Here is a 41,633-nt window from a genome sequence, read left to right on the forward strand (position 1 = left end):
GGGGCCGACGCCGTTACGTTCTGATGCTCAGCTGTCCTGCTACTCAGCTGCCGTTCGAGCCCAGCACCAGCGGCGTGGTGTCCAGCACGCCGTTCCCGCAGACGGTGATCGGGCCGCCGTTGATCGTCTGGGTGATCTGCTGCTCGTTGTTCGGCGGTATCACCGCGAGCGAGTACGAGGCCATCCCGCAGCCCGTGCTCGAGGTAGCGCCGCCGGTCGCGGCCGTGAACGTGGCCGTGGTCGAGATCGAGTCGTTCGGGGGTACCGTCAGGTGCTTCACGGCGGACTTGTCTAGCCGGGTGACCGTCGTGCTCTGCAGCTGTCCGGACTGCGTCTCGAGCTGCAGGCCCGGGTAGCCGTACGTGGTGCAGTCGTGGCCCGAGGTGTTCGTCAGCACGATGATCAGCTGGTCGGCGGTGCTGCCCGAACTGCCGGGTGCAGTGCTCACCGACAGCGTGAACATGTCGCTGGCGCACTGCGGGACGCTCGAACTGGGCGACGCGGTGGCTGAGGTCGCCGAAACCGGCGTGTTCGTGCCGGTCGCCGTCGCCGACGGCGTGGGCGTCGCGATCGGCGTGGGCACGGCCGACGGGGACTGGGAGGTGACCGTGGCGCTCGGCGAGCTCGTGCCCGACTGCGCCTCGCCGATCGCGGTGCCGCCCGACGGGCTGCCGGTGTTGAGCGCGACGGTGGTCCCGGCCGTGCCCGCCATGACGACGAACGCGGCGGCCGCGGCTCCGGCCCAGACCTTGCGGGCCCGGCGACGACGCCCGGCCACCAGCACCCGCTCGAACGCGTACGGCGGAGTGGGCATGGCCGGCATCGGGCCGAGCCGCTCGCGGAGCATCGCGTCGAAGTCCGGATCGGCGGTGCCCCAGGTCATCGAGTTGGGGTCGTCGAACAGGTTGTGCTCGGTGTTCTCTTCATCATCCCGGTCTCGGGGGTCGAAGGGCGCAGTCATCGCGTCCCCTCCAATGCCTTGCGCAACACTGCCCTCGCCTGGAACAGGTCGCTCTTGACGGTTCCGGTCGGTCGGTTGGTCAACCGCGCGATATCTCCGATCGGGAAACCTGCGTAGTAGTAGAGCAGCACCGGGATGCGCAGCCGCTCGGGCAGCTGCTCCACCAGGCCGCGCAGCTCCGGGTCGCCGGACCCGTGCTCGGCGGGCCGCTCGTGCTGCAGCACGCGCATGCCGTCGCGCTCGCGCTTGGTCTTGCGCCAGTGGTCGCGCACCAGGTTCGCCGCGATGACGTACAGGTAGCCGACCGGGTCGTCCACCTTGCGCAGCCGGCCGAGCAGCCGGGTGAAGGCCTCCATGGCTATCTCGCTGGCCGTGTTGTCGTCGTCCAGCAGGCGACGGCACCAGCCCGCGAGCCGACCGTAGTGCGCCGCGAACAGCTCGGCGGCCACCGCGTCGTCGGACAGCCGCATCTTGCTGCCCGGCGTCAGTTCGTCGGCAAGCACGGGCCAGCTTCCGCTGGTCTCTTCCACACCCACCCCACACAAGACAGTGCTCACTTACCCCGCACCTCCCGTCCGAGATGCAGGAGTCAGTCTGCCCTGATCTCCCTGCGGGTGCCCACTCGCGCACTTCACGATGTCTAAGACGTCCGGTTCGCGTATCGGTTGTCACGAATTCGCAACGGCGCGGTGAGCCGTGCGTGACCTGTCCGGCGCTGTCGCGGCCCGGACCCGTCTGCGCGCCGACGGAGGCTCGAGGTGAGAATAGGCGCATGACCGACGCAGAGCAGCTCACCTTCCCCAGGCAGCACGCGCGCACCCAGCGCCTCACCCTGGGCACCCCGCGCGCCTTCACCCCGGCGCCGGACGGAAGCCGGATCGCACTGCTGCGCACCAGGACCGGCTCCGACTCGGCGACCTGCCTGTGGACGGCGGACCCGGTCACCGGCGCGCTGACCCTGATAGCCGATCCGGTGGAGCTGCTCGCGGGCAGCGGCGCGGAGGAGCTGACCGAGGCCGAGAAGGCGCGGCGCGAGCGCTCCCGGCAGGGCGCGGCCGGAATCGTGGACTATTCGGCCGACGACGCGGTGGCCGGGGCGGCCTTCGCGCTCTCCGGCCGGCTCTTCGCGGCGGACCTAGCCGAGGGCGGGGTGCGCGAGCTGCCCGCGCAGGGGCCCGTGGTCGATCCGCGGATCGATCCGAGCGGGCGGCGGGTGGCGTACCTGTCCGGCGGCTCGCTGCGGCTGATCGGCGTGGACGGCACCGGGGACCGCGCGCTGGCCGAGCCGGACGGGCCCGAGCCGGGGAACGTCGCGTACGGCGCCGCCGACTTCATCGCCGCCGAGGAGTTCCACCGCTACCGCGGCCACTGGTGGTCCCCGGACGGCGGCTCGCTGCTCGTCGCCCGGGTGGACGAATCTCCGGTGCCGGTCCTCTACATCTCCGACCCGGCCAACCCGGAAAGCGCCCCGCGCGCCGTGCGCTACCCGGCGGCGGGCGCGCCGAACGCGATCGTCGAGCTCTACCTGATCGGCCTCGACGGCTCGCGGCGCAAGGTCGAGTGGGACCGCGCCGGGTACGAGTACGTCGCCGGCGTGAGCTGGAACGGGCACGGCCCGGCGCTGGTCGCGGTGCTGAACCGGGATCAGCGGACCGGCCTGGTGCTCGCGGTCGCGGCGGACGGCTCGACCTCGGTCGCGGCCGAGGAGCACGACCCGGTGTGGGTGGAGTTCTTCCCGGGCGCCCCGGTCTGGGCGCCGCCGAGCGGGCAGGGCGGCCCGGCGCGGCTCGCCCGGATCGCCCCGCGCGGCGAGTCATACCGGCTGCTGCTGGACGAGCAGGCCGTCACGCCCGAGGGCGTGCAGGTGCGCACGCTGCTCGCGGCCGGGCCCGAGTACGGCTTCGTCACCGCGTCGATGGACGACCCGACCCGGGTGCACGTGCTGCGGGTGGCCTGGGCGGACGGCGCGATGAAGCGGCTCAACGCCTACTCCGGGGTCAGCTCGGCCGCGATCGGCGGGAACCTGGCCGTGGTCACCACCGCTCGGCTGGAGGAGCCGAACAGCAGGAGCGCGGTGGCCGAGGTCCTCGGCGAGCAGCCCAAGCGGCTGGCGATGATCGAGTCGGTGGCCGAGCGGCCGGTGCTGACGACGCGTCCGATCGAGCTGGCGCTCGGCGAGCGCGAGTTGCGTGCCGTGCTGCTGCTCCCGGCGAACCACAAGGCGGGCACGAAGCTGCCGGTGCTGCTCGACCCGTACGCAGGCCCGGGCGCGCAGCGCGTGCTCGGCTATCAGAACATTCACCTGACCTCGCAGTGGCTGGCCGACCAGGGCTTCGCGGTGCTGGTCGTGGACGGCCGCGGCACGCCGGGGCGCGGGCCGGTCTGGGAGCGCTCCATCCGCGACGACTTCGCCGGGGCCACCCTCGACGACCAGATCGACGCCCTCCACGCGGCCGCCGAGCAGTATCCCGACCTCGACCTCGGCCGGGTGGCCATCCGCGGCTGGTCCTACGGCGGCTATCTCGCCGCGCTCGCCGTGCTCAAGCGTCCTGACGTCTTCCACGCGGCCGTGGTCGGCGCGCCGGTGACCGACTGGCGGCTGTACGACACCGCGTACACCGAGCTCTACCTCGGCCACCCCGGCGAGCAACCGGAGGTCTACAACGCGAACTCGCTCTTCCCGGAGGCCGGCGAAGGCGCGTGGCAGTGGGCCGAGCCGCACCGTCCGATGCTGCTGATCCACGGCCTCGCGGACGACAACGTCGTGATGGCGCACACGCTGCGTCTCTCGTCGGCGCTCCTCGCCGCGGGTCGCGCGCACCAGGTGCTGCCGCTCTCCGGCGTCACCCATATGACCCCGCAGGAGGTCGTCGCCGAGAACATGCTGAACCTGCAGATGAAGTTCCTGAAGGACGCGCTCGGGCTCTGACTCCGAGACTCCGACCGTCCTCCAGCGTCTGCTCAGGCCGACTTCGCGTGCACCGTGCGCCACAGGCTCGGATAGGTCGAGCGGACCGCCCGGTCGAAGACCTCGATGACGGCGGCGATCGGCGGCAGCGTGTGGCCCTGCACCGGGGGCACGGCCCAGACCACTCCGGCCCGTCCGCTGAAGCCGGGCGTGGGCAGCGGCACGTAGCTGCGTCCCGTCGTGCTGCCGCCCAGCACCGTCAGGTCGAGGCCGGCCCGCTGCCAGCATTCGAAGTCCGCCTCGGCGTCCTCCGCGTCCTCCGGTCCGACGCCGAGGTCCACCAGGAAGCTGATCCGGCCGTGTCCGTCCACGGCCGGACCCGCCGCGGCCGAACGCTTGGAGAGCAGTTCCAGCGCGGCGACGCCGATCAGCGCGGGGGCCTGCACCGCGCCGAGACGCGATGCGCCGGGCACCGGACGGCCGAGTACGGCCAGCACCGGCGCGTCCGAGCACATCCGCCAGACCACCCGCACGAGCGTGGGCGTGGCGCAGGCCGCGAGCCGCCAGGCGCCGGGCACCGGGTGCGCGCCGTACTCCGCGCACTCCTGCTCGCCGCAGCCGCAGGCCTCGTCCTCCACCGCGAACCCGGGAGTGAGCGGCCAGCCGAGCCGCTCCGCGTAGCCGATCGCCGCCTGCGCCGCCGGCCCCGGGGTATCCGACGGGTGGTGAACCGCCGTCTCTCCCCATCCGTTCGCCGCCGCGCGCACGATGCGTCCGTTCGCACCTCGCTGGGTGTCCGTCATCACCGGTGTGTGTCCTCTCCCCGAACGTGGATTAGCGGGCCCTGTCCGCGCGGCCAAGCGTCGCGTGGGGTGGTGGAGCCGATCCCGCCACTACGCAGTGAAACGATCCGGACACGGTTCGGCGAGGGCCCGCGACCGGACTTCTAGCGGACAGGTCCGGTCACCCGGGTACGGGTTAACCTGACGGGGTGACCAGTGACCCGGCAGCCGCCCCGCTTCCCGCCGAGAGCGGAGGCATCCTGTTCGTCCACGCGCATCCGGACGACGAGTCCATCAACAATGGCGCGACGATGGCCGAATACGCCGCGCGCGGCACCCGCGTCACCCTCGTCACCTGCACGCGCGGCGAACTCGGCGAGATCATCCCGCCGCGCTACGCGCACCTCGCCGCCGACCGCCAGGACCGGCTCGGCGAGCACCGGGAGACCGAGCTCGCCGCCGCGATGCGGGAACTCGGCGTCGACGATCACCGCTTCCTCGGCGCGCCGGGCGAGTACCGCGACTCCGGGATGATGGGCACCGAGGGCAACGACGCGCCCGAATCCTTCTGGCAGGCCGACGTGGAGAAGGCGGCCGACCGGCTCGCATCGGTCATCCGCGAGGCGCGGCCGCGGATCCTGGTGACCTACAACGAGATCGGCGGCTACGGCCACCCGGACCACATCCAGGCGCACCGCGTCGCGCTGCGCGCCGTGGACCTGCTTGAGGGCTCCGAGCACGCCGTGGACCGCGTCTACTACAACCTGATGCCGCGTTCGGTGATGAGCGACGTACTCGAGTCACTGCGGACAGGCGGCGACGCGACCGGCTTCGTCGTCCCCGCCTCCGTGGACGACGTCGCCGTCATGCTGGAGGACGACGCGATGATCTCAGTCGCCGTGCATGCCGAGGAATTCGCGCAGGCCAAGGCCGCCGCGATGCGCGCGCACGTCACCCAGATCACCGTCGAAGAACCCTTCTACGCGCTGTCCGACAACGTCGGCATGGCGGTGCTCGGCACGGAGTACTACCGCCAGGCGCGCGGCGAGCTGCCGGAACCGGGCGCGCCGGTGCGCACGGACCTGTTCGCCGGGTTGGCGGGGTAGCAGCGAGAATGGCCGCCGTGACCACGCCGTCCGATACAACGCCGTCCGACGCGACCCCCGTCGCCGTCCCGTCCGCGCTGGACCACCTCGCCCGGATCCTGCTGGCGGTGCTGCTGTTCGCCGCCGGCCTCGCCGTCGGCACCGTCGGCGCCTTCCTGCACCGCGCGGAACTCGGCACCGGCTCGCTGCAGTGGCCGGACGGCCTCGCCCTCAGCCTCGGCGGCCTGGTGGGCCTGCTGCTCGGCGTCGGCGACCTGCTCCCCGTGCTCCCGACGCCGCGCCGCACCCTGCCCGCCCGGCTGCCCGGCATGGGCCTGGCCGCCGCCGGCTGGGTGATCGCCGTGATCTGGCTCAGCTACATCGGCCCGCCGTTCAGCTTCGCGGACAAGGGCGACGTGATCCTCGCCAACGACTGGATCTCGATGTCGTTCCTGATCGTCGGCATGGCGCTGGCCACGTTCTTCCTGTACCGCGCCTGGATCGCCGCCCTCGACGCCAAGCTCGCCAAGGTCCGCGGCTGAGGCGGATGAGGCGCTGCGCGGTCAACCCACCGTCTTGCCCACGATCCACGCGTGCTTGCCGACCTGCCGTACGCGCGCGAATCCGTGGTCCTCGAAAAGTTCCACCGACGCGCTGAACAGGAAGCGGCCGGGGGCGTCGCGGCCGGCGGTGACCTCGGAGACGGCTTCGACGAGACCGCCGCCGGCCTGGGCGATCTGAGCGAGGGCGCCTACCAGGGCGGCGCGGGCGATGCCTTGGCCGCGGTGCTTCTTGTCGACGTAGAAGCAGGTGATCCGCCAGTCCGGTCGGGGCGGCGCGTCCTTTTCGTACTCGCGGCGGTGCTTGATCGAGGGCAACTCCTCGGGGCTGCCGTACTGGCACCAGCCCTGGGCGGCGCCGGTTTCGTCGAAGACGAGCGCGGCGTGGGCACGGTCGGTGCGGACGCGGTCCTCCTTCGCGGCGCGGTGGCTGACGGCCGTCTGCTTGCGCTCCGGGTGGAAGCCGATGCACCAGCAGCCGCCGAAGACCCCGTTGTCGCGCTCGACGAGTTCGGCGAACGCGTCCCACGTCGTGGCATCGAGCGGAAGCACCGTATAGGGCGTATGGGACGTCTTGCTCATGGCCGCATGCTAGGACCGATTCCGGACGATCCGCATCCGCTTCCTCGGAGACTCTCCGCCCGGAGTTCTCGTCAGAGGCCTCACCCGACAGGGTGAATTCCCCGGGAAGCTTCCTGCGTACGCACGGGACTACCGGGTGTAGTGGGGGAAAGCGCCACGGGGCCTTCGCCGGTCACAGTATGGTGATCGGCGAAATACTGTCCGTCAGCGGAGCGGAAGGCCGGACCGGCGCAGTGACCGACGCATCCCCAGAACCCACCGAGCCCGCGCCCACCGACCTGCTCGAGTTTCCGCCGTTGCCGCAGCAGTCCGGGCGGCGCGGCGAGGCGGAGCCGGGTCACGGGCATCCAGGGCCGACGCATCAGGGCCCTGACGCCGGCGGCGCGCTGCCGCCGGCCGGCCCCGGCGCGCCGGAGCAGGGCCCGATCCGGGTGGTGCCGGAGGCCGAGGCGACCGCGCGGCTGCGCATCATGCTGCCGACGCACATGCCGACGCCGTCCACCGCGCTGCGCCCGCAGGCCGTGTGGGAGGACACGCACGCGGCGGAGGAACCGGCCGTCGCCTTCCTGCAGGTCGCCGCGTCCCCGGCCTCGCCGAGCACGCTGCCCTCGCAGCTGGCCGCGATGACCACGGCCACCATGGTCATCCCGCTGCCGCCCTCGGTGCGCCCCGGCTCCGGCCTGCTCACCACGACGCTGCCGCCGGACCAGGCCGCGCAGGCCAACGCCGCGGAGATCGGCGACGCGTTCCGGGACACGATCGAGGAGATCTTCGGCGTCGACCTGGAGACCGTGGACCCGACCGAGCTCGGCCTGCCGCCGCGCTCGGACGCGCTCGGACGGCCCCCCGTCGTCGAGCCCGGATACGGCGAGCCGGACTACGCGCAGGACGGCTTCGACGCGGAGGTCTCGGGCGGCTACCCGCTGCCGGCCGAGCCGGAATCCGGCTACCGCGCCGAGGAGCTGGCCGCGCAGGCCTTCCCGCCGATGCCGCTGCCGCTGCCGCGCCCGGTTCCCGCCGAGGTCTTCGGCGGCACGTACGGCGTGCCGACCGCGCGGGCCCCGTTCGGCGGCATGCTGGAACCGGCCGACCCCTTCGGCTACCAGCGCGTCGTCGCCGATCCGAGCCGGCACGCGCTCGCGCTGCGCTACCTCGGCGGCATCTTCCACGACTCCACCGGCGAATCCTCGTTCCTGGATCCGGAGGAGATCGACCAGGGCTGGATCCCCTCGGCATTCGGCACCGTCCCGCCGGACGCCCCGACCGAGCAGATCGCGCGCATCCCGGCGGAACCCGTACCCGGACACGGCTTCTCGGCCTCCGCGCCGACCATCGTGCAGCAGGCCGTCACGGCCACGACCGTGCTGCCCGTGCAGCAATCCGTCGAGCCCGCGCACGGTCGCGCGGGCTCCCGCCGCGGCACCCGGCCCGCCCGTCAGCCGAGCCCGCCCAGCCAGCACACTGACACCGCCGAGCAGCCCAAGGCCGGACACGGCAAGCGGGGCAAGACGCTGACGATCGCAGGGCTCATCGTCGCCGCGATCGCGCTGCTCTACGGCATCGCGCTGCTGGCCGCGGGCGGCGTGCTGGACGGGAAGATCCCGGCCGGCGTCAGCGTGGACGGCGTGAACATCGGCGGCCTGAGCCAGGACGACGCGCGCAGCGCGATCTCGACGCAGCTCGGACCGCTGTCCACCCGTCCGATCCAACTGCTGGTCGGTCAGACGCCGGTCATCCTCGATCCGACGAAGTCCGGGCTGTCCCTCGACGTCGTGCAGACGGTCGCCTCCGCCGAATCCGAGCGCACCGACCCGTTCTCCGTCATTCCGGCGCTGTTCGGCGTGCACCACCAGGTCGATCCGGTGACCGAGGTGGACCCGTCCGCGCTCACCGCGGCGCTCAACACGATCGCCACCGCCTATGACAGTCCGCTCGTCGAGGGGAAGATCACCTTCGTCAACGGGCAGCCGATGGTCACCGCGCCCAAGGAGGGCCGCGGATTCGACGTCGGGGCGGCCGCCAACGCGGTGAAGTCCGGCTACCTGCGGCTCAGCGGGCCGATCGCGCTCCCGGTCAACGCGCTGACCCCGAGGGCCACGCCGGACGCCCTGCAGAGCGCGCTCGAGCAGATCGCGCGTCCGGCCGTGAGCGCGCCGATCACCATCGTCACCGGCAAGGTCAGCACGACCCTGACGCCGACTCAGATCGGCGACGCGCTCACCATCGCGCCGAACCAGAACGGCCAGATGGTGCCGACCCTGGACGGAAACATGCTGCGCGGCGACTTGAATCCGGCCGCGCTCGCCGCCGAACAGCAGGGCACCAACGCTTCGTTCACCGTGATCAACGGCCAGCCGCAGCTGATCGCCGAGAAGGACGGCCTCGGCTACTCGCCGCAGTCCCTCGCCTCGGCCGTCGCGGGCGTGCTGACCAACGCGTCCCCGCGCACGGTGACCGTGTCGCAGGGCCCGCTGCCGCCGTCGTTCACCACCGCGGACGCGCAGGCTCTCGGCGTGCAGGCGGTGCTCGGCAGCGCGACGATCGCGATCCCGCAGGCGACCGACCGCGCCGCGGACACGCAGCGTGGCACGTCGTTGGTCATGGGCTCGGTCGTGCAGCCGGCCGCGGTCTGGTCCTTCAACAAGGTCGTCGGCGCGCCGACCACGGCCAACGGCTTCGCGGAGACCGGCAGCGAGTCGAGCAGCACGTCAGTCGAGGGCGTCGACGAGTCCGGTGCCGACGACCTGGTGGCCACCGCCGTGTTCGACGCCGCCTTCCGTGCCGGCATGGGCGACACGCTGCACCACCCGAACGCCGCCTACTTCAGCCGCTACCCGGTCGGCCTCGACGCCGCGGTCGTCTACCCGGGCACCGATCTGCAGTGGACGAACAGCGGCAGCCACCCGGTCTACGTCTACGCCACGTACGCCAACAACTCGCTGACCGTCGCGCTGCTCGGACAGGCGGCATACGACCAGGTCAGCGTGTCGGTCTCGAACCAGCAGAGCGTCGTGACGCCGAGTTCGAGCCCGCATTACGGCTGCCCGGCGGAGCCCGCGTCGAACGGCTTCCAGGTGACCGTCACCCGGGTCCTGACGCGCGGCGGCGCCCAGGTCGGCACCGAGCAGTTCCACGTCACCTACGAGCCCTTCGCCGGAACCGCCTGCGGTTCCTCGACGCAGAGCTCGAACTCCGGTTCCGGTACGCCGGCCCAGTCCGGTTCCACCGGAGCCACCGCGTCGCCGACCTCCGGCTCCTCGCACTCGGGCGGCGGAAGTTCCAGCGGCGGCGACACGCCGACCCCCTCGACCTCCTCGGCGTCCCCGACCAACACCGGCGTGCTCGGCGGGCTGCTGCACTAGGTCGCGGCCGCGACCGTCTCCCGACCGCCGTATGACAGCCGCCGTATGACACTTGTCATGCCGGCGTCACGACTACGCACACTGACGCCGAGCGGGTGGTTCCCGGTTACATTCTCTTAGCGTTCCCGGGCCCCGGGTAAGGGCTCAGCGGGGGGACGCACATCGAGTGACTGGGGATGAGTATGAGCAACGAGAGGCTCGTGGGGGGCCCGGGCGTACCGGCCGTCTCCTTCGAGCAGGTCTCCAAGCACTACGGCTCCGTCCAGGCAGTGCGTGAGTTGAGCCTGCAGCTGCCGCAGGGCCGGGCGATCGCCTTCCTGGGGCCGAACGGGGCGGGCAAGTCCACCTCCATGGAGATCCTGCTGGGGCTCAAGCACGCCTCGAGCGGGCGGGTGGAGGTGTTCGGCAAGACGCCGCGGCAGGCCATGATGGCCGGGCACGTGGGCGCGATGCTGCAGTCCGGGGGACTGCCCGCCGATGTGACGGTGCGTGAGCTGCTGCGGCTGATGACTAAGCTGCACCCGAAGCCGCTGCCGGTGGACGAGGTGCTCTCCCGCGCCAACGTCGCCGACCTGGCCGACCGGCGCGCCGGGAAGCTGTCCGGCGGGCAGACCCAGCGGGTCCGCTTCGCCGTCGCGATCGCCGGGGACAGCGACCTGATCGTGCTGGACGAGCCGACCACCGGCATGGACGTGGAGAACCGGCAGATCTTCTGGAACGCCATGAAGGGCGAGGCGGAGCGCGGCAAGACCGTGCTGTTCGCCACGCACTACCTGGAGGAGGCGGACCAGATCGCCGACCAGGTGGTCGTCATCAACAAGGGCCGGCTGCTGGCCAACGGCTCCGTCGCCGACATCAAGGCGATGGCCGGCTTCCAGCGGATCGCCTTCCGGCTGCCCGGGGTCACCCGCGAGCAGCTGCTCGACCTGCCGCACGTGGTCTCGCTCGAGGTGCTGCACGAGCACGTGCAGATCCAGACCTCGGACTCGGACAAGACCTTCTACGCCCTGCTCGACCAGGGCCTGCGCCCGATGGAGATCGAGATCAGCGCGCTGGGCCTGGAGCAGGCCTTCGTCGCGATCACCGAGCGGGACAACGGGGACGCTGGCGCAGTTGAGGGATCACAGTCGGAGGATGTGCGATGACCGGCATGTACCGCAGCGGACAGGACAGGGAGGACTCACGATGACCGGCGTGATCACACTCGGACGCCTGGAGATCCGCAGGGCTCTGCGGAACCGACGGGTGATGTTCTTCACCATCCTCTACCCGGCGATGCTCTTCCTGCTCAGCGCGAGCAGCGTCAAGGGCAAGAACGTGCCCGGCACGAACATCCCGTACGTGGACTACTTCCTGGTGGCCTACGCCTCCTTCGGCGTGATCGCGGCGTCGATGAACAACAACGCGATGCGCATCGCGCAGGAGCGCAAGGAGGGCTGGATCCGGCAGTTGCGGCTGACCGCCCTGCCCAGCTACGGCTACGTGGTCAGCAAGATCGCCGCCTCGCTGCTCGTGGTCATCCCGGCGATCGTGATCACCTTCGCGCTCGGCACCACGCAGGGCGTGAAGCTGAGCGCGGGCGAGTGGGTCTCCTCCTTCCTGGTGATCTGGCTCGGCTCGCTGGCCTTCACCGCGCTGGGCATCGCGATCGGCTACGGCATCCCGCAGGACGCGGTGCAGCCGGTCACGCTGATCATCTACGTCGGCGGCTCCTTCCTCGGCGGCCAGTTCTTCAACGTCTCCGGCGCGCTGGAGACCGTCGGCAAGGTGCTGCCCACGTACTGGGTGCGGGAGATCGCCACCGAGGTGATCTCGAAGCAGCCGGTGAGCTGGGGCGGCGTGGCGATCCTGGCCGGCTGGGTGGTCGCCTGCGGACTGCTGGCCGCGTTCATGTACCAGAAGCGCGCCGAGGACTGAGCAGGACGCGCGCGTGATTCCGCACGACACCGGCGACGACATCCCGCCCGACTCCGACCGGAGCCGGGCGGGATGGATGTTCTCCGTCATCTGGCTGGTCTACCTGGCCGATCCGATCTCCCGCCTCTTCGACCACTCGCGGCCGCACACCGCCACGACGGTCGCCGTCACGCTCCTGCTGGCCGTCGTCTTCGCCGCCGCGTACATCGGCGTGAACGTCCTGATGCGCCGGGAGGCGGGCCTGCTGGCGATGGACGCGGCCGGCGACCCGCGCAAGTTCGTCCTGGTCGGCGTGCTCGCGGTGATCGCGGCGGTGCTGCCGCCGACGGTCGACCCGGAGTGGGTGGTGCTGTGGATCTATGTGGCGAGCGCGTGCGGCGTGGCGCTGCCGCTGGGCAAGCCGCCGTCTCCGGCGCTCCGCGGCGGACTCGCCGCGACGATCGCGATGGGCGCCGAGGCCTCGTCGCTGGACGTGAACACCGGCGAGTGGCTGCTCCTGCTGCTGCCCTGCCTGTTCTCCTGCTTCGGCGTGATCGCGATCCGCGGTATGCGGGATCTGATCCGGCAGTTGCGGGAGGCCCGCGCGGAGGTGGCGCGGCTCGCGGCCACCGAGGAACGGCTGCGGATGGCGCGTGACCTGCACGACCTGGCCGGGCACTCGCTGGCCACGATCACGCTCAAGGCGGAGTTGGCGCGCAAGCTGCTGCGCGTGGACGTGGACCGCAGCGAGCAGCAGATCCTCGACCTCGAACACGTCTCCCGCGAGGCGCTCGCGGACATACGCGAGGCGGTCTCCGGCTATCGGCGCGCGACGCTCGCGGTGGAGGCGTCCTCGGCGCGCACGGCGTTGCACGCGGCCGGAATCAGGCCGGACCTCGATCCGTCGTTGCCCGCGCGTTCCGGCACGCTCGATCCCGACGCGGAATCGGTGCTGGCCTGGTGCCTGCGCGAAGCGGTGACGAACGTGGTGCGGCACTCCGGCGCGCACAGTTGCCGTATCCGGCTGATCGATGCCCGCGTCGACGGCGAGCCCTCGCTGACCCTGGAAGTCCTCGACGACGGCCCGATCACGCCGGATACGGCGACGACCGCGGGCAACGGCCTCAACGGACTGCGCGAACGGCTGCGCGCGATCGCCCCGGACGCCGCGCTGACCGCCGTGCCCGTGCACCCCCGCGGATATCGCCTCACCGCGACCGTGCCGATTAGGCTCGACGCGTGACCAGACTGCTGCTCGCCGAGGACCAGGCGATGATCCGCGAGGCCCTGGCGACCTTGCTGGATCTCGAGCCGGATCTCGAGGTCGTGGCGGCGGTCGGCCGCGGCGACGAGGTGCTCGACGCGCTGGCCGCGGCGAAGGCGGCGGGCAACGAGGTGGACGTGGCGCTGCTCGACATCGAGATGCCCGGCATGGACGGCATCTGCGCGGCCGAGCGGGCGCACGCGGCGTACCCCGGGCTGCGCATCGTCATCCTGACCACCTTCGGCCGGCCCGGCTTCCTGCGCCGCGCGATGGAGGCCGGGGCCAGCGCGTTCCTCGTCAAGGACGCCCCGGCGGCGCAGCTGGCCGACGCGATCCGCCGCGTGGTCGCGGGGGAGCGGGTGATCGACCCCGACCTGGCCGCCGCCGCCCTCGCCGATGGAGTCAACCCGCTGACGTCCCGCGAGCGCGACGTGCTGGCGGCCTCGGCGGGCGGCGCGAGCAACGCGGAGATCGCCGCCAAGCTCTTCCTGTCCGAGGGCACGGTGCGCAACTACCTCTCCGCGTGCATCCAGAAAACCGGCACCCGCAACCGCACCGAAGCGCTTACTCTGGCCCGTACGAAAGGTTGGCTCTGACGGCCTATCCGGGCCGCGCCGATAAGCCGATTGGGGGAACATCGGAACATGGCGGCGATTGAGGCCGAAGGCCTGGTCAAGACGTATGGCTCGGGCGAGAAGATGGTCCGCGCGCTGGACGGGGTGGACCTCGCGGTGCCCGAGGGCACGGTGCTCGGCCTGCTCGGGCCGAACGGGGCGGGCAAGACCACGACCGTCCGCGTGCTGACCACGCTGCTCACCCCGGACTCCGGCCGGGCCAGCGTGCTCGGCCTCGACGTGCTGCGCGAGCCGCAGAAGGTGCGCGAGCGGATCGGCCTGTCCGGCCAGTACGCGGCCGTGGACGAGAACCTGACCGGCCGGGAGAACCTGGTCATGGTCGGCAGGCTCTATCACGTGGGCAAGAAGGAGGCGCAGCGGCGGGCCGAGCAGCTGCTCGAGCAGTTCTCGCTCACCGACGCGGCCGACCGTCCCACGAAGACGTACTCGGGCGGCATGCGCCGCCGCCTCGACCTCGCGGCGGCACTGGTCGTGCGCCCGCCGGTGATGTTCCTGGACGAGCCGACCACGGGCCTCGACCCGCGCACCAGAATCGCCATGTGGGACGTGATCGCCGACCTCGTCGCGGGCGGCGCCACCCTGCTGCTCACGACGCAGTACCTGGAGGAGGCCGACCGGCTGGCCGACTCGATCGTCGTCGTCGACCACGGCCGGGTGATCGCCCGCGGCACCGCCGACGAGCTGAAGAGCCAGGTCGGCGGCGAGCGGCTGCAACTCGTCGTGCACGACCGCGAGCGGCTGGCCGACGCGGCGCGGATCCTCACCCGCCTGGCACTCGCCGCGCCGGCCGTCGACGAGCGCGCGCGGGAACTGATCGCACCGATCGAGGGCGGCGCGAAACTCCTGGTCGAGACGGTCCGCGAACTGGACAACGCGGGCATCGCCGTGGACGACCTCGCGCTGCGCCGCCCCACGCTCGACGACGTGTTCCTCAGCCTGACCGGCAAGGCGGCCGAGCCGACCGCGAACGAGGAGGCCGACCAGTGAGCAGCGAAGCCGCGGTCTCTCCCGCGCCCCCGTCGCCGGCGCCCGCTCCCGGCGCCGGCCACATGCCGGGCCTGGCCGGTGCGTTCTACGACGGCTGGGTCGTGACCGTGCGCAACCTGCGCAGGATGACCCGGATCCCGGAGATGGTGGTCTTCGCCACCATCCAGCCGATCATGTTCGTGCTGCTGTTCGCCTTCGTCTTCGGCGGCGCGATCCCGGTCGGGGGCGGCGGCACCCACGCCTACCGCGAGTATCTGTTGCCTGGGATCTTCACCCAGACGCTCGCCTTCACCACCGGCACCACCGCCGTCGGCCTCGCGGACGACCTGCACAAGGGCCTCGTCGACCGCTTCCGTTCGCTGCCGATGGCCAGATCCGCCGTGCTGCTCGGCCGCACCGTCGCCGACTGGATCCAGAACCTCTTCGTGCTGCTGATCATGGCCCTGTGCGGGGTGGCCGTCGGCTGGCGCATCCACGGCGGCTTCTGGAAGGCGGTCGCCGCGTTCCTGCTGGTGATGCTCTTCGCCTACGCGATGAGCTGGATCGGCGCCGTCATCGGCCTGTCCGTGAGCACCCCGGAGACGGCGAACACGGCCGGCTTCATCTGGCTTTTCCCGGTCACCTTCGTCTCGAACGCCTTCGTCCCCACCTCGTCGCTCCCGGGCTGGCTGCAGCCGATCGCCGAATGGAACCCGATCTCGTCGACCGTGCTCGGCCTGCGCGAGCTCTTCGGCAACCCCACCGGCTACGCCTCCGGCAAGATCCCGGACGTGCTCCCGATGCAGTACCCCGGCTGGGTCTCCCTCTGCTGGTCCGTGCTGATCCTGCTGCTGTTCGTGCCGCTCGCCGTACGCAAGTACCGCTCCGTCAGCACCTGACGGAGCGGTACGGGGCAGCGGGGCTTCAGCCGGCGTAGGGCTTGGCGGACAGGAGCTTGACCGAGATCGACTTGCCGTTCGGCAGCTCGTAGCTGGCGGTCTCGCCGACCTTGTGGCCGCTGATGGCCGCGCCGAGCGGGGACTGCGGCGAGTAGACCTCGAGGTCGGTCGCGGAGGCCTCACGCGAACCGAGCAGGAACTCGAGGGTGTCGCCCTCGTCGCCGTCGAAGGCGATCTTGACGACCATGCCGGGGCCGGCGGTGCCGGCGGCCGTCGGCGGGGTGCCGACCTGGGCCTTCTCCAGCATCTGGGCCAGCTGCAGGGCCCGGGCGTGCATCTTGCCCTGCTCCTCCTTGGCGGCGTGGTAGCCGCCGTTCTCGCGCAGGTCGCCCTCTTCGCGCGCGGCCTCGATCTTCCGGGCGATCTCGACCTTGAACGGACCCTGGAGATAGTCCAGCTCGGCCTTAAGCCGGTTATACGCTTCCTGGGTAAGCCAGGTGACGTTTTCACTGGTCTGGGTCACGATGCTCCTCGTAGGGTCGGGTGGTGCTTCCAGCGCGGCGGGCCCCGTACAGTCCGGTACCCGCCGAAACCACGAGGCTAGCAAGCTTCGCCGACATTTTCCTAGAAGAGGTGATCGGGCCGCCGGGCCACCGTCCGGCCATCGCGGGGCCAAGGTCGGGCCACGGCCGGCCGAACGGTCAGGAAACGACCGTGCAGCTCGACACCTCGGCGGTGTTCGGCGTTCCGGTCGTATTCACCGTGTAGACCATGTCCTCCTCGGCGCGGCCGGCCGGGACCGTCACGTTGGCCGAGCCGATGACCGCGCCGCGCACGTCCTGCGCCTCCAGGACACACGAGACGCGCTGGTCGGCGGACTTGTTGACCTGGAAGGTCACGTTGATCGACGTGCCGTTGACCGTGTACGAGATGACCTCGGCCTGGATCTGCGGGTTCGCCTCGTTCCACGCGATATAGCCCGCGACGCCGCAGAGCAGCGCGAAGCCGAACACGCCGAGCGTGATCTTGCGGGTCCTGGACATCCCGCGCTTGATCCCGTAGCGCTCGGCGAAGCCGGGGTCGCTGTAGCTCAGCGATCCGGGGGCGGTCTCCGCCGCGCCCGCGCTGGTGGAGTCCGGCTGTCCGTGCATTCCGGCGATGTCGTCGTTCACGTTCCGCCCCTTGGTTGTACCGGGAAGTTTCTGCGGCCTGTCCGTGCTCTTCTTGAGGGCAGCGGTGGGGAGGGTGGGTCGTTGTTTCGCGATTCACCCCGGCCGTCCGCCACTATAGAGACTCCGTCCGTGGGAGTAACGGCCAGGTACGAGGGAGCAGGGACCGGTGGAGGACAAGCTGCGGCTCATGGCGGTGCACGCCCACCCGGACGACGAGTCGTCCAAGGGGGCCGCGACCATGGCCAAATACGTCGCCGAGGGTGTCGAGGTGCTGGTGGTCACCTGTACGGGCGGTGAGCGGGGAGACGTGCTCAACCCGCGGTTGAAGGGCGACGCGGAGATCGAGCGCAACATCCACGAGGTGCGCAGGGCCGAGATGGAACGGGCCAGGCAGATCCTGGGCGTCCAGCAGGCCTGGCTCGGCTTCGTCGACTCCGGCCTGCCGGAGGGCGACCCGCTGCCGCCGCTGCCGGAGGGCTGCTTCGCGCTGGAGAAGGCCGAGACGGCCGCGGAGCCGCTGGTGCGGCTGATGCGCGAGTTCCGCCCGCACGTCGTCACCACGTATGACGAGAACGGCGGCTATCCGCACCCGGACCACATCCAGTGCCACCGCATCAGCGTCGAGGCGTTCGACGCGGCGGGCGACCCGGACCGCTACCCGGAGGCGGGCGAGCCCTGGCAGCCGCTGAAGCTGTACTACAACCAGACTTTCACCAAGGCCCGCATCCTGGCCCTGCACGAGGCGATGCTGGAGCGCACCGGCAGCTCGCCGTACGAGGGCTGGATCCAGCGCTTCAGCAGCGAGGAGGGCGAGCAGCGGCCGGAGCGCGAGACCACCACGCACGTGCCGTGCGGCGAGTACTTCGAGCTGCGCGACCAGGCCCTGCTCGCGCACGCGACGCAGGTGGACCCGGACGGGCCGTGGTTCTCCGTGCCGATGGACATCCAGCGCGAGGTCTGGCCCACCGAGGACTTCGAACTCGCCCGCAGCCTGGTCGACACGACGATTCCGGAGGACGATCTGTTCGCCGGCGTCCGCTGATGCCGAGCTGATGCGGACCTGAAACCGATGGTGGCGACTCGGTCAGATCGAGCGGCTACGATGTCCGGCATGAAGATCCTGGTCACCGGCGGAGCCGGATTCATCGGTTCCGAGTACGTCCGCGCGCTTCTGACCGAACGTCTGCCCGGCTCGGCCGGCGCGGGCGACGTCGTGACCGTGTACGACAAGCTCACGTACTCGGGGAACCCGGCCAACCTCGACCCGGTGCGCTCGCACCCCGGATTCTCCTTCGTGCAGGGCGACATCAACGACGCCGAACTGCTCGACGAGGTGCTGCCGGGCCATGACGCGATCGTGCACTTCGCCGCGGAATCGCATGTGGACCGCTCGATCCTGGGCGCCTCCGACTTCGTGACCACGAACGTGCTCGGCACCCAGACGCTGCTGGACGCGGCGCGCCGGCACAGGATCGGGCGCTTCGTGCACGTGTCGACGGACGAGGTCTACGGCTCGATCGACGAGGGCTCGTGGACCGAGGAATGGCCGATCAACCCGAACTCGCCGTACTCGGCGGCGAAGGCGGGCTCCGACCTGCTGGTGATCGCCGCGCACCGGACGCATCACATGGACACCGTGGTCACCCGCTGCTCGAACAACTACGGGTACTACCACTTCCCGGAGAAGGTCATCCCGCGGTTCATCACGAACCTGATGGACGGCAAGCACGTGCCGCTCTTCGGCGACGGCGGCAACGTCCGCGACTGGCTGCACGTCTCCGACCACGTGCACGGCATCCACCTGGCGCTGACCAGGGGTCGTGCCGGCGAGGTCTACAACATCGGCGGCGGCACCGAGGTCACCAACAAGGAGCTGACCGAGCTGCTGCTGAACGCGACCGGCCGCGACTGGTCGTACGTGGACTACGTCGAGGACCGCAAGGGGCACGACCGCCGCTACTCGCTGGACATCACGAAGATCCTGAACGAGCTGGGCTACGTCCCGCAGGTCTCCTTCGAGGAGGGACTCGCCGCCACCGTGCAGTGGTACCAGGAGAACCGCGCCTGGTGGGAGCCGCTGAAGGCGAAGGCCGAGGCCGAGCTGTGAGCGATCGCGCACCGAGCGAGGCGCGCTGGCTGGTCGTCGGCGCCGGGGGCATGCTTGGCCGGGACGTGACCGCGCTGCTGGCGGCCGAGGGCGTCGAGCACGTGGCGCTGACCCGCGCCGCGCTGGACCTGACGGACCCGGCCGCGGTCAAGGCCGCGGTGGCCGGGTACGAGGTCGTGGCCAACGCGGCGGCGTGGACCGACGTGGACGGCGCCGAGACGCACGAGGACGAGGCGAGCGCGATCAACGGCGCGGCGGTGCGCAATCTCGCGGCCGCCTGCGCGGATTCCGGCGCGCGGCTGCTGCAGCCGTCCACCGACTACGTCTTCCCCGGCGACGCCACCGAGCCGATCGCCGAGGACGCGCCGACCTCGCCGCTGAACGCCTACGGTCGCAGCAAGCTGATCGGCGAGCAGGCGGTGCGCGAACTGCTGCCGGAGAGCGGTTACGTGGTGCGTACCGCGTGGCTCTACGGAAAGCACGGCAAGAACTTCGTCGCCACGATCCTGAACGCGGCGACCCAGCGCGAGTTCCTGGACGTCGTGGACGACCAGCAGGGACAGCCGACCTCCACCGTCGCGCTGGCCCGGCAGCTGCTGGCGCTCGGCCGGGCGGCGCACGCCGGAAAGGCCCCGTCAGGGGTCTACCACGGCACCTGCGCGCGGCAGACGACCTGGTTCGGCCTGGCTCGTGCCGCCTTCGAGATCACCGGCCTGGACCCGGAGCGGGTGCGGCCGACCACCAGCGACAAGTTCGTCCGGCCGGCGCCGCGCCCGGCGTACAGCGTGCTCGGCCACGAGCGCTGGGCCGCGGCCGGGCTCGCGCCGATGCCGAACTGGCGCGACGCGCTGCGCGAATACCTGACCGGTGCGACAGAGGCCTGAGAAAGGTCGCGGAACCATGGCCGAATCCACGCCGAGCATCGACGTGATGATGCCGTACTACGGCGACGTCCCGCTGATGCAGGCGGCCGTGCGCAGCGTGCTCGCGCAGACCGACCCGGACTGGCACCTGACCGTCGTGGACGACGGCACGGCGGCCGGGGTGCCGGAGTGGTTCGAGCAGCTCGCCGAGTCACGGGTGACCTACCTGCGCAACGAGCGGAACCTCGGCATCTCGGCCAACTTCCAGAAGTGCCTGGAGCTGGCCAAGCGCGACCGCGTGGTCATCATGGGCTGCGACGACCTGCTGCTGCCGAACTACATCGCGACCGTGCGCGCCCTCGCGGTCGCGCACCCGAGCGTCGGCCTGGTGCAGCCCGGCGTCCGCGTCATCGACGAGACCGGCCAACCGACCTCGAGCCTGGTCGACTCGATCAAGCGCCGGCGTTACGCGCCCAAGGAGCTGCTGCACGGCGGCGGCCCGGTCGTGCTCGAGGGCGAGGCGCTGGCGCTGAGCCTGCTGCGCGGAAACTGGCTCTACTTCCCGTCCCTGTGCTGGCGCACGGACGCGATCCAGGCCACGACCGGCTTTCCGCCGGATCTGCGCGTCGTACAGGACCTCGCCGTGATCCTGCAACTGGTGGAGAGCGGCGAGTCGCTGGTCGCGGACGGCGTGGAGGCCTTCGAATACCGCAGGCACGCGGAGAGCGAGTCCTCGCGCGCCGCGGTGGACGGTTCCCGCTTCGACGAGTCGCGGCGCTTCTTCACCGAGACGGCGCGCCGGATGGACGAGATCGGCTGGCATCGGGCCGCGCTGGTCTCCCGGCGGCACCGATCCACCCGGCTACACGCCCTGACCCTCGCCCCGACCGCGCTGCGCCAGGGCGACGCCGCGGCCTTCCGCCGACTCGTCCGCTACGCCGCCTCCACCCGCTGAGTCCTGCCCGGCGGGCCGGGCCTCGGGGTTCGCGGGCTCCGGCGGGATCGCGTCCCGGATCGCCATGGCCCGGGCCAGCCGGGTCAGCCGCTTCTCGGTGTCCTTGAAGCGCAGGTAGGTGTTCAGCGCGAAGAAGCCGAAGACGACGGTCAGTATGTAGAGCAGCAGGTCCGTGCCGCGGCCGACGCCGACCCGGTTGGCCAGCCAGGTCATCACGCCGGGTCGGAGCACCGCGAGCACCCCGAACACGCAGAACAGCAGGAAGCCTATGCGCTTGAACGCCTGCAGCCGCGCGGTCTGCGACCGCCGCAGGAACAGCACGAACAGCAGCGCCGCGGCCAGGATCAACAGGGCCTGGATCAACACGGCCGATCAGCCTCTCCGGCGTAGGGCGAGGTCGAACATGATGTTCACCCCGTTCAGCAGGGACTGCCCCTTGGACATCGAGTACTCGGTGTACTTGATGGTGACCGGCACCTCGCGCACCCGGAAGCTCGAGCGGGCCAGGAAGTCCACCAGTTCCGAGGCGTGCGCCATACCGGCCTGGCTGATGTCCACCTTCTCCGCCACCGCGCGGTTGAAGGCGCGCAGCCCGTTGTGCGTGTCCGTCAGGCCGAGGCGACGCGAGCTCCCGCTGAGCGTGGCGATGGTCTTGAGCACCAGCTTCTTCAGCAGCGGCACCTCGTGCGCCGACTCCAGGAAGCGCGAGCCGAGCGTGACGTCGGCCTCCTTGGTGCGCAGCACGGCGATCATCGCCTCGACGTCCTCGACCTGGTGCTGGCCGTCCGCGTCGAAGGTGACGAAGTACTCGGCTCCCGGCCGCGCGAGCGCGTAGCTCAGGCCGGTCTGCAGCGCCGCGCCCTGGCCCAGGTTGATCGGGTGGCGCAGCAGGTGCGCGCCGGTGCCCAGGATGCGCGCGGCCGAGCCGTCCCGGCTGCCGTCGTCGACGCAGACCACGTTCGGGAAAGTCCGCAGCACGTGCGCGAGCACGTCGGCGATCACCGTCTCCTCGTTGAAGACGGGAATCACCAGCCAAACGTCCTGAAAATCCTGCACCCGTCAACCCTGCGATCAGAAAGGTGCGCGCCGCCCGTACCGAGGGGCGGAACACGATTGCGCCGATCCTAACAGGCGAAACCGACGGCCGACCAAAGTCCGCCGGAGGGTTCCGGCAGGTCTGTCGCGTTCGCTCGACCCGGTGGTACAGTCGGCCGTTCTTACCCATGGTTCAACCTGGCGCCCTAGACTGGCCCGCGCCGACAAGGGCGTCGGTTCAGTTCAAGTCGGGTTTGCTGAGGAGTCACGTAATGGGTTCGCAGGCGTTGGGGTCGCCCGCCGAGGCGGCGAACTCCATCGAGTCGTCGGTACCCCCGCGCATCGGCCGTGGACCTGCGCGTCCGCCGCTCCGGGTGGCCGTCCCACTGTTCGCCGGCGCGTGGATCGTCCCGGTGCTCACCCAGCTGACGAGGACCGACCCGCTGCTCGTGGTGCTGATCGTGTTCGGCACCGGCGGTCTGGTGAAGGCCGGGGCGACGATCGTCGACCGCTTGTTCGTCACAATCGCGCTACTGATCGGGCTGGCGGTCGTCGGCGGGCTGGTGTTCTCGCTCTGGCCCTTCGGGCTGCAGCCGATCGCGCTCGCCGGGGTCGCGCTCACGCTGCTGGTGGCCGCGTACGTCTTCCTCGGCGCACCGCCGCCCTGGCGCAGCTGGCCGCGGCGGATGCTCGGCAGCGACGTCCTGCTGCTGCTCGGCCTGATCGCCGGCTTCCTGGTGGCCTACTGGCCGAGCTGGAGCACCGTGGCCGGCAGCAAGCTCGGCTACGCCGGAATGACCGGTGACCGGCTGCGGCACTTCAACCTCTTCGACGCGATCCACCGGTACGGCGGCTACACCTTCCTGATGCAGGGCAAGGTGAAGAGCGCCGTGGACCCGGGCATGATCGCGGTCTACCCGCCCGGCCAGCACTATCTGTACGCGCTCGGCGACATCTTCCTGCGCTCGAACGTCAACCCGGGCAACGCCGCGAGCGAGCTGGTCCGCTACAACATCTGGGTCAGCGTCGGCTACGGCTTCATGATCGCCTCGGTCGCCTGGGCGGCACGCTGGGTCGCCGGCCCGATGCTCAAGGGCTGGCGCCGGGTCTTCCTGATGACGGCGATCACCGGCTACCTCTTCGTCGGCGCGTTCACCGAGGCGGTCTGGTCCACCTGGGACCCGCAGGTCGTCGCGATGGCCCAGGTGGCGCTGCTGGCCGCGATCTGCTTCCGGCCGCCGCGCGGCTGGCGCCTGCACGCGGCGCTGATGGCCGTGCTGTTCATCGCGGTCTGCCTGACCTACGAGCTCTACGCCCCGTTCGCCGCGATATTGATCGCGGTCTCGCTGGCCTACTACCGCAAGCGGCTGCTCCCGCACTGGAAGACGCTGCTCGTCGTCACGGTCGTGGCCGTTCCGGCCGCGCTCAGCGAGTTCATCGCGGCGAAGCACGCGGGCCTGAGCGGCTCCACGGCCTCGCAGGCGATCGGCTTCACCATCCCGCTGAGCTGGGCCGTGATGGCCGTCCTCGGCTGCTTCAGCCTCTTCGGCTTCTTCACCCGCGCCGCCCGGCGCCGGCCGTCGGCGGTGGTCGGCCTGATCGCGGCGGTGCTGAGCACGCTGGCCGTGCTCGCGATGATGGCCTATATGTTCCACACCATCGGCGCGGTCAGCTACTACTTCTGGAAGGTCGTCGAGGCCTGGGCCGTGATCCTGATGGTGGGCGCGGGCTCCTTCGGCCACCTGCTGCCGCGCCCGCGGCTGGCCGTCTCCGGCTGGAAGGGCTTCGGCATCGGGGTGTGCGCCTTCCTGCTCGCGATCGGCGCGACCCGCAGCTTCTGGTGGTCCACGGTGCTCAACAAGAACGCCGCGCCCGCGAGCGCCGCGAACCCCGGCTCCCAGTGGCAGCCGGGCACCGGGGCCACCTGGGCCTCGGCGTGGATGGCCGACCGGATCGCGCCGGACAACATCGCCGTGCTCGGCGTGCTGCAGCACGAGCACCTGCTGATCAGCAAGGTGCCGACGGTCACGGTGATCTACACGGACCCGCTGAGCAACGTGAACATGAGCCTGCAGCTCGCCGTGCTCAACCAGCGGGCCGGCACGATGAGCTCGGTGATCTACGGCTCCGCGACCGACTCGTACCGCGGGCTCAACTCCACCGACCACCTGGTGTGCGCCGGGCAGAACGGCGCGGCGTGGAACGCCCAGCAGCTGAAGAACCTCGGCGAGCTGGAGGCCGGGATCAAGGCGGTCGGCCAGCCGGTCCGCGTCGTCGTGGCGACGCAGCAGCTGCGGACGAGGCTGGAGCAGTGGGGATCGCAGAACCCGGGCTCGATCTCCGACGTCGTGTACCTGACCTCCTTCCCGCCGGTGTGCTGACACGCCCGACGCCGATTCACCCGGGCGAGTGCCGGTCCGCCCGAAGCGCGGCCGGCGCCCGCGCCGCGTCGAGCCCGCGCGGGCGGGCGGGGCCCAGTCACAGGTCGGTCACATGTTCTCCCCGAGTGTGTACGGCGGTTCAGACGACGCTGAAGTGCTCATTAAGCTGGGGCAGCCCCTAACCATCTGAGCCATCGCCGGGATGACGGCTGCTGCCGCCGGAGCCCGCCTGCACCCGAGGAACGGCCCACGTGCTCGAAGAAGCCCCCGCCCGACCGGTCGCGGCCGCCCCGACCACGACCGAAGACGCCGAGGCGCCCGTCGGCGAGGAGACTCCCGGCGGCGCCCGACCCGGGCTCCGGCACCGTGTTCTCAGGGGTCTGCTTCGGATCGTGCTCTCGCCGTGCACCTGGATCGTCTCGGCGTCCTTCGCGATCTACTGGGCGTTCGCCTACAACCAGTACATGCAGCAGCAGGCCGGCGCCTGCGACCTCGGCATCTTCTACCAGGCCACGGCCGGCTGGGCCTACCACTTCTACCCGTACGTGGGGATCAAGGGCTACGCGCAGATAGGAGACCACTTCTCGCCGATCTACCTGCTGCTGGCCCCGGCGATCTGGATCCACAACTCCCCGGCCACGCTGGTCTTCGCGCAGTCGCTGCTGCTGTGCCTGTCCGGCATCCCGGTGTACATCGCGATCCGGCGGGTCTGGGGGATTCCGGCGGCCGCGCTGCTGCTGGTCGCCTACCTGTTCAGCATAGGGATGCAGGGTTCGATCGCCTTCCCGGTGCACGAGGTGATGTTCTCCGCGCCGCTGATCGCCTGGGGCCTCGAACGCGCGCTCGCCGGGCGCTGGACGTGGGCGAGCATCCTGATCGGCATGACCGCCTTCGTCAAGGAGGACATGGGCATGCTGATCGTCATGTTCGCCATCTGGCTGGCGATGAACCGCAAGTGGCGGCATGCCGCGATCCTGGCGGTCTGGGGCATCGGGATGTTCCTGGTGACCGTGAACTACATCATCCCGCACTTCAACCCGAACGGCTTCACCTACGCCGACGACTACATCAGCACGCTGCACGCGACCACGTTCACCGGCGAGGTCCAGGCGATCGTGGAGCACCCGATCCACACCCTGCAGCTGATGTTCGGCGGCCAGGAGAAGGCACAGCTGTGGTCGCACGTGCTGCTGCCGGTCGCCTTCCTGTGCCTCGGTTCGCCGATCTCGTTGATGGCGCTGCCCTCGCTGGTCACCTCGACGCTCTCCGGTCGCGTGGGGCACACCGAGTGGTCGTGGCGGCTGTACTACGAGATGCCGCTGATGCCGATCCTGTTCATCGCCGCGATGGACGGAACCAGCCGGCTGATCCGCGTCGTACGCAAGATCGCGGCGTGGAACGAGGCCAAGGGCATGGACTGGCTCGGCCACCGGCTCGTGCCGCCGATCGCCGGCGTGGTGCTCGGCCTGTTCGCGCTGCAGATCACCTGGTCGGTGACGCAGACCGAGGCGCTGGGCATCTGGGCGGAGCAGACGAACTCGTACGCCGCGCAACCGGGCCAGATCGCGAATGTGACGGCGGCGCTGAAGTACATCCCGTCGGGCGTCCAGGTGCGGGCCACCAACAACCTGGTGGTGCCGCTCGCGGCCCGGGACAACGTGACGCTGATCGGCTCGCAGGTGGAGAAGGGTTCCTGGGCGGCCATGGACCTGGCCAACCCGGGCTGCCCGGTCAGCGCGGACTTCACACCCGGCTATCTCAGCACGCTGGAACGGCAGGGCTTCCAGATCGTCGACGAGGAAGGGCCGATCGTCGTCCTGCATCGGGCCTAGCGGGCTCCGGCCGCTCGTAAAGGCGTAAAGAGTGTTTGAAGACTCACCTCCGACTTGCGGGGTCTGTCCGAGCACGGCCTAGTATGGTCGGGCAGTCCGACCCCGCTCGATACCGAGCGCAGGGGTAGCACTCGGCATCGTGTCACACGTCACAAAATCAGCCTTGGGGGCAGATTTTGCTTCAGCACCAAGCGACGCTGCCTGGTGCGCAGCGTCAACCCACGCATTCGCCGGAGGCCGACGAACCCGCCGCCCCGGCGCAATCGCACGCTGAGCAGGAGCAGCCCGAAGCGCCCGCCGCCGCATCGCCCCGTGCGTCGGCCGGCTTCGCCCGGCTGCCCTCGCTGACCGGGCTGCGCTGGCTCGCGGCCTTCATCGTGTTCGGTTACCACATCGGCACGCTCGGCGTGATCCACCGGCCGCCGTCGCCGCCCAACGCGCCGCCGAACCGCGGCGGCCAGCTGCTGCGGTCCTGGGAGGCGGTCTTCGGCCAGGGCGACATCGGCGTCGCGTTCTTCTTCGTGCTCAGCGGCTTCGTGCTCACCTGGGTGGCGAAGCCCTCCGACACGCGCACGGCGTTCTGGCGTCGGCGGATCGCGAAGATCTACCCGAACCACGCCGTCACCTGGGCGATCGTGCTCGGCATCGGGCTGCTGTGGGGCGACCAGTTCAGCAAGGTCGTGGCCCTGCTGAACCTGGCGCTGGTGCAGCCCTGGTTCTACGGGTCGTACCACGGCGCCGGCATCGGCTACAGCGTGAACACGGTGAGCTGGTCGCTGGGCTGCGAGGCGTTCTTCTACCTCAGCTTCCCGTTCGTGGCCCCGCTGCTGCGCAGGCTGAGCGTGAACCAGCTGTACTGGACGGCGTTCATGCTGATCGGGCTGACGTACTGCCTGCAGCAGTGGCAGTTCTACATCTTCCCGCACGAGCCGGTGCGCTCGTACTGGTTCACGTACATGTTCCCGCCGGTGCGCAGCATCGAGTTCTGGCTCGGTGTGATCACCGCGCTGCTGGTCAAGCGCGGACGCTGGCACGGCCCGAGCCTGTGGATCGCGACGCTCTTCGCGGTCGGCGTTTACTACCTCAACGGCACGAACTGGATCCCGCTGAACCTGCACACGATCTACTTCGACCTGGCCTGCTGCGTCCTGATCGCGGCCGCGGCCCAGGCGGACCTCTCCGGGGCCTGGTCGCCCTGGCGCTGGCGGCCGTTGGTGTTCCTCGGCGAGATCTCGTTCGCGTTCTACCTCGTGCACGTCGAAATGATCCAGAACGTCATGCGTCTCTGGCGCCCCAACGGCTGGCACGGCGCGACGGCGATGCTCGTCGTCCCCGGCCTACTCGCATGCGCGATCGGTCTGGCGTACCTCCTTTATCGCTTCGTCGAAATGCCAAGCATGCGCCTGCTGCGTCCGAAGCCGAAGAAGAGCTAGGCCTTTCCGGCCCACGAGGGCTGGACGACGGCGACCGTCACGAGTCTGCCGATCGTCCAGCCCTCATAGCTTTCGTAGTACACGTAACGCGCGTGACTGCTTCCCGCGGGCAGTGTCCTATTCAGCGCCGCCACGTCGGCGGTCATGTCGCTCGTCAGCATCCACTCCGGCGCGGTCTGCGTGAAGTGCAGGTTGATCGGATGCACGCGGCCGCCGGTATACGGATCGGACGGCCACGGCATCAGCACATCGGCCCCCGCAGGCACCTCGCCCAGGAGTTGTTCCTGCGCGTTCACCGAATCAGACGGCTGCCACAGCGAGCTGCTCGCCAATCCCCACAGGGCAAACCCCGGCAGCAGCGCCACGCTGACGACCAGCGCCGCCACCGCCCAGCCGAGCCGCAGTCGGGGCCACCGCAACTTGCTCGCGCCGTCCGCCGCCGCCATCACGACGATCGCGACCAAGAACGCGTTGTAGTGATAGTCCGTGTGCCAGTAGAAGGGCACGTCGGCGAAGTAGCGTTCGACGACGAGCGGCACCGCGAGCAGCACGATCCACGAGCGCAGGCAGAGAAACAGCACCGGCAGCATCAGCAGCAGCGCCGTCGTCACCTTCACATGCGGGTCGATCAGCTCAGTGACGAACAGCGACGGATGCTCGAGCAGCCGAAGCCCGGCACGGACGGGCGTCGGACCGAGTTCCCCGTACTGCCAGTTGCGCATCGACGAGCCACCCTCGAGCGGCATCACCACTCCGATGACCAGCGTCATCGCCCCAAGCCCCGCCGCCGCGAACCACGCGCCCACCCGCCGATCCCCGCGAATCAGGATCCAGACGCCCGTCGTCGCCACGACGAGCCCCATGTCCTCTTTCACCAGCAGCAACAGCCCCGCGGCGACCGCCGCCGCCCGCCACCGCCGCACGTCCGCCCGCTCCACCAGCACGGCGATCAGCAGCGGCGCGAAGGCCGCCTCGTGAAAGTCGAACGCGAACGCCGACTGCAACGGCCACGCCAGCAGGTAGACCGCCACGACGAGGTACGCCGCCGTCGGCCGCCCCGCCGAATCGCCGAGGCGTCGCCGCGCAAAGGCGAAAATCGGCAGCGCCGCGGCCGCGAAGAGCACCGCCTGCGCGAACAGCAGGTTGTACGCGCTGTTCGAGACCCAGTACAGCGGCGCGAGCACCACCAGAATCGGACTGAAGTGATCGGTCCACTCCAGCTTCCCCGGATCGCCCGCGTAGTCGTGCCGCATGCTCGTGACATACGGCAGGTGGAAGTGCGCATACGCGCGCACCGTCTGGTCAAAGATCCCCAGGTCCCACCCGAAGTAGCCGCCCTGCCGGAACCTCAGGTACGAGTAGAGCGCGTAGCAGAAGCCTGCAACAACGGCCATCGCCCCCACGCCGACCCAGTGCCGGCTCCACTTCGCCGCCGGCGCCCCCGGCAGCGGCGGGACCCGGCTTCCGCGTTGCCACCCAATCGTCCCCCTGACAAGGGTCGGCGCCCCTGCCACGTCGACATCCATCCCCGCGATCCTCCCGTTGCACCCGAATTGCCACCACCCTCAGTGTGCTGGTGACGACGCTCCGACTGCGGCGCCATGACGCTTCGTGACAAGACTGTGGCGAACACGGTGAAACCGGTCATACCGTGTGAGCTGTCAGTGCAGCGTCGACGTCGCGGGGTTGGGGGACTTGGTCTGGCCGAGCGGGGTGGGGGTGGCGGAGGCGCGGCGGCGCATGCTCCACCAGAGGTCGACGGCGAGGAAGACCGCCGTGGCCAGCGGGCCGACGAGGGCGGCGAGGGCGGTCATGCCGAGAATGCCGAGGACGTTGCCGCTGATGGCGAAGACCGGGAGGGTGACGACGACGCCGAGCGACCAGCCGATCATCACGCTCTTGTGCCGGTTCATGGCGATCAGGCCGGGCTGCAGGATCATCGCGATCATCATGAACATGGTGGCCCCGGCGAAGGCGGCGAGGAACCAGTTCGGGAGCACGGCGTGGGCGTGCATGATGTCGCGCATCACCCACGGGCCCACCGTCGCGCACACCAGTACCGCGACGAGGCCGAGGCCGGCGCAGATGGCGACCAGCTGCAAACTACGACGGCGCACCTCGCCGACCTCGCCGCGCTCGGCGGCGGTGGTCAGCTTGGGCAGCAGCGGGGTCTGGATCGGGAGCAGGGCCACGATGCCGATCCTGGCGAGGCCGACCGCCGAGTTGATCGCGGCGGCCTGGTCGGCCTCGGTGCCGCGCGCGTGCTGGTAGCGCGCGACGACCAGCAGCGGGACGACGTTCTGCAGCACCTGCGAGGCCAGCGTGGCGCCGGTGAGCAGGCCGAGGTTGGCGACGGCCCGGCTACCGGTCTCCTCCGCGGCCGTGGCGGCCTTCTCGTCGGCCTGCGATGCGAGCTCGGCGTACTGCGGGCGATACCAGACCTTCGGCAGCACGATGCCGACCACGGCGGAGAGCACCGGGCCGAGGGCGAACATCAGGCCGTACAGCCACACGTCGCGGTTGCCGATCGCAACCAGCACCAGGCACGGAAGCAGTCGGGTGAAGGACTCGACCAGCAGCGTGATCGAGAAGACGTGGAAATCCTGCTTCCCGGAGAGCGTGCCGCGCACCTGGAACGAGACCACCGCGCCGATCAGGCCCACCATCAGCTCGGCGAACACGATCCAGCTGCCGCCGAGGAAGTGATGCGTGAGCAGCGGGGACAGGGCCAGGCAGGCGATGAGCATGACCGCCACGAACCAGCCCGCCTGGCGCACCTGACGGCGGATCACCGGCGACGTGGGCAGGTGGTGCGCGATCGCGCGACTGACGGCCCGGACCATCTCCTGCTCGATGCCGGACATCACGCCGGTGCTGATCGCCGCGAGGAGCAGGTTCTGCCCCTGCAGGCTGAGGACCTGGTGCGAATCGAAGGCCAGGTTGACGATCAGCAGGTAGACCGACCCCGAGAACGCGGAGACGATCAGACCCACGGCGAGGAAGATGGTGGGTCGTCGCAGGAAGTCCAGGACGCGGCGCATGACCAGGTGATATTAGCGTAGCCCCGGGTTGAGCGGATACGCTCGGGCGTGTGCAGGAGATGAAGATCGTCGCGGTCCTCACCGCGTACCACCCCGACGAGCGCCTCGCCGCGGTGGTGGACTCCTCGCTGCGGGACTGCGCCGCCGTGATCGTCGTGGACAACACGCCCGCGGGGTCCCCGAGCCTGGCCACGAAGCTGGACGATCCGCGGGTCACGGTGCTGCCGGTCGGCCGCAACCTGGGCCTCGGCGGCGCGCTGAACCTGGGCGTGGGCTCGCTGCCCGCGGACGCCGGGGCCGTGCTGCTGATGGACCAGGACTCAGTGCTGCCCGAAGGGCTCGTCAGCGGGTTGCGTGCGCACCTGGAGGCGGACGCCAAGATCGGCATCGTCGCGCCGACACCTTGGGACGCCGCGCACAACGCCGCCTACAACTTCGGCACCGAGGGCAAGACCGTCGAGGACGCCACGGCCGTGATCACCTCCGGCATGCTCGTCCGGCGAGAGTGCATCGACCAGTGCCCCTTCCGCGCCGACCTGTTCAACGACTTCGTGGACATCGCGTTCTGTGTGGACGCGCGCAAGGCCGGATTCCGCGTCGTGCAGGATTTCACGCTGCGGCTGCCGCATTCGATGGGCAACCGGCAGGAGCACGGCGTCGGCCCGGTGACCGTGCGCGTCACGCACTATCCGCCGTGGCGGCACTACTGGATCGCGCGCAACGGCGTGCAGTACGCGAAGGACTACGACCGGCGCCGGCCGCAGGGCTGGGTCTCGATGGGCATCTTCCTCGCGCGCAAGTTCCTGTCCGTGGCTTGCTGGGGGCCGAAGCGCGGCGCGCAACTGACCGCGCTCAGCCGAGGGGTGCTGGACGGGCTGACCGGGCGTTATTCGCTCGGCTATCTGCCCGAGGGCGCGTACCCGCCCGGTGTGCGGGACGGAGACTGACCGATGACGCGGAGAATCGCGGCGGTCGTCACCGCGTACCACCCGGACGAGCGGCTCGCGGCGGTCGTCGAGTCGGCGCTGCTGAGCTGCGATTCGGTGGTGATCGCGGACAACACTCCGGGAGACGCGGAGACGCTGGCGGGCAAGCTCCAGGGCCCCAAGGTCACCGTGCTGCGGACGGGGCGCAATCGCGGGCTCGCCGGAGCGCTGAATCTCGGGCTGGCGCAGGTGCCGGCGGACGCCGAAGCGGTGCTGTTCCTTGACCAGGATTCGGTGCTGCCGCCGGAACTCGTCGCGGGGCTTTCCGCGCATCTGGCCGACGAGAAGATCGCCGTCGTCGGGCCGACTCCGGTGGACGCGGCGACCGGGGGGCGTTACGAGCGGACCGCCGATCGGCACGCGGCCGTGGACGACCGGCCGAGCATCATCACCTCCGGCATGCTGGTCCGCCGCTCCGCCTTCGAGGACGTGCCCGGATTCCGCGAGGACTTCTTCGTCGACTGCGTGGACTCGGACTTCTGCCTGCGGGTACGCCGTTCCGGCCGCCGCGTGGTGCGTGATGCCGCGCTGGTCCTGCCGCACTCCATCGGATCCGGGCGCGACCACCGGCTCGGCCCGCTCAACGTCAGGGTGCTGCATTACCCGGCGTGGCGGCACTACTGGATCGCGCGCAACGGGGTCGTGCTGAGCAGGGAGTTCTTCGGCACCGAGCGCGGCTTCGTGCTCACCAACGCGCTGTTCATGGCCCGCTGGCTGCTGGTGACGACGCTGTTCGACGAGCGCCGCGCGGCGTCGGTCCCGGCCGTCCTCCGCGGGCTGCTGCACGGACTGACCGGCCGAGTCGATCTGCGCCGCTACCTGCCCGCGGGCGCCGAATACCAGGGTCCGGAAGGCCGATGAGTCCACTGCGAATCACCGCCATCGTCACGGCGTACCACCCCGACGAACTGCTGCGCGGCGTCGTCGAGTCGGCGCTCGAGGCCTGCGAGTCGGTCATCGTCGTCGACAACACCCCGTTGCCGCAGGACGGCGGCGAGCTCGCCGATCCCTTGCCCGGCTTCGCGGATCCGCGTGTCACCGTGCTCGGCGGCGGCCGGAATCTCGGCCTGGCCGCCGGGCTCAACCGCGGTCTCGCGCACCTTCCTGCGGACGCCGAGGCGGTGCTGCTGCTGGATCAGGACTCGGTCATCCCGGCCGGCCTGATCGAGGGCCTGGCCAAGGTGCTCGGCGATCCCGGCATCGGCATCGTCGGCCCGAGCCCGGTCGACGTGGAGACCGGCAAGAACTACGAGACGCTGGCCGAGCGGTTCGAGCAGGTGGACGACCGCGATCTGGTCATCACCTCGGGCATGCTGCTGCGCCGCTCCTGCCTGGAGAAGGTGCCCGGCTTCCGTGAGGACTTCTTCGTCGACTACGTGGACGTGGACTTCTGCCTGCGGATGAAGCGCGCCGGCGTGCGCATCGTGCGCGATCTGTCCCAGCAGATGCCGCACTCGATCGGCGACGTGCGGGCGCACGGCTTCCTCGGCCGCGAGGTCCGGATCGGGCACCACGCGGCGTGGCGGCACTACTGGACGATCCGCAACGGCCTGATCCTGATCAAGGAGCACGTCGGCCACAACCCGAAGTGGGCGGTCACGAACGCGCTGTTCCTGGCCCGCTGGTTCGCGCAGGTGGTGGTGTTCGAGCCGAAGCGCCGCACGCACGTCCCCGCGTGTCTCAAGGGTCTGCGAGACGGCGTCACCGGCCGGGTGGCCCAGGCGTACATCCCGGCCGGCGCCGAGTACCACGGACCGGGCTGAGCGGGTCGAGCTCAGAGCGCTGACACGTACGCCCAGGCGCCGTCCTCGCGCGCGAACGTGCTGTTCTCCCGCATGGACTGCTCGGCACCGCCGCGCTCCCGGTAGTACGCGCGGAATTCGACCGTCCCCGTCGTGTGGAACTGCCCGCCAGCTGTCGAGCCGAGGATCTCCAGCCGCGTCCAGCGAGTGCTCCGATCCAGGCGCAGCGGGTTCGGCCGCGTGCTCGAGTGCCAGGTCCGCAGCAGATACGCGGCGTTACCCAGCGCGTAGGCACTGAACCGCGAACGCATCAACTGCTCGGCGGTCGCGGCGCGGCCCGCACCCGAGTGCAGCGGCTCGCAGCATTCGGCGTACGCCTTGCCTGAGCAACAGGGACATGAACTTTTCGCCATGCACCCATTGTCCGGTGTCGGCGGCCTCAGCCGACCGGACTACACTGTCGGCCCATGCGCGGAATCATCCTGGCCGGGGGTACCGGTTCGCGGTTGTGGCCGATCACCAAGGCGATCTCGAAGCAGTTGATGCCGGTCTTCGACAAGCCGATGATCTACTACCCGCTCTCCACGCTGGTCATGGCCGGGATAAGGGACATCCTGATCATCACCACCCCGGAGGACCAGGCCGCGTTCCAGCGGCTGCTCGGGGACGGGTCGCAGTTCGGGATAAACCTCGAGTACACCGTGCAGCCGAGCCCCGACGGACTGGCCCAGGCGTTCGTCCTCGGCGCCGACTTCATCGGCGACGACCGGGTCGCGCTCGTGCTCGGCGACAACATCTTCCACGGCGCCGGGCTCGGCCGTCAGCTGCGCGCGAACGCCGAGATCGACGGCGGTCTCGTGTTCGCCTACCAGGTCGCCAACCCCACCGAGTACGGCGTCGTCGAGTTCGACGAGTCGGGCCACGCGGTCTCCATCGAGGAGAAGCCCGCCAAGCCCAAGTCGCGCTTCGCGGTGCCCGGCCTGTACTTCTACGACAACTCGGTGGTCGAGATCGCCCGCGACCTCAAGCCGAGCGCGCGCGGCGAGCTGGAGATCACCGCCGTCAACGAGCACTACCTGAAGGCCGGCAAGCTCACCGTCTCGGTGCTCGACCGGGGCACGGCCTGGCTGGACACCGGCACCTTCGTCTCGCTGGTGCAGGCCTCGGAGTACGTGCGCGTCATCGAGGAACGTCAGGGCCTGAAGATCGGCTGCGTCGAGGAGGTCGCCTGGCGCGCCGGGTTCCTGTCCGACGAGCGGCTGTACGAGCTGGCCCAGCCGCTGCTGAAGTCCGGCTACGGCCACTACCTGCTGAACCTGCTCGAAGCCGAAGGAAACTAAGACAAGTGAAGATCACGCCGCTGTCCATCGAGGGCGCCTGGGAGATCCTGCCGCAGCAGTTCGGCGACCCGCGCGGGCTGTTCCTGGAGTGGTACCGGCACGACAAGCTGGCCGAGGTCGTCGGACACCCGCTGCGGCTCGCGCAGGGCAACCTCTCCGTCTCGGCGAAGGACGTCGTGCGCGGCATCCACTTCGCCGACGTGCCGCCGTCCCAGGCCAAGTACGTCTCCTGCGTACGCGGCGCCGTGCTGGACGTGATCGTGGACCTGCGGGTGGGCTCGGAGAGCTTCGGCGCCTGGGAGTTCGTGCAGCTCGACGACGTGGACCGGCGCTCGGTGTACCTGTCCGAGGGGCTCGGCCACGGCTTCGTCGCGCTGACCGACGACGCGACTCTGCACTACTGCGTCTCCGAGACCTACAACCCGACCGGCGAGCACGGCGTGCACCCGCTGGACCCGGACCTCGGCATCGACTGGCCGACCGAGACCCCGATCCTGTCGGCCAAGGACGAGGCGGCGCCCTCGCTCGAGCAGGCGCTGAAGTCGGACCTGCTGCCCAAGTACTCGGACTGCATCGCTTACACTGCCTCATTGAACGGCTGAGAGGAGCGGTTTACATGAGGGACCTGGCTGTGAGCCTCGACCCCAACCAGGTGTCCCCGGGCCTGCTCGGGTTCATCATCGTCTGCATCCTGGGTGTCGCCGTCTGGCTGCTGTGCCGCAACATGGGCAAGCACCTGACCAAGCTCGACGCCGAATACCAGGCCGAGGAGGCCGCCAAGGAGCCCGTCGACGCGATCCCGGCGCAGCCGCAGCCGAGATAGCCGCGCCGCCCCGCGTCCCGATACGCGACAATGGTCCGCATGGGTCGAGTCACGGGCGTTTCAGTGCTGCGCGGCGCCGCGGTACGGCGGGACGGCGAGTCCGTGGAGATCACCGGATCCCGGCTGCGCGCACTGCTCGCGCTGCTGGCCGTGGCCCCGGGGGAGGTGCGACGCGCCGAGTATCTCGCGGACCAGCTGTGGAACGGCGAGCCGCCGAGCGCCAACGCGCTGCAGGCGCTCGTCTCCCGGCTGCGCCGGGTGGTCGGCGCCGAGAGCGTGGCGTCGCGGCCGACCGGCTACGTACTCGACCTGAATCCGGCGGACGTCGATCTGTGCCGCTTCGAGCAACTCGCCGAGTTCGGCACGCCGGAGGCGGCGCGGGAGGCGCTCCACCTGGCCGGGCCCGAACCGCTGGCCGAGTTCGCGGACGTGCCGGACCTCGCCGGGCTCGCCCGGGTCATCGAGACGGAGTGCGGCCGGCTCGCGCTGCTCGCCGGGCAGGGCCCGCCCCCGGCCGTGGAGGTTCCGCCGGCGCCGCTCGTCGCGTCGCATCCGATCGTGCACCGGCTGATCGGCCGGGACGCCGTGCTCAGCGAGATCCAGGACCGGCTCGGCCGCACCCGGCTGCTCACCCTCACCGGCGCGGGCGGCTCCGGCAAGACCTCGCTCGCCAAGGCCGTCGCCACCGCGCACGACGTGGCGCACGTCGCCGAGCTCGCCCCCGTCACCGCGCAGGCCGTGGACGCCGAGGTGTTCGCGGCGGTCGGCGGCCGGGAGAACCTGATCAACACCTCGGAGCGCACCCGGCTCGCCGCGAGCTACGACGACTCGACACGGCTGCTCGACGCGCTCGGCGACCGGCCCGCGCTGCTCGTGCTGGACAACTGCGAGCACGTGATCGACGCCGCCGCCGGGCTCGCCGTGAAGATCCTCGCCGCCTGCCCGCGGGTGACGATCCTGGCCACCAGCCGCGAACCGCTCGGCGTGCCGGGCGAGCAGCGGCTGCCCGTGGCGCCGCTGGCCGTGCCGCCGCACGACTCCAGCGAGGCGCGGCTCACCTCGTACGCCGCGATGCAGCTGCTGCTCGAACGCGGCCGCGCGGTGCGCCCCGGGCTCGGCGCCGCCGGCGAGGACGGCGCCGCGCTCGCCGAGATCTGCCGCCGGCTGGACGGAATCCCGCTCGCCCTGGAACTGGCCGCCGCGCGCTTCAACGTGCTGACGCCGCGTCAGGTCGCCGAGCGGCTCGACGACCGGTTCCGGCTGCTGACCACCGGCGCCCGCACCGCGCTGCCCCGGCAGCAGACGCTGCGCGCGGTGGTCGACTGGAGCTGGGACCTGCTGTCGGGTTTCGAGCGTGAGCTGCTCGCGGTCTGCGGGGTCTTCGCGGGCGGCGCAGCCTTGGAGGACCTGGAGGGGGTCTCCGGTCTGGATGCGCTGGACGTGCTGGACCAGATCGACCGACTCGTCTCCAAGTCGCTGGTGCTCGCCGAACCCGCGGCGTCGCCCGCCGGCGGGGACCAGGGCATGCGCTACCGGCTGCTGGAGACCATCCGCGAGTACGCGCTGGAGCGGCTGGCCGAGCAGGGGCGGGAGAAGGAGGTGCGCACCCGGCACGCGAACTACTTCGCTGACCTGGCCGAGCGCGCCGATCCGCAGCTGCGCGGTCCCGGCCAGGTGGAGTGGATGTACCGGCTGGACGCGGCGGAGGACAACCTGCGCGCGGCGCTGGAATGGGCGCTGTGCACCGACGACGCGGCCTGCGCGCTGCGGCTGTGCGACGGTGTCGGCTGGTACGGCACGATGCGCGGCAAGCAGTTCGACCACAACCGCGTCCCGCGCGCGCTCGAGCTGGCCGACCGGCTCGGCGTGCCGCACGACGCGAGCTATCTGCGAGTCCTGACATTCGATGCCCTCTACTGCTTCGAGCGCGGCGTCACCCTGGAGGAGGCCTCCGCGCAGCTCAATCGGGCGCGGGAGCTGGCCCGCGCGGGGGACTGGCGGGACGCGCTCTACTCGCTGGCCGAGATCGCCGCCGCGCTGTACACCGCGCCGCACTCGGTCGAGGAGGTCTTCGAGTGCGAATACGCCCGGCTGGCCGCGCACGGTGAGGCGTGGGGCACGGCGGTCGCCCAGATGTTCCACGCCAAGGTGAGCATGGAGGATCCGGCGCGGGCCGAGGCGCTCACCGAGCAGGCGCTGGCCACCTTCCGCCGGCTCGGCGACCAGTGGGGCATCGCCAACTGCGGGCAGACCGTCGCCATGCTGGAGAGCCAGCGCGGCGCGCACCGCGAGGCGCTGGCCGTGATCGAGGACGCGCTGCCCGCGACCCGGCTCATCGGTTCCGCGACCGACGAGGTGATGCTGCTGGTCATGGCGGCCAACGAGCACGACAGCCTGGGCGACCGGGAGCGGGCCGCCCGCACGCTCGCCCGGGCCCACGAGATCTCCCGCGCCCGCCCGGAGAGCCACGCCAAGATCTACCTGATGGCCGCCGAGTGCGTCCGGGCCCGCCGGGAGGGCCGGCTGGACCAGTCGCAGGCCTGGCTGGACGAGCTCGGCCGGGCCGCCGGGAAGACCTTCATCGGCCCGGTCAAGGCCCTGCTGAACACGCAGCAGGCCTGGATCACGCTGGCCCGCGGGAACCTCGCGGAGACCGAGCGGCTGCTCAGGCAGGCCTTCGAGTTCGCCATCGCCTTCCACTACGACCGCCCGGACATCGGCGCGGTCATCGAGGCGCAGGCCGGTCTCGAACTGGCCCGCGGCGACGCGCGCCGGGCGGCCTGGCTGCACGGTCTCTACGCGGTCGTGCGCGGCCGTGAGCTGCCGCTGTCCGTCACTCCGGACCTCGCTGGGACCGCCGCCGCGGCCCGCGCGGAGCTGGGTGACGCGGCGTACGGCGCGGCCTATGCGGAAGGCCGCGCCGTCGAATCCGAGGCCGCGCTGCGGACGTGCAGCGCGGTCTTCGGCGCGAACCCGGAGGAGGCCGTGCCCGGCTGGTGGCTGCTCCGCCGGGATCACGACGCTCAGATGTGACGGTTGTAGGCGCGCAGGGCCAGCGGCGCGAACACGATCGCCATGCCCGCGGCCCAGGCCAGCGTGATCCAGGCGTCGTGCCCGATCGGGAACTGGCCGCCGACCATCAGCGCCCGCGCCGAGTTCGCCGCGGTGGTCAATGGGTTGACTTTCGCGAAGGCCTGCAGCCAGCCCGGCATCGTGCTCACCGAGGTGAAGATGGACGAGCAGAACATCAGCGGGAACAGCGCGATCTGCAGCACGCCCTGCACCGCCTGGGGGCTGCGCACGATCGTGCCGACGTACAGGCTCAGCCAGGACATCCCGAAGCCGAGCGCGAGCAGCACGCCGATCCCGCCGAAGAACTCGAGCACGTTCGTGTGCACCCGGAAGCCGAGGCAGGTCGCCACGGTGAAGGTGATCGCGCTGGCCAGCAGCAGCCGCAGCACGCTGGAGACCAGATGCGCGGTCAGCACGGAGACCCGGGCGATCGGAAGCGAGCGGAAGCGGTCCATCAGGCCTTTGTCGAAGTCGGAGTTGAGCTTGATGCCCACGCCGATCGCGCCGAAGGACAGCATCTGCGCGAAGATGCCCGGAATCAGGTACTCGATGTAGTTGCCGCCGGTGCTCGCCTTCAGCCCGCCACCGAAGACGTATGTGAACATCACGGTCATGATGATGGGGAAGAACGTGACGTCGAGCAGCTCTTCCGGGGTGGCCTTGGTGGAGAGCAGATTGCGGCGGATCAGCGCCCCGGTGTGCCGCACGGTGTCCCGGAAGCCGGTGCGCGAGCTGAGGTTGCTCGGTGCGAGGGTAGTAGTCGCGGCGGTCATCGCGTTGCCTCCACGGGAACGTCGTTCGTCTCGGTCGTGACCGTCGGTCCGGGCACGGCGGTCTTCTCGCTGACCGTGCCCTTCTTCTCGGTCAGGGTCAGGAAGACCTCGTCCAGCGAGGCCGTCACGGTGCTGATGTCCGCGATCGCGATCTCCCGCGCCGCGATCGCCTGTAGCAGCCGCGCCACCTGCGCGTCCTCGGAAACGGGGCCGCCGATCGTGCCCGGCGCCACCTCGTCGGCCGCGCCCAGCACGTCGAGCAACACCTCGCGCAGCGCGGGCAGATCGGCCGCGACCACCGTGCGCAGCCGAATGCTGCGTCCGGCGATGCGCACCTTCAGCTCGTCGGCCGTGCCGCGCGCGATGAAGTGGCCGTGGTCCATCACCGCGATGTCCTGCGCGAGGGCCTCGGCCTCCTCCATGTACTGCGTGGTCAGCAGGACGGTGGTGCCGCCGTCGGCCAGGTCGCGCACGATGTCCCAAAGGTCGTTGCGGCGCGCCGGGTCCAGTCCCGTCGTCGGCTCGTCCAGGAACAGCACATGCGGCCGGCCGACGAGCGAGGCGGCCAGGTCGAGCCGCCGCCGCATGCCCCCGGAGTACTGCTTGGCGACCTTCTTCGCGTCCTCGTCGAGCCCGAAGACGGCGAGCAGTTCCTCCGCGCGCCGCTTCGCGTCCTTGCGCGGCATGTCGAGCAGCCGCCCGATCATGTAGATGTTCTCGTAGCCGCTGAGCGCCTCGTCCACCGCCGCGAACTGCCCGGTCAGCCCGATGGCGCGGCGCACGGCCTGCGCGTGCTTGACCACGTCGAGCCCCGCCACCCGCGCCGTGCCCCCGTCGGGCCGCAGCAGCGTGGAGAGCATGCGTACGATCGTGGTCTTCCCCGCCCCGTTCGGCCCCAGCAGGCCGAAGACCGACCCGGCGGGGACCGCGAGGTCGACGTGGTCGACGGCAACCTGCTCGCCGAACCTCTTCACCAGGCCTTCGACCTGGATCGCGATCTGCTCGGATCCGTACTGTGTATTCATGAGGAACACTGTGCAGTGCCCCACTGACACGCTGCTGACGAGCTGCTGATACGACGAAACCAAATCCGCCGCCGCACTGACAGCCGGCTGACGTGCGCCTTGATCCCGGGCTCCGCCGTCAGCAGGTCCGCGTGCCCCGCCGTTCGTCGACGACCAGCTTCCCGCGTCCGATCAGACGTCTTCGACGGTAGACGTCACCGGGGTGCCACGCTCGACCGTCCGGCTGACGGTGCAGAGCCGGTCGTGCGAAAGCCGCACCGCGCGCGGCAGGATCGCCCGCGCCCTGTCGCCCTCGGGCCCCTCGGGGAACTCGACGTGGAAGGTCACCGCCAGATTCTCCATCCGATTCCCCGCCTCGTCGCCGATCTTGTCGCCGCGTACCGCCACACTGAACCGCACCGGCTCCACGTGCCGGCTGGTGGCCACATCCGCGTCGATCGCCGTGCACCCGCCCAACGCCGCCAGCAGCAACTCGACCGGCGTGAAGTCCGCGTCGTCCCCCGGCCCGAACTCGATCCGCCCGCCCCGTACGTTCGTAGCGGCGTACCGCCCCGTCCCGATACGGTCGACCGACACCGTCCGCAAAGTCTCGCTCTCGCTCATGCCGTGAGCCTACTGGCCCGTACACGCCGCATGTCTCGCACCTTCGTACGCCGGTTCACATAGCCCCTGATCAGCAAGGACGCAGAGGGCGCCAGCGCTTCGGTCCGTTCACTCCTTCAGTTGGAACTCGCCCGGAAGACGCCCCAAAGGGCTGATGGGTACGGCACGATTGACCTCAGAAGCTCCCGCCCTGCTGTTGCGTAGTCACACACCATCAGCACGCGTGCGGGAGCTTCGTTTTCGCCCCAGCTCCCGCGTAATCCCAGATCTGCGGGCCCGGAATCCCAGATCTGCCACATATTCTGGCCTCGTGCCCCAGGACGATCCCGGCGAGCCCTTCGCCACCCCACGCGCCGCCACCGGCGTCCTGTACTTCGACGGACCCGACCGCGTCCTACTCGTCCACCCGACCTACAAGGAAGGCTGGGACCTGCCCGGCGGCTACCTCATGCCCGGCGAAACGCCCACCTCGGCCCTCCACCGCGAACTCCTCGAAGAGCTCGGCACCTCGCTTCCAGTCGGCCAACTCCTCGTCGTCGACTGGGCCCCG

The 41,633-nt window shown here is 70.5% G+C and carries 39 protein-coding genes; 25 read left to right on the plus strand and 14 right to left on the minus strand.

The features are described from left to right. Positions 1-43 precede the first annotated feature (43 nt). Both VG296_RS14915 and VG296_RS14920 read right to left on the minus strand, forming a co-directional pair. On the minus strand, positions 44-961 hold the full coding sequence (locus tag VG296_RS14915; RefSeq protein ID WP_325566309.1) for a DUF4232 domain-containing protein: 918 nt from the start codon (positions 959-961) through the stop codon (positions 44-46). Next, positions 958-1,431 (minus strand): RNA polymerase sigma factor, encoded by a 474-nt coding sequence (locus VG296_RS14920; protein ID WP_349259564.1) that lies wholly within the window; start codon positions 1,429-1,431, stop codon positions 958-960. Before VG296_RS14920 ends, VG296_RS14915 begins: the two co-directional genes overlap by 4 nt. A gap of 302 nt (positions 1,432-1,733) precedes the next feature. Here VG296_RS14920 and VG296_RS14925 point away from each other — a divergent pair, with 302 nt between their 5' ends. Continuing rightward, on the plus strand, positions 1,734-3,890 hold the full coding sequence (locus tag VG296_RS14925; RefSeq protein ID WP_325566311.1) for a prolyl oligopeptidase family serine peptidase: 2,157 nt from the start codon (positions 1,734-1,736) through the stop codon (positions 3,888-3,890). 32 nt (positions 3,891-3,922) lie between these two features. On the opposite strand, the gene VG296_RS14930 is transcribed toward VG296_RS14925, so the two are convergent. Next, complete coding sequence (locus tag VG296_RS14930; protein ID WP_325566312.1) at positions 3,923-4,672, minus strand: bifunctional DNA primase/polymerase; 750 nt, start codon at positions 4,670-4,672, stop codon at positions 3,923-3,925. Between the two features lie 188 nt (positions 4,673-4,860). Here VG296_RS14930 and mshB point away from each other — a divergent pair, with 188 nt between their 5' ends. Both mshB and VG296_RS14940 read left to right on the plus strand, forming a co-directional pair. Further along, positions 4,861-5,757: an N-acetyl-1-D-myo-inositol-2-amino-2-deoxy-alpha-D-glucopyranoside deacetylase gene (mshB, locus tag VG296_RS14935; protein WP_325566313.1), complete on the plus strand. Its 897-nt coding sequence runs from the start codon at positions 4,861-4,863 to the stop codon at positions 5,755-5,757. A gap of 17 nt (positions 5,758-5,774) precedes the next feature. After that, complete coding sequence (locus VG296_RS14940; RefSeq protein ID WP_325566314.1) at positions 5,775-6,278, plus strand: hypothetical protein; 504 nt, start codon at positions 5,775-5,777, stop codon at positions 6,276-6,278. 21 nt (positions 6,279-6,299) lie between these two features. Here the strand turns inward: VG296_RS14940 and VG296_RS14945 are convergent, their stop codons facing one another. Next, positions 6,300-6,878 (minus strand): GNAT family N-acetyltransferase, encoded by a 579-nt coding sequence (locus VG296_RS14945; protein ID WP_325566315.1) that lies wholly within the window; start codon positions 6,876-6,878, stop codon positions 6,300-6,302. A 233-nt stretch (positions 6,879-7,111) separates the two neighbouring features. On the opposite strand from VG296_RS14945, the gene VG296_RS14950 reads away from it, so the two are divergent. The 7 genes from VG296_RS14950 (at position 7,112) to VG296_RS14980 (ending at position 15,900) form a co-directional block, all read left to right on the plus strand. Further along, complete coding sequence (locus VG296_RS14950) at positions 7,112-10,240, plus strand: VanW family protein (protein WP_325566316.1); 3,129 nt, start codon at positions 7,112-7,114, stop codon at positions 10,238-10,240. Between the two features lie 182 nt (positions 10,241-10,422). Next, on the plus strand, positions 10,423-11,385 hold the full coding sequence (locus VG296_RS14955; RefSeq protein ID WP_325566317.1) for an ABC transporter ATP-binding protein: 963 nt from the start codon (positions 10,423-10,425) through the stop codon (positions 11,383-11,385). A gap of 40 nt (positions 11,386-11,425) precedes the next feature. Further along, positions 11,426-12,157 carry an ABC transporter permease gene (locus tag VG296_RS14960; protein ID WP_325566318.1) on the plus strand — a complete coding sequence of 244 codons (732 nt, stop codon included), beginning with the start codon at positions 11,426-11,428 and terminating at the stop codon, positions 12,155-12,157. 13 nt (positions 12,158-12,170) lie between these two features. Beyond that, complete coding sequence (locus VG296_RS14965; protein WP_325566319.1) at positions 12,171-13,379, plus strand: sensor histidine kinase; 1,209 nt, start codon at positions 12,171-12,173, stop codon at positions 13,377-13,379. After that, positions 13,376-13,996, plus strand: coding sequence for a response regulator transcription factor (locus VG296_RS14970; protein WP_325566320.1), 621 nt, complete (start codon positions 13,376-13,378; stop codon positions 13,994-13,996). Before VG296_RS14965 ends, VG296_RS14970 begins: the two co-directional genes overlap by 4 nt. A gap of 48 nt (positions 13,997-14,044) precedes the next feature. Next, positions 14,045-15,022 carry an ATP-binding cassette domain-containing protein gene (locus VG296_RS14975; protein WP_325566321.1) on the plus strand — a complete coding sequence of 326 codons (978 nt, stop codon included), beginning with the start codon at positions 14,045-14,047 and terminating at the stop codon, positions 15,020-15,022. Positions 15,023-15,084: 62 nt separating this feature from the next. Then, positions 15,085-15,900 (plus strand): ABC transporter permease, encoded by an 816-nt coding sequence (locus VG296_RS14980; RefSeq protein WP_349259565.1) that lies wholly within the window; start codon positions 15,085-15,087, stop codon positions 15,898-15,900. A 25-nt stretch (positions 15,901-15,925) separates the two neighbouring features. Here the strand turns inward: VG296_RS14980 and greA are convergent, their stop codons facing one another. Both greA and VG296_RS14990 read right to left on the minus strand, forming a co-directional pair. Then, positions 15,926-16,423, minus strand: coding sequence for a transcription elongation factor GreA (greA, locus tag VG296_RS14985; RefSeq protein WP_325566323.1), 498 nt, complete (start codon positions 16,421-16,423; stop codon positions 15,926-15,928). A gap of 178 nt (positions 16,424-16,601) precedes the next feature. Then, the gene (locus VG296_RS14990; RefSeq protein ID WP_325566324.1) at positions 16,602-17,072 is read right to left on the minus strand and encodes a DUF4307 domain-containing protein; all 471 of its coding nucleotides are present in this window, start codon (positions 17,070-17,072) and stop codon (positions 16,602-16,604) included. 166 nt (positions 17,073-17,238) lie between these two features. Between VG296_RS14990 and mca the strand changes: the two genes are divergently transcribed. From mca to VG296_RS15010, 4 genes are all read left to right on the plus strand, one after another. Beyond that, complete coding sequence (gene mca / locus VG296_RS14995) at positions 17,239-18,114, plus strand: mycothiol conjugate amidase Mca (RefSeq protein WP_325566325.1); 876 nt, start codon at positions 17,239-17,241, stop codon at positions 18,112-18,114. Positions 18,115-18,183: 69 nt separating this feature from the next. Further along, positions 18,184-19,179, plus strand: coding sequence for a dTDP-glucose 4,6-dehydratase (rfbB, locus tag VG296_RS15000; protein ID WP_325566326.1), 996 nt, complete (start codon positions 18,184-18,186; stop codon positions 19,177-19,179). After that, positions 19,176-20,063, plus strand: a complete 888-nt coding sequence (gene rfbD / locus VG296_RS15005) for a dTDP-4-dehydrorhamnose reductase (protein ID WP_325566327.1) — start codon at positions 19,176-19,178, stop codon at positions 20,061-20,063. The genes rfbB and rfbD overlap by 4 nt, the downstream gene beginning before the upstream one ends. Positions 20,064-20,079: 16 nt before the next feature. Beyond that, the gene (locus VG296_RS15010) at positions 20,080-20,997 is read left to right on the plus strand and encodes a glycosyltransferase family A protein (RefSeq protein WP_325566328.1); all 918 of its coding nucleotides are present in this window, start codon (positions 20,080-20,082) and stop codon (positions 20,995-20,997) included. Here the strand turns inward: VG296_RS15010 and VG296_RS15015 are convergent. Continuing rightward, positions 20,905-21,363 carry a DUF2304 domain-containing protein gene (locus tag VG296_RS15015; protein WP_325566329.1) on the minus strand — a complete coding sequence of 153 codons (459 nt, stop codon included), beginning with the start codon at positions 21,361-21,363 and terminating at the stop codon, positions 20,905-20,907. The genes VG296_RS15010 and VG296_RS15015 overlap by 93 nt on opposite strands. A 6-nt stretch (positions 21,364-21,369) precedes the next feature. Beyond that, positions 21,370-22,026, minus strand: a complete 657-nt coding sequence (locus tag VG296_RS15020; protein WP_325566330.1) for a glycosyltransferase family 2 protein — start codon at positions 22,024-22,026, stop codon at positions 21,370-21,372. Between the two features lie 278 nt (positions 22,027-22,304). Between VG296_RS15020 and VG296_RS15025 the strand changes: the two genes are divergently transcribed. From VG296_RS15025 to VG296_RS15035, 3 genes are all read left to right on the plus strand, one after another. Further along, positions 22,305-24,413: a hypothetical protein gene (locus VG296_RS15025; protein WP_325566331.1), complete on the plus strand. Its 2,109-nt coding sequence runs from the start codon at positions 22,305-22,307 to the stop codon at positions 24,411-24,413. Between the two features lie 251 nt (positions 24,414-24,664). Next, the gene (locus VG296_RS15030) at positions 24,665-26,245 is read left to right on the plus strand and encodes a DUF2079 domain-containing protein (RefSeq protein ID WP_325566332.1); all 1,581 of its coding nucleotides are present in this window, start codon (positions 24,665-24,667) and stop codon (positions 26,243-26,245) included. 176 nt (positions 26,246-26,421) lie between these two features. After that, positions 26,422-27,678 (plus strand): acyltransferase, encoded by a 1,257-nt coding sequence (locus VG296_RS15035; protein ID WP_325566333.1) that lies wholly within the window; start codon positions 26,422-26,424, stop codon positions 27,676-27,678. On the opposite strand, the gene VG296_RS15040 is transcribed toward VG296_RS15035, so the two are convergent. Together VG296_RS15040 and VG296_RS15045 are read right to left on the minus strand one after the other, a co-directional pair. Continuing rightward, a complete protein-coding gene (locus tag VG296_RS15040) occupies positions 27,675-29,204 on the minus strand; it encodes a DUF2079 domain-containing protein (RefSeq protein WP_325566334.1) in 1,530 nt (509 codons plus the stop codon). The two genes, VG296_RS15035 and VG296_RS15040, sit on opposite strands and share 4 nt — an antisense overlap. Positions 29,205-29,339: 135 nt before the next feature. Beyond that, positions 29,340-30,719 carry a hypothetical protein gene (locus VG296_RS15045; protein WP_325566335.1) on the minus strand — a complete coding sequence of 460 codons (1,380 nt, stop codon included), beginning with the start codon at positions 30,717-30,719 and terminating at the stop codon, positions 29,340-29,342. 59 nt (positions 30,720-30,778) lie between these two features. Between VG296_RS15045 and VG296_RS15050 the strand changes: the two genes are divergently transcribed. Genes VG296_RS15050 through VG296_RS15060 form a run of 3 tightly spaced genes read left to right on the plus strand, consistent with a single transcriptional unit; the run spans position 30,779 to position 33,468 of the window. Further along, a complete protein-coding gene (locus tag VG296_RS15050; protein ID WP_325566347.1) occupies positions 30,779-31,666 on the plus strand; it encodes a glycosyltransferase in 888 nt (295 codons plus the stop codon). A gap of 3 nt (positions 31,667-31,669) precedes the next feature. After that, a complete protein-coding gene (locus VG296_RS15055) occupies positions 31,670-32,566 on the plus strand; it encodes a glycosyltransferase (protein WP_325566336.1) in 897 nt (298 codons plus the stop codon). Continuing rightward, complete coding sequence (locus VG296_RS15060) at positions 32,563-33,468, plus strand: glycosyltransferase (protein WP_325566337.1); 906 nt, start codon at positions 32,563-32,565, stop codon at positions 33,466-33,468. The genes VG296_RS15055 and VG296_RS15060 overlap by 4 nt, the downstream gene beginning before the upstream one ends. 11 nt (positions 33,469-33,479) lie before the next feature. Here the strand turns inward: VG296_RS15060 and VG296_RS15065 are convergent, their stop codons facing one another. Next, positions 33,480-33,860 carry a YchJ family protein gene (locus VG296_RS15065; protein ID WP_325566338.1) on the minus strand — a complete coding sequence of 127 codons (381 nt, stop codon included), beginning with the start codon at positions 33,858-33,860 and terminating at the stop codon, positions 33,480-33,482. 54 nt (positions 33,861-33,914) lie between these two features. Here VG296_RS15065 and rfbA point away from each other — a divergent pair, with 54 nt between their 5' ends. Genes rfbA through VG296_RS15085 form a run of 4 tightly spaced genes read left to right on the plus strand, consistent with a single transcriptional unit; the run spans position 33,915 to position 38,643 of the window. Then, on the plus strand, positions 33,915-34,787 hold the full coding sequence (gene rfbA, locus VG296_RS15070) for a glucose-1-phosphate thymidylyltransferase RfbA (RefSeq protein WP_325566339.1): 873 nt from the start codon (positions 33,915-33,917) through the stop codon (positions 34,785-34,787). Positions 34,788-34,792: 5 nt separating this feature from the next. Beyond that, a complete protein-coding gene (rfbC, locus tag VG296_RS15075; RefSeq protein ID WP_325566340.1) occupies positions 34,793-35,389 on the plus strand; it encodes a dTDP-4-dehydrorhamnose 3,5-epimerase in 597 nt (198 codons plus the stop codon). A gap of 14 nt (positions 35,390-35,403) precedes the next feature. Continuing rightward, positions 35,404-35,610, plus strand: coding sequence for a hypothetical protein (locus VG296_RS15080; protein ID WP_325566341.1), 207 nt, complete (start codon positions 35,404-35,406; stop codon positions 35,608-35,610). A gap of 39 nt (positions 35,611-35,649) precedes the next feature. Next, the gene (locus tag VG296_RS15085; protein WP_325566342.1) at positions 35,650-38,643 is read left to right on the plus strand and encodes an ATP-binding protein; all 2,994 of its coding nucleotides are present in this window, start codon (positions 35,650-35,652) and stop codon (positions 38,641-38,643) included. Here the strand turns inward: VG296_RS15085 and VG296_RS15090 are convergent. The 3 genes from VG296_RS15090 to VG296_RS15100 form a co-directional block, all read right to left on the minus strand. Beyond that, positions 38,634-39,455, minus strand: a complete 822-nt coding sequence (locus VG296_RS15090; protein WP_325566343.1) for an ABC transporter permease — start codon at positions 39,453-39,455, stop codon at positions 38,634-38,636. The genes VG296_RS15085 and VG296_RS15090 overlap by 10 nt on opposite strands. Further along, entirely contained in the window at positions 39,452-40,480 is a 1,029-nt protein-coding gene (locus VG296_RS15095; protein ID WP_325566344.1) for an ATP-binding cassette domain-containing protein, read from the minus strand. Before VG296_RS15095 ends, VG296_RS15090 begins: the two co-directional genes overlap by 4 nt. Before the next feature lie 171 nt (positions 40,481-40,651). Next, positions 40,652-41,083 carry an OsmC family protein gene (locus VG296_RS15100; RefSeq protein ID WP_325566345.1) on the minus strand — a complete coding sequence of 144 codons (432 nt, stop codon included), beginning with the start codon at positions 41,081-41,083 and terminating at the stop codon, positions 40,652-40,654. A 310-nt stretch (positions 41,084-41,393) separates the two neighbouring features. Between VG296_RS15100 and VG296_RS15105 the strand changes: the two genes are divergently transcribed. Then, positions 41,394-41,633 (plus strand): NUDIX domain-containing protein (locus tag VG296_RS15105; RefSeq protein ID WP_325566346.1); only part of this gene is annotated, 240 nt, incomplete at its 3' end.

Origin of the sequence: Actinospica sp., from assembly GCF_035552695.1 — a bacterium.
Classification (GTDB): domain Bacteria; phylum Actinomycetota; class Actinomycetes; order Streptomycetales; family Catenulisporaceae; genus Actinospica.

Excerpts from the sequence above, each read along its gene's own strand:
- VG296_RS14915 (WP_325566309.1), bottom strand. The coding sequence starts at position 961 with ATGACTGCGCCCTTCGACCCCCGAGACCGGGATGATGAAGAGAACACC.
- VG296_RS14920 (WP_349259564.1), bottom strand. The coding sequence starts at position 1,431 with ATGCGGCTGTCCGACGACGCGGTGGCCGCCGAGCTGTTCGCGGCGCAC.
- VG296_RS14925 (WP_325566311.1), top strand. The coding sequence starts at position 1,734 with ATGACCGACGCAGAGCAGCTCACCTTCCCCAGGCAGCACGCGCGCACC.
- VG296_RS14930 (WP_325566312.1), bottom strand. The coding sequence starts at position 4,672 with ATGACGGACACCCAGCGAGGTGCGAACGGACGCATCGTGCGCGCGGCG.
- VG296_RS14945 (WP_325566315.1), bottom strand. The coding sequence starts at position 6,878 with ATGAGCAAGACGTCCCATACGCCCTATACGGTGCTTCCGCTCGATGCC.
- VG296_RS14955 (WP_325566317.1), top strand. The coding sequence starts at position 10,423 with ATGAGCAACGAGAGGCTCGTGGGGGGCCCGGGCGTACCGGCCGTCTCC.
- VG296_RS14960 (WP_325566318.1), top strand. The coding sequence starts at position 11,426 with ATGACCGGCGTGATCACACTCGGACGCCTGGAGATCCGCAGGGCTCTG.
- VG296_RS14975 (WP_325566321.1), top strand. The coding sequence starts at position 14,045 with ATGGCGGCGATTGAGGCCGAAGGCCTGGTCAAGACGTATGGCTCGGGC.
- VG296_RS14980 (WP_349259565.1), top strand. The coding sequence starts at position 15,085 with ATGCCGGGCCTGGCCGGTGCGTTCTACGACGGCTGGGTCGTGACCGTG.
- rfbB (WP_325566326.1), top strand. The coding sequence starts at position 18,184 with ATGAAGATCCTGGTCACCGGCGGAGCCGGATTCATCGGTTCCGAGTAC.
- VG296_RS15010 (WP_325566328.1), top strand. The coding sequence starts at position 20,080 with ATGGCCGAATCCACGCCGAGCATCGACGTGATGATGCCGTACTACGGC.
- VG296_RS15025 (WP_325566331.1), top strand. The coding sequence starts at position 22,305 with ATGGGTTCGCAGGCGTTGGGGTCGCCCGCCGAGGCGGCGAACTCCATC.
- VG296_RS15040 (WP_325566334.1), bottom strand. The coding sequence starts at position 29,204 with ATGGATGTCGACGTGGCAGGGGCGCCGACCCTTGTCAGGGGGACGATT.
- VG296_RS15045 (WP_325566335.1), bottom strand. The coding sequence starts at position 30,719 with ATGCGCCGCGTCCTGGACTTCCTGCGACGACCCACCATCTTCCTCGCC.
- VG296_RS15050 (WP_325566347.1), top strand. The coding sequence starts at position 30,779 with ATGAAGATCGTCGCGGTCCTCACCGCGTACCACCCCGACGAGCGCCTC.
- VG296_RS15055 (WP_325566336.1), top strand. The coding sequence starts at position 31,670 with ATGACGCGGAGAATCGCGGCGGTCGTCACCGCGTACCACCCGGACGAG.
- VG296_RS15060 (WP_325566337.1), top strand. The coding sequence starts at position 32,563 with ATGAGTCCACTGCGAATCACCGCCATCGTCACGGCGTACCACCCCGAC.
- VG296_RS15065 (WP_325566338.1), bottom strand. The coding sequence starts at position 33,860 with ATGGCGAAAAGTTCATGTCCCTGTTGCTCAGGCAAGGCGTACGCCGAA.
- rfbA (WP_325566339.1), top strand. The coding sequence starts at position 33,915 with ATGCGCGGAATCATCCTGGCCGGGGGTACCGGTTCGCGGTTGTGGCCG.
- VG296_RS15080 (WP_325566341.1), top strand. The coding sequence starts at position 35,404 with ATGAGGGACCTGGCTGTGAGCCTCGACCCCAACCAGGTGTCCCCGGGC.
- VG296_RS15085 (WP_325566342.1), top strand. The coding sequence starts at position 35,650 with ATGGGTCGAGTCACGGGCGTTTCAGTGCTGCGCGGCGCCGCGGTACGG.
- VG296_RS15090 (WP_325566343.1), bottom strand. The coding sequence starts at position 39,455 with ATGACCGCCGCGACTACTACCCTCGCACCGAGCAACCTCAGCTCGCGC.
- VG296_RS15095 (WP_325566344.1), bottom strand. The coding sequence starts at position 40,480 with ATGAATACACAGTACGGATCCGAGCAGATCGCGATCCAGGTCGAAGGC.
- VG296_RS15100 (WP_325566345.1), bottom strand. The coding sequence starts at position 41,083 with ATGAGCGAGAGCGAGACTTTGCGGACGGTGTCGGTCGACCGTATCGGG.